Origin of the sequence: Pseudomonas sp. OTU5201, from assembly GCF_038440135.1 — a bacterium.
GTDB lineage: Bacteria > Pseudomonadota > Gammaproteobacteria > Pseudomonadales > Pseudomonadaceae > Metapseudomonas > Metapseudomonas resinovorans.
Genome location: NZ_JASATC010000003.1, coordinates 110,983 through 167,777 on the forward strand (window position 1 = coordinate 110,983; position 56,795 = coordinate 167,777).

Consider the following 56,795-nt stretch of genomic DNA (forward strand, 5'->3'; position numbering starts at 1 on the left):
GGCGGGTGCCGTGGTGATCTACGGCGTCGTTGGCTTCAAGACCCACGCCAAGATGATGCTGATCCTGCGTCGCGAGAACGGCGAGTTGCGCCGTTACGCGCACCTGGGGACCGGCAACTACCACGCGGGTAACGCGCGTCTGTATACCGACTACAGCATGCTGACCGCCGACGATGCGCTTTGCGAAGACCTGCACAAGCTGTTCAACCAACTGATCGGCATGGGCAAGACCCTGCGCATGAAGAAGCTGCTGCACGCGCCCTTCACCCTGAAGAAGACGCTGCTCGACATGATCGCCCGTGAGGCTCTGCATGCCAGTGAAGGCAAGCCGGCGCACATCATGGTCAAGGTCAATGCGCTGACCGATCCCAAGGTCATCCGCGCGCTCTACAAGGCCAGCCAGAGCGGCGTGCGCATCGATTTGGTGGTGCGCGGCATGTGCTGCCTGCGCCCCGGTATTCCCGGTGTGTCGCACAACATCCAGGTGCGTTCGATCATTGGCCGCTTCCTCGAGCACAGCCGGATCTACTACTTCCTCAACGGTGGCGATGAGAAGATGTACCTCTCCAGCGCCGACTGGATGGAGCGCAACCTAGACATGCGCGTCGAGACCTGCTTCCCGGTGGAAGGCAAGAAGCTGCTTACTCGCGTGAAGAGGGAGCTGGAGGCTTACATCAGCGATAACACCCAGAGCTGGGTGCTGCAGCCGGATGGTCGCTACCTGCGCAACAGCCCGAGCGGCAACCAGAACTCGCGCAACGCCCAGGCAACGCTGCTGGACAAACTGACCAACCCGCCGATCAGCTCACGCTGAGTGCGGACATGAAAACGGGGCCTTCGGGCCCCGTTGTCATTGTCGAGTCTTGCAGGGTGGGGAGCGTCTTTCATGCCGCCCCCTCCTTGCTACCTCAGCTCACCTTCAGCGCGAAATCGATGCGCTTCAGCCACTCGGCTTCCTGCTCGAAATCCGCTTGCGTCAGCGGGTTGGCTTCCAGCCAGTCTTTCGGGAATTGCACTTCAAGGCTGTTGTCGGCGGCCTTGAGTTTCACTTCAGGCATGGCCGAGGTGCCCCGGATGTGGTGGAAGAGAATGGCGAAGCGCAGCAGCACACAGAGACGCAGCAGCTTCACGCCCTCTTCGCCGAATTCGGCGAACCTGTCCTTGGGGATGTTGCGGCGGTGGCCGCGCACCAGCAGGGCCAGCATCAACTGGTCCTGGCGGGAGAAGCCGGGCAGGTCCGAGTGCTCGATCAGGTAGGCGCCGTGCTTGTGGTAGTGGTAGTGGGCGATGTCCATGCCGATCTCGTGGACCCGTGCTGCCCACAGCAGCAGGTCGCGGTGCCAGTCATCGTCCAAGCCCCAGCTGTCCGCGACCTTTTCCAGGGCCGCCAGCGCCTTGGCCTCGACCCGCGCGGCCTGCTCCAGATCCACATGGCAGCGCTCCATCAGGGCGCTCAGGGTGCGCTCGCGGACATCCTCGTGGTGGTGGCGGCCCAGCAAGTCGTAAAGTACGCCTTCGCGCAGGGCACCTTCTGAGTGGGTCATGCGCTTGAGTTCGAGTGCTTCGAAGATGGCCTCGGCAATCGCCAGGCCGGCCGGGAAGATGGGGCGGCGATCCGGCTTGATGCCGTCCAGGTCGATCTTCTCGACGTCGCCCAGCTTGAATAATTTGCGCTTGAGCCAGGCCAGGCCTTCCGGGTTGATCTCGCCATTGCCCAGGCCCGCGGCCTGGATCGCAAGGCCCACCGCGCGGATGGTGCCGGAGGCGCCTACGGCTTCCTGCCAGCCGAGGCGGCGCAGGCTGTACTCGATGCCCATCAGCTCCAGGCGCGCTGCCGTATAGGCCTGCGCATAGCGAGCCGGGGTGATCTTGCCGTCGCGGAAGTAGCGTTGGGTGTAGCTCACACAGCCCATCTGCAGGCTTTCCCGCAGCTGTGATTCGAAGCGCTGGCCGATGATGAATTCGGTGCTGCCGCCGCCGATGTCTGCCACCAGGCGGCGGCCGGGGGTGTCCGGCAGGGTGTGGGAGACGCCCAGGTAGATGAGTCGCGCTTCCTCGCGGCCGGAGATGACTTCCACCGGGTGTCCGAGGACTTCTTCGGCGCGGCGGATGAACTCAGCGCGGTTGTGCGCCTCGCGGAGGGCGTTGGTGCCAACGATGCGCACCGCGCCCTCCGGCAGGCCGGCAATCATCTGGGCGAAGCGGCGCAAGCAATCGAGGCCGCGCTGCATGGACTCCTCGCTGAGGTTGCGTGCCTCGTCCAGGCCTGCCGCCAGCTGCACCTTGTCGCCGAGCCGTTCCAGGATGCGGATCTCACCGTGGTCGACCTTGGCCACCACCATGTGGAAGCTGTTCGAGCCGAGGTCGATGGCGGCGATCAGGGACGGGATTTCGACGGGCTTTTGCGGCATGGTTTCGGGTCTCGAGGCTGAACCGCGCAATCCTGCCACGGTTGCCCGGTCGCGCCAATGCGAATAGCGGTACGTTGGTACCAGTATGGCTTGGGCCGGCAGCGGTCGGTTGAGTGCGGTTTTCTGGCGAATAGCTGGCTGTGCAAACTATAGGTGGGATATGACAGTCACGCGTCATAGGGCCAGTGGTCTGCTCAGGCAGCCCCGGATCGGCTGCCGGATTGACGCCGGCCCGCGCATCTATCAGTTTTTCCCCGTAACACCATAGCGAAGCTCAATCGCCTTCGGCTTTCGGTCCCGGAAAAGCCGGGCTATGATGGCTCCACTTTTTTGCTTCCGAACCACGGAGATTCTTCCATGAGCGAATTCATCACCAACGTCACCGATGCCAGCTTCGAGCAAGACGTGCTCAAAGCCGAAGGCGCGGTGCTGGTCGACTACTGGGCCGAGTGGTGCGGTCCATGCAAGATGATTGCCCCGGTCCTCGACGAAATCTCCAAGGACTACCAGGGCAAACTGAAAGTCTGCAAGCTGAACATCGACGAGAACCAGGACACCCCGCCGAAGTACGGTGTGCGTGGCATCCCGACCCTGATGCTGTTCAAGAACGGCAACGTCGAAGCGACCAAGGTAGGTGCCCTGTCCAAGTCCCAGCTGGCTGCCTTCCTCGACGCCAACATCTGATTCGCGCGGCCTCCAGCGCCGCCGAAGCCGCATCAGAAGCGTCCCGGAAAAGCCCCGCGCAAAGCGGGGCTTTTTCATTGGCCGGCACTAGACTCCCCGTTGCGCCGGTGTTACATTCGGACCGCTGCTCTTTCTCGCAGCCCTCCACGCCGTCGCCGACGCACTCCTATTCGAATAAGCACAGCGATCCTGTCGCCTTCTCAGCGGCGCGGCCTAAAAAGCTCAATGCTTTCCCTTCTCCATATCTATCTACGTCATTCCTATGAATCTGACCGAACTCAAGCAAAAGCCGATTGGCGAACTTCTGGAAATGTCCGACGCCATGGGCCTGGAGAACATGGCCCGTTCGCGCAAGCAGGACATCATTTTCGCCCTGCTGAAAAAGCACGCGAAGAGCGGCGAGGAGATCTCTGGTGACGGTGTGCTGGAGATCCTCCAGGACGGCTTCGGCTTCCTGCGCTCCGCTGACTCTTCCTATCTGGCCGGCCCTGACGACATCTACGTCTCCCCGAGTCAGATCCGCCGCTTCAACCTGCGGACCGGCGACACCATAGTTGGCAAGATTCGTCCTCCGAAGGAAGGCGAGCGTTACTTCGCGTTGCTCAAGGTCGACTCGATCAACTACGACCGCCCCGAGAACGCCAAGAACAAAATCCTGTTCGAGAACCTCACGCCCCTGTTCCCCAATGAGCGGCTGAAGATGGAAGCCGGCAACGGCTCCACAGAGGACCTCACCGGCCGCGTGATCGATCTCTGCGCACCGATCGGCAAGGGCCAGCGTGGCCTGATCGTGGCGCCGCCGAAGGCGGGCAAGACCATCATGCTGCAGAACATCGCAGCCAACATCACCCGCAATAACCCCGAGTGCCACCTGATCGTCCTGCTGATCGACGAGCGCCCGGAAGAAGTGACCGAGATGCAGCGCACCGTGCGCGGCGAAGTGGTCGCCTCCACCTTCGACGAGCCGCCGACGCGCCACGTGCAGGTCGCCGAGATGGTGATCGAGAAGGCCAAGCGCCTGGTCGAGCACAAGAAGGACGTGGTTATCCTGCTGGACTCCATCACCCGTCTGGCACGTGCCTACAACACCGTGATTCCGAGCTCCGGCAAGGTACTCACCGGTGGTGTCGACGCCCATGCCCTGGAGAAGCCCAAGCGCTTCTTCGGCGCCGCGCGCAACATCGAGGAGGGCGGCTCGCTGACCATCCTCGCCACTGCGCTGGTCGAAACCGGCTCGAAGATGGATGAAGTCATCTACGAAGAGTTCAAGGGCACCGGTAACATGGAACTGCCGTTGGACCGTCGCATCGCTGAGAAGCGTGTGTTCCCGGCCATCAACATCAACAAATCCGGTACCCGCCGTGAAGAGTTGCTGACCGCCGATGACGAGCTGCAGCGCATGTGGATCCTGCGCAAGCTGCTGCACCCGATGGATGAGATCGCCGCCATCGAGTTCCTGCTCGACAAGCTGAAAGACACCAAGACCAACGACGAATTCTTCCTGTCGATGAAGCGCAAGTAAGTCTTGGATGTGCCGCAAGAGCCGGGGAAACCCGGCTTTTGCGTTTCTGTGCTGGCCCTTTGTCCTTCTGAATAACCCAGTTCGGCGCTAAACTTTGCGCCCCGACCTGCACGCCCCAAGAGGCTCAAGCATGCAGTATCGCGATCTGCGCGACTTTATTAGCGGCCTGGAACGGCGCGGCGAGCTCAAGCGCATCGCCACCCCGGTTTCGCCCGTGCTGGAAATGACCGAAATCTGCGACCGAACCCTGCGCAAGCAAGGCCCGGCACTGCTCTTCGAGAAACCCACCGGCTTCGACATCCCGGTGCTCGGCAACCTCTTCGGCACCCCCGGACGCGTGGCATTGGGGATGGGCGCCGAGGACGTCAGCGAGCTGCGGGAGATCGGCAAACTGCTGGCCTTCCTCAAAGAGCCCGAGCCGCCCAGGGGTCTGAAGGACGCCTGGTCCAAGCTACCGATCTTCAAGAAGGTCATTGCCATGGCGCCCAAGGTGCTGAAGGACGGCCCCTGCCAGGAAGTGGTGGAGGAGGGCGATGATGTCGACCTCACCAGGCTGCCGGTGCAGACCTGCTGGCCTGGCGATGTCGCCCCGCTGATCACCTGGGGCCTGACCGTTACCCGTGGCCCGAACAAGGAGCGACAGAATCTTGGTATCTATCGTCAGCAAGTGATTGGCCGGAACAAGGTCATCATGCGCTGGCTGAGCCATCGTGGCGGCGCCTTGGATTACCGCGAGTGGTGCGCCAAGCATCCAGGCCAGCCATTCCCGGTGGCAGTCGCCCTGGGCGCTGATCCAGCGACCATCCTCGGTGCCGTTACCCCGGTGCCGGACTCTCTCTCCGAATACGCTTTCGCCGGACTGCTGCGGGACAATCGCACCGAGCTGGTGAAGTGCCGTGGCAATGACCTGCAGGTGCCGGCCAGTGCCGAAATTGTTCTCGAAGGGGTGATCCATCCCGGCGAGATGGCCGATGAAGGCCCCTATGGTGACCACACCGGCTACTACAACGAAGTTGACAGCTTCCCGGTGTTCACGGTGGAACGCATCACTCGCCGCCAGAAACCGATTTACCACAGCACCTACACCGGACGGCCACCGGATGAGCCGGCCATCCTTGGCGTGGCGCTGAACGAAGTCTTCGTGCCGATCCTGCAGAAGCAGTTCCCCGAGATCGTCGACTTCTACCTGCCGCCGGAAGGCTGCTCCTACCGCATGGCGGTGGTGACCATGAAGAAGCAGTACCCCGGCCACGCCAAGCGCGTAATGCTGGGTGTCTGGTCGTTCCTGCGACAGTTCATGTACACCAAGTTCGTCATAGTCACCGACGACGACGTCAATGCGCGGGACTGGAACGACGTGATCTGGGCCATCACCACGCGCATGGATCCCAAACGCGACACGGTGATGATCGACAACACGCCGATCGACTACCTGGACTTCGCTTCGCCCATCTCCGGCCTCGGCTCGAAGATGGGCCTGGACGCCACCCACAAGTGGCCCGGCGAGACCAACCGCGAATGGGGTCGGGTTATCGTCCAGGACGAAGCGGTGAAGCGCCGCGTCGATGAGCTTTGGTCTTCTCTGGGAATCGATTGATGCGTGTCACCCTGCAACCATCTGGCGAGGTCATCCAGACGGCTCCCAACGAGCGGATTCTGGATGCGGCGCGCCGTCTCGGCTACGAGTGCCCGCAAAGCTGCCGCAACGGCAACTGCCATGTGTGCGCGGCCCTGCTGGTGGAAGGACGGGTGCGCCAGAACGGTGCCGAACTGAGTCAGGGCGAGCTCTTCACCTGTCTGGCTGAACCGATGGAAGACTGCGTGCTGCATTGGGACGGTGTGTTGGCCCCGGGCGAACTGCCGGTGCGCGCATTGAGCTGCCAGCTCAGCGAGTGCGTGGAAGTGGGCGGCGATGTCTGGCGCGTGCGTCTGCGTGCCCCGGCCGGAAAGCCGCCGCGCTACCACGCCGGGCAGTACTTGCTGATCGAGCGTGACGACGGTGAGTCATCGGCCTTTTCCATGGCCTCGGCGCCTAGCGCCGGGCGGGATATCGAGCTGCATATCCTTGGACGCGAGAGCAGCGCCAAGGCACTGCTCGCGCAACTGCAGCGTGCCCGCATGGCCAAGGTCCGCATGCCCTTCGGAGATACCCACCTGGCGGAACTGCCTGACGGCCCTCTGGTGCTGATCGCTGCTGGCACCGGTATGGGCCAGATGCACAGCCTGATCGAACACTGCCGATCTGCAGGCTTCAAGCACCCGGTGCACCTCTATTGGGGGGTGCGTCAGTCGGAGGACTTCTATCAGTTGGCCCACTGGGATGACTGGCAGCGCCTGGACAACCTCTTCCTGCACAAAGTGGTTAGCGAACCGGCTGACTGGCAGGGTCGCTGCGGCCTGTTGCATGAAGCGGTGTGCGAGGATTTTCCTGACCTCAAGTCGCTGCGGGTCTACGCCAGCGGCTCTCCCGCCATGGTCTATGCGACCCTCGATGCCCTGGTGGCAGCCGGGATGGATGCCCACCAGATGCGTGCTGACGTGTTCGCCTATGCGCCTCGTTCCTGAACTCCGGACATGAAAAGGCCGCCCTCGGGCGGCCTTGTGCGTTTCATAGGATGGGTATCGCTTCGTGTTCAACCCATCCTGCCGGCCCATGCCTCAGCGCACTTCCACTACCACCTTGCCCACGGCCTGGCGCGTGGCCAGGGCATTGATGGCGTCGCTTGCGCGCTCCAGCGGGAAGGTCTGGGACACCAGCGGTTTCAACTTGCCTTCGGCATACCAGGCGAACAGCTGCTGGAAGTTGGCCAGGTTGTCCTGGGGCTGGCGTTGGGCGAAAGAACCCCAGAACACACCCACCACTGAGGCGCCTTTGAGCAGCGCGAGGTTGACCGGCAGCTCAGGGATGCGACCGCTGGCGAAGCCGACGACCAGCAGGCGGCCGTTCCAGTTGATCGAGCGCACGGCGGCGTCGAACAGGTCACCGCCCACCGGGTCGTAGATCACGTCGGCGCCCTGGCCGCCGGTGAGTTCCTTGACGCGGTCCTTCAGGTTTTCCTCGCTGTAGTTGATCAGCGCGTCGGCACCGGCGGCCTTGGCCACTTCCAGCTTCTCCGCACTGCTAGCCGCAGCAATCACTCGCGCCCCCATGGCCTTGCCGATTTCCACCGCTGCCAGGCCGACGCCGCCGGAGGCGCCAAGTACCAGCAGGGTTTCGCCGGGTTGCAGGTTGGCGCGTTGCTTGAGGGCATGCATCGAGGTGCCGTAGGTCATGCCGAAGGCGGCGGCGGAGTTGAAGTCGATGCCTTTGGGAATTGGCATCACATTGTAAGACGGCACCGCGACCTGTTCGGCAAAGCTGCCCCAGCCGGTCAGTGCCATCACCCGGTCGCCAGGCTTGAGGTGGCTGACCTTCTCGCCAACCGCCGCGACCACACCGGCTGCTTCTCCGCCCGGGGAGAAGGGGAAAGGTGGCTTGAACTGGTACTTGCCTTCGATGATCAGGGTGTCGGGGAAGTTGACCGCCGCGGCGTGTACGTCAATCAGGATCTCGTTCTTTTTGGGTTCGGGGCTGGCGACTTCCTCCAGCACCAGGGTATCGGCCGGACCGAAGGCTTTGCACAAGACGGCTTTCATCGCGGAGCTCCTTGGCTTGGGGCGCTGGCCCCGGGCATGTGGCCTTGCAGTGTAGGTGGGGTGCCTGGAGGGTCAATCAGCATGGCTGCGCCTGATGGGCCTGCATAAACGAAGGTCTTGGGGCCGGCCGCGCCTGTGGCTATGCTAGGCGCCATTCGTGCTGAGGATAATCCAGGTGAAAAGACTGACTGCAATGTTGCTGGCCCTGATCCTTCCCCTGCTGGCAGTCGCCAGTGAGGAAGAGCCCAAGGAAGGAGAGACGCCCAAGGTTGCCTATGTCGATCTGGTGCCCTCCCTGGTCGGCAACTATGGTTCCGGGCCGCGCCTGAAGTATTACAAGGCGGATATTTCGCTGCGGGTCACCGGTCCTGAAGCCCAAGAAAAGGTCACTCGTCATGAGCCTCTGATTCGCAACCAACTGGTGATGCTTTTCTCCCAGCAGGCCGACGAAACCCTGAGCTCGTCCGACTCCAAGGAGACGTTGCGCCAGGAGGCCCTCAAGCAGGTGCAGCAGGTGTTGCACAGCGAGGAAGGTCTGCCCTTGGTGGACGACCTGCTGTTCAACAACCTGATCATTCAGCCCTGACCCTTCTCCCACAAGCAGGTACGGTTGCGTCCCTCGTGCTTGGCCCGGTAGAGCGCGGCGTCGCTGCGTGATACCAGGCTGTCGGGCTGGTCCTCGCGGGCTGGGTCGGAGATTGCGATACCGATACTCAAAGTCAGGTACCCCTCCGGGCTGGCTGGGTGTTCGATGGCCAGTGCGGCCACTTGCGCCATTACCCGTTCCGCCACATGTCGCGCACCGTCTTCGGCGGTGTTGGCGAGGATGATGGCGAACTCCTCGCCACCGTATCGGCAAGCCACGTCGCCTTCGCGCTGCAGGCTCTGTTGCAGCGCCTGGGCCACCTGGCGCAGCGCGTCGTCGCCAGCCTGATGGCCAAGCCGGTCGTTGTATGCCTTGAAGTGATCTACATCCAGCATCAGCAAGGCCAGCGGCGCGCCAAGGCGACGCAGACGGCGCCATTCGCCATTCAGCTGACGATCGAAGTATCGCCGGTTGTAGAGACCGGTGAGGCCGTCCTGCTGGGAAAGTCGCTGCAGACGCGCCTCCAGCTCCAGGCGTTCGCGGTTGTCGCGGGACACGCCGATCAGGTAGTCACGGCCATTCAGGCTGACCATTTGTGCGCTGATCTCGGCTGCCTGGAGGCTGTCGTCGGCGCGGCGCATCTGCCGCTGGAAGATGCCGGAGTCGCCATCCCTGCGCGCCTGGCGCACCAGCTCCAGCCAGGCATGGAAGCCGGGCAGCAGCTGTTCCGGATCTTCCTTCAGCAGTTGTCGGAATGCCTCGGCGCTGTAGCCAAGGCCGGCGTGGGTGGCCCGGTTCATGTGCAGGACCTCACGGTTGGCGAGGTCGAAAATGAACAGTCCATCCTCGCTGGAATCGGTCAGGTCGAGCACCAGTTGCAGGCGCTCGCGGCTTTCACGCAGATCCTGTTCGACGTGCTCACGCTGGCTGACCTCTTCATTCAGGCGTCGGTAACCGGCCTGCAGGGCGCTCGCGCGGCGGGCGTTTTCCAGCGCCAGGACGAGAGCGGCGACCAGCAGCAGGCTCGTGAGCAGGCTGGCGCCGAGAACCACCTGCGGGAGTGGCGACCTGAGCTGCTCCACCAATTTGGGGGTCGGAGAGAGTTGCAGGGAGAAGTTGCTGTTGTTGAGCAGGTGCAGCGGCACGCGTTGGCTGAGAGACGGCAGACTTTCGGGCTGCTCCTGGTGATAGATGGAGCGGCCGGACTCCAACAGCAGGACGCTGAAGTCCTGGTTGTCGAGGCCGGTTAGGAGCTCATCCATCAAGGTCTCGACCCGAAATACGCCCTGGAGGAAGCCGTCGAAGCTCCGATCGCTCTGTTCGTCGCGGATGTAGAGCGGGGTGTAGAGGACGAAGCCGCGTCCGCCCTGGACCAGGGCGAAGCTGTTGGACAGCTGCGCCTTGCCACTGGCCTTGGCCTGCATGGCGAGGTTGAAGTTGGGATGGTTGCGGGTCAGACGGAAGCCGATTGCGGCTTCATTGCCCTGCTCGGGCAGTACCCAGCGCATGCGCAGATCGGCGCCCATCCACTGGATCGACTGGTAACCGGGGAAGTGTTCCAGGGCGAAGTTGGCTTCCAGGTTCCACTCGTCCCGGGGGATACGGCCTCGATGGTTCCACAGAAGGGCCATGCGACGCAGGCCATCGACCTCATCGATCAGGTTGTTTTCCAGCTCGGTCGCGAGCGTTCGCGCCTGATAGCCCACGCGGTCACGGATGCGCTCCTGCTGGGCGTCTTCCAGTTGCTTCCAGAGCAACAGGCTGGTGCCGCACATCGCCAGGAAGAGCAGGGCAAGTGTCGTTCGGACCAGCCAGGCAGGATGAGAGTGCGGCATGGGTGCGCCCCGGGGGATTCCCCTCCCTCATAGCACAGGGCCACTCCTGACTCAACGCAGGGCGAGCACCCCGGACCATTCTTCCTCGGACACCGGCATTACTGACAGACGGCTGCCCTTCTGCACCAGAGGCATGCCGGAGAGCACGGTCTGCTCGCGCAGTGCGGCCAACGGAATGACGCGGGGGAAGGCCTCGACGAACTCCACGTCCAGGGCGCTCCAGGGATTCTTCTCTGCGTTGGCCTTGGGGTCGTGATAGTGGCTTTGCGGGTCCAGGGCTGTGGGGTCCGGGTAGGTCTCGCCAGCAATCCGTGCAATACCGGCTATGCCTGGCTCGGGGCAACTGGAGTGATAGAAAAAGAACAGTTCGCCCGGGCGCATGGCGCGCATGAAGTTGCGCGCCTGGTAGTTGCGCACGCCATCCCAGCGTGCCTTGCCCAAGCGTTGCAGGTCGTAGATGGAAAGTTCGTCGGGTTCGGATTTCATCAGCCAGAAAGGCATGAACTTTGCTCCTGTACGTTCGTCCTTAATTGAGGCACTCAAGCTTGGGGTCTGGCCGACAGCCGGTTGGCGTCATAAATTGCGTGTTCGCTCACGTTGCCGGAGAATGCCGCGCTTTAAGCTGCTACCGCCGTACGGTCCAATCAAAACAACAACTCGCCATCGGTCATCGCGCGAAGTTTGCCTGCAAGGGGGAGGCAATCGATGAAACGCAAGCCAGACATTCTCTGGGTATTGGTCATCATTTTCGGCCTGGGTGTGGTTACTACCGGTTACACCCAAAGCCTGTGGGAGCGCCAGAGCAGCGCACCTATCAATTTGACCCAGCAGCCCTGATTTCACGCTGACCGGCACCGCAAGGATCGTGGTGCCGTCGTCAGGTCCGTCAGTACCAGCCTCTGTCCGTTACGGTTGCCTGCAGGGCCACGTCCCAGCGGGCCAGTTCCAACCTGTCCACCTTCTGACATTCGTGCGCCAGGCCCAACAGGGCTGGTTTGCGCCATTGGCGTCGACGTGTCAGGTAGGCCAGGCTGCGGTCGTAGAAACCGCCGCCCATTCCCAGGCGCCCACCGTATTCATCGAAACCCACCAGGGGCAACATGACCAGATCCAGTGCCCAGACCTTGCGCTGCTGCGCCGGATTGGCACGTGGCTCGAGTATACGGAAGCGATTCTTCTGCAGCCTTTCTCCTGGGCGTAGACGCTGGAACACCATCTTTTCCCGTGGCCAGGCATTCAGCACCGGCAGGTAGGCCTGTTTGCCCCGGCGTTGGGCTTCGCGCAGCAACGGACGTGGGTCGATCTCGCCATTGGTGGGCAGATAGAGGGCGACATGTCGAGCGCGGCGGAACAGCGGGTTCTGCGCGAGCTGGCGATAGAGGGACTTTGCGGCGTGTTTCTGCTGGAGGGGAGTGAGTGCGCGGCGGGCCTGGCGAAGCAGGCGGCGCAGGCTCTGGCGGGAATGGGAACCGGCGCAGATCATGAAAAAATAGACTCCCCGGTTGTGCCGCTGTCGGGTTAGCCCTTGAACCCGAAAGTTCAAGGTGGAGGCTGCAGGAGGCGTTAAGGCTTTCCGTCAGGCGGACATGCACACCGGCCTCAACTTGCAACCCCCGTGGTTGCATTTATCGGCTCAGGGACATCACCGACTGGCCAACACACCAGGGAGCTGGCGGCGAGTATACCCCAAGAACCGTTAAGGAAACTGCTGCGCGTCGGTTCGGCCGCGTCAAAAAACGCCAAAGAGCGTCACTTTGGCGCGGTCTGGGGCTCAGGCCTGCTGGGTGTCCGGGTCAGCCGCCAGGGCGTGGTCGACACGCTCCAGCAGGTCGCGGACCCGCTCGCGGGTAGACGAGGCTTCCTGGTCCAGGCGTTGCTGCTTGTGCAGCAAGTCATGGGTGATGTTCAGGGCGGCCATCACGGCGATACGGTCGGCACCGATGACTTTCCCGCTTGAACGGATCTCGCGCATCTTGCCGTCCAGGTAGCGCGCGGCGCTTTCCAGGTTGGCGCGCTCGTCCGCAGGGCAGGCGATGCAGTATTCCTTATCGAGGATTTGGACGGTAACGGTGTTGGACTGGGTCATGAATCCTGCTCCAGGGCTTTCAGGCGCGAAATCATCGCTTCGACCTTTAGCCGGGCCATTTCGTTCTTTTCGATCAGATGAGCGCGTTCTTCACGCCAGGCCTTCTCGCTGGCAAGCAGGAGCCGGTTCTGGGCCTTGAGCTGCTCGACACGCTGGATCAGTAGTTCCAGTTTGGCTGTCAGTGCATGCAGTTCGGCATCTTCCATGGGCTGTCTACTTGGTGGGGAGTGACCGGGACTATATAGGACCGACTCCGGGAAGGGTCAAACCCGCAAGCGCCGGCGCGATTGGTTGCACGCCTGCGGTCAGGGCCTGAGGACCGGAAGGCCAATGCTGCCTTCACGGCGCCAGGCTGCTAGGATACGAGGCCGTCATTCTAGTGATTGCGCCCTCTGGCGCCTAGCCACCCTTATGTCCAGTTCGAATTCTCCCTACAACGCTTTCGCTGCGCTCCTCGCCTCCACCGGTCAGCCGGTTTCCCCCGCCGAACTGCACGGCCTGTTGCTCGGTCGCAGCTGCGCTGGTGCCGGCTTCGACCCCGAGCCCTGGCTGGAGGATGCTGCCGAACTGCTCGGTGGCGCCCCGCAGGACAACCTGCGCCAGGCCCTGATCGGCCTGCAGGAAATGGTCAAGAGCGAGCTGACCGGTACCGAAATGGCCGTAGTGCTTCTGCTGCCCAGCGACGATGCGCCGCTGGCCGAACGCGCTGCTGCCCTCGGCCAGTGGTGCCAGGGCTTCCTCGGCGGCTTCGGCCTGACCGCCCGTGAAGGCGCGCTGTCCGGCGAAGCCGTCGAAGTGCTTCAGGATCTCGCCTCCATCGCGCAGGTGCAGAGTGCCCTGGAAGACTCCGACGATGGCGAGAGCGACTATATGGAAGTGATGGAGTACCTGCGCGTCGCGCCCCTGCTGCTCTTCGCAGAATGCGCCAAGCCTGCCGCGCCGGCCGCCAAACCCTCGTTGCATTGATTCGAGTGGCGGGCCGTCTGCCCGCCCTGAAGGAGCGCGCATGACCCGTATCCCCAAGGCAGAATATGCCCGCCGCCGCAAGGCGCTGATGGCGCAGATGGAAGCCAACAGCATTGCCATCCTGCCCGCCGCGCCCGTGCATATTCGCAATCGCGATGTCGAGCACGTCTACCGTCAGGACAGCGACTTCCAGTACCTCAGCGGGTTTCCCGAGCCGGAAGCCGTGCTGGTGCTGATTCCCGGCCGCGAGCATGGCGAGTGCGTGCTGTTTTGCCGCGAGCGCGATCCGGAGCGTGAACTCTGGGACGGCCTGCGTGCCGGCCAGGACGGCGCCATCCGGGACTTCGGCGCGGATGATGCCTTCCCCATCGGTGACATCGACGACATCCTTCCCGGCCTGATCGAAGGGCGCAGCCGCGTCTACTACTCCATCGGCACCAACACCGAGTTCGACCAGCACCTGATGGAGTGGGTCAACGTGATCCGCTCCAAGGCCCGCCAGGGCGCACAACCGCCCAAGGAATTCGTCGCACTCGACCACCTGCTGCACGACATGCGCCTGTACAAGTCCGCGGCGGAAGTTAAGGTCATGCGCGAGGCTGCGGAGGTCTCCGCGCGCGCGCACGTGCGCGCCATGCAGGCCGCCCGGGCCGGGCTCTACGAGTACCATCTGGAAGCCGAACTGGAGTACGAGTTCCGCAGGGGCGGGGCGAAGATGCCGGCCTACGGCTCCATCGTCGCTGCAGGCAAGAACGCCTGCATCCTGCATTACCGCGAGAACGACGCACCGCTGAAGGATGGCGACCTGGTACTGATCGACGCCGCCTGCGAGCTGGACTGCTACGCCAGCGACATCACCCGCACCTTCCCGGTCAGTGGCCGCTTCAGCCCCGAGCAGAAGGCCATCTATGAGCTGGTGTTGAAATCCCAGGAAGCCGCCTTCCTCGAAATCGCCCCCGGCAAGCACTGGAACGAAGCCCACGAGGCGACCGTGCGGGTCATCACCTCCGGCCTGGTTGAACTCGGCCTGCTCAAGGGCGATGTCGACGAACTGATCGCCTCCGAAGCCTACAAGGCCTTCTACATGCACCGTGCCGGTCACTGGCTGGGCATGGACGTGCACGACGTCGGCGAATACAAGGTCGGCGGCGAGTGGCGCGTGCTGGAACCGGGCATGGCGATGACCGTCGAGCCCGGCATCTACATCGGCGCCGACAACCAGGACGTGCCGAAGAAGTGGCGCGGCATCGGCGTGCGAATCGAGGACGACGTGGTGGTGACGAAGACCGGCTGCGAGGTCCTTACGGGTGGCGTGCCCAAGACGGTCGACGAAATCGAGGCGCTGATGGCTGCTGCGCGCACCCAGGCCGCCTGATATGCATCGCTGCCAAGTCGCGATCATCGGCGGTGGTCTGGTTGGCGCCAGCCTCGCCCTGGCGCTACAGGAAGGCGCCCGCGCGCGGGGCTGGAAGATTGTCCTGATCGAACCTTTCGCCCCCGGCAACAGCTTCCAGCCCAGCTACGATGCCCGTTCCTCTGCGCTGTCCTTCGGCAGCCGGCAGGTCTATGAGCGCCTCGGACTCTGGCAGGCCATCGCCCAGCGTGCCGAGCCCATCCTGCAAATCCACGTGTCCGATCGCGGACGTTTCGGCGCAGCCCGCCTGGCTGCCCTTGAAGAAGGCGTGCCGGCCCTGGGCTACGTGGTGGAGAACGCCTGGCTCGGCCAGTGCCTCTGGCAGGCCCTGGACCAGGAGGTGGTGACCTGGCACTGCCCGGCCGAAGTGGTCGGCATGCAGGCGCTGGAGAGTGGTTACCGCCTGACCCTGAATGACGAAACCCAGCTCGACTGTGACCTTGCGGTGCTGGCCGATGGTGGTCGCTCCGGCCTGCGCGAGCAGTTGGGCATCGGAGTGCGGCGTATTCCCTACCGACAAACGGCGTTGATCGCCAACGTCAGCCCGCTGGAAGCCCACCGCGGCCAGGCCTTCGAGCGCTTCACCGATGACGGTCCGATGGCCTTGCTGCCGCTGCCGGAAAATCGCTGCGCGCTGATCTGGAGCCGTCCGGGGGATGACGCCGAGCGCCTCGCCCGACTGGACGAGCGGCGTTTCCTCGACGAGCTGCAAGAGGCCTTCGGCTATCGTTTGGGAGCTTTCCAGCAAGTGGGCGCCCGACACCTCTACCCGCTCGAACTGGTGGAAGCTGAGGAACAAGTGCGCTCCAACCTGGTGGTACTGGGCAATGCTGCCCACAGCCTGCACCCTATCGCCGGGCAGGGTTACAACCTGTCCCTGCGCGACGCCCAGGCCCTGGCCGAGGCACTGCTGACCAGCGAACAGCCACTGGGTGATATCGCCACCCTGCAGGGTTACCTGCAGCGCCAGCGCCTCGACCAGAACCTCACGGTGGGCTTCTCCGACCAGGTGACGCGCCTCTTCTCCAATGCCGAGCCGCTACTGGCCGCCGGACGCAACCTGGGCCTGCTCGGCCTCGATCTGCTACCGCCGGCCAAGCGCTGGTTCGCCCGCCAGGCCATGGGCCTGGGCACCCGCCCGGACTGATCGGGCGTGCCTCATTCGTACACACAGGGAGCCTCAAGGCCTGATATGGAACTGCGCGCGGATCTGATCATCGTGGGCGCCGGCATGGTCGGCAGTGCCCTGGCCCTGGCGCTGAAAGACAGCGGCCTGGACATCCTGCTGATCGACGGCAGCCCGCTCAGCGTCAAACCCTTCGACGCGAGTTCGGCCTTCGAACCGCGGGTCAGTGCGCTGTCCGCCGCCAGTCAGCGCATCCTCCTGCGTCTGGGTGCCTGGCCGGGTGTCCTGGCGCGGCGCAGCAGCCCTTATTCCGAAATGCATGTCTGGGATGGCTCCGGCACCGGGCAGATCCATTTCTCGGCCGCCAGCGTGCATGCCGAGGTGCTTGGCCACATCGTCGAGAATCGCGTGGTTCAGGACGCCTTGATGGAGCCCCTGCACGACAGCAGTATCGGCCTGATGCCCGGTGCGCGCCTGGAGCGCCTGCGCCGTTCCGGCGACGACTGGCTGCTGGCCCTGGTAGATGGCCGCGAACTGCGCGCCCCGCTAGTGGTAGCCGCCGATGGTGCCAACTCCGCGGTTCGCCGCCTGGCCGGCTGCGCGACGCGCGAGTGGGATTACCTGCACCACGCCATCGTCACCAGCGTGCGTTGTGCCGAGCCGCACCAGCGCACGGCCTGGCAGCGCTTCACCGACGACGGCCCGCTGGCTTTCCTGCCGTTGGAGCGGGAAGGCGAGCACTGGTGCTCCATCGTCTGGTCGGTGACCCCCGCCGAGGCCGAGCGCCTGATGGCCCTGGACGATGCCGGTTTCTGCAGCGAACTCGGCCGTGCCTTCGAATGGCGCCTGGGTGAGGTGCTCGGTGCCGACCCGCGCCTGTGCATCCCGCTGCGCCAGCGTCACGCCAAACGCTATGTGGAAGAGGGGCTGGTGCTGATCGGTGACGCTGCCCACACCATCCACCCGCTGGCGGGGCAGGGAGTCAACCTCGGTTTCCTTGATGCGGCGGTGCTGGCGGAAGTCCTGCTGCATGCCAACGGTCGTGGCGAGCGTCTGGCCGATGAGCGCGTGCTGGGCCGCTACGAGCGTCGACGCATGCCCCACAACCTGGCGATGATGGCAGCGATGGAAGGCTTCGAGCGGCTGTTCCAGGCCAATCCGCTGCCGCTGCGCTGGCTGCGCAACAGCGGCCTGAAATGGGTGGACGGCATGCCTGAGGCCAAGGCGCTTTTCGTCCGCCAGGCCCTTGGCCTGTCCGGTGACCTGCCGGACCTGGCCCGGGCTTGAACCTGGGGTGGGCACTTTCCCACCCCGGTTTTCTCCGATTCCTCAGGCAAAAGATACACACCCGGACATAAATCACCCTTCAGCTTGCAACTGAGGTTGACTATCATTCAACCTTTGTCGCCATCAAGAGGTTCCAGCAATGTGGGCACGTAAGTCCCTTTTCGCGCTCCTCGCGCTCTCCGCCACCGCCACGTCGGTCCAGGCCGCCGATGAAGTGGTGGTCTATTCCTCGCGGATCGATGAGCTGATCAAGCCGGTATTCGATGCCTACACCGCCAAGACCGGTGTAGAGATCAAGTTCATCACCGACAAGGAAGCCCCGCTGATGCAGCGGATCAAGGCCGAGGGCGAGAACGGCGTGGCCGACCTGCTGCTTACCGTCGACGCCGGCAACCTCTGGCAAGCCGAGCAGATGGGTATCCTGCAGTCCTTCACTTCGCCCGTGATCGACGCCAACATTCCGTCCCAATATCGCTCCGGCAGCCATGCCTGGACCGGCCTGTCGCTGCGCGCACGGACCATCGTCTACTCCACCGAGCGGGTGAAGCCGGAAGAGCTGTCCACCTACGAGGCGCTGGCCGACAAGAACTGGGAAGGCCGCCTCTGCCTGCGTACCGCGAAGAAGGTCTACAACCAGTCGCTGACCGCCACCCTGATCGAAACCCATGGCGCGGCCAAGACCGAGGAAATCCTCAAGGGCTGGGTGAACAACCTGGCCACCGACGTCTTCGCCGACGACAACGCGGTGATTCAGGCAGTGGATGCCGGCCAGTGCGACGTCGGTATCGTCAACACCTATTACTACGGCCGTCTGCACAAGGAAAACCCGAACCTGCGGGTGAAGATTTTCTGGCCGAACCAGGCTGACCGTGGTGTCCACGTAAACCTGTCCGGCATCGGCCTGACCAAGCACGCCCCGCATCCCGAGGCCGCCAAGGCGTTGGTGGAGTGGATGACCACCGATGAGGCGCAGGGCCTGTTCGCCGGCATCAACCAGGAATTCCCGGCCAATCCGAAGGTCAAGCCGTCGGCGGAGGTGGCTGCCTGGGGCAGTTTCAAAGCCGACAGCATCCCGGTGGAAGTGGCCGGCAAGCGCCAGGCCGAAGCCATCAAGATGATGGACCGCGTCGGCTGGAACTGATCCGGCGCTGTGCCGCTATACTCGACGCCCCGGCCTGCCCGGGGCGTCCTGTTTTGATCCCCGAGAGGTTTGCGTGGCCCATCCCGCCCAGCGTCGCTGGTATCCCATCAGCTTTGCCGTCGCCGTCCTGATACTTCTGCCCCTGAGCGTATTGCTGCTGTCCTGGGGCGAGGTGGATGGGGAAATCTGGTCCCACCTCTGGGAAACCCAGATGCCGCGCCTGCTGGGCAACACCCTGATGCTGGTTGCCGGTGTGTCTGTGGGGGTGACCGTGATCGGCGTCAGCCTGGCTTGGCTCACCAGTCTCTGCGAATTCCCCGGTCGGCGCTGGCTGGACTGGGCGCTGATGCTGCCCTTCGCCGTCCCGGCCTATGTGCTGGCCTTCGTCTTCATCGGCCTGTTCGACTTCTCCGGACCGGTACAGACCCTGCTCCGAGAGTGGTTCGGCAGTGGCCTGCGGCTGCCGCGCGTGCGCTCCACCGGTGGGGTGATCCTGGTGCTGGTGCTGGTCTTTTATCCCTACGTCTACTTGTTGGCTCGCGCGGCCTTCCTCGCCCAGGGCAAGGGCCTTATGGAAGCCGCGCGGGTGCTCGGGCTGTCGCCCTGGCAGGCGTTCTGGCGCGTTGCCTTGCCCATGGCGCGGCCCGCCATCGGTGCTGGCCTGGCCCTGGCGGTGATGGAGACGCTGGCCGATTTCGGTGCCGTGGCGGTGTTCAACTTCGATACCTTCACCACGGCCATCTACAAGACCTGGTACGGCTTTTTCAGCCTCTCCAGTGCGGCGCAACTGGCCAGCCTGCTGCTGCTGGGCGTCTGCCTGGTGCTCTACGGCGAGCGCCGTGCCCGTGGTGCCAGCCGCCCGGCGAGCGAACGACCAAGGGGCAAGGCGCTTTACCACCTGCACGGCATCAAGGCCCTGGCGGCCACCTCATGGTGCGCCCTGGTTTTCGCCTGCGCCTTCGTCATCCCCATGCTGCAGTTGCTGGTCTGGTTCTGGCAGCGTGGACGTTTCGACCTCGATGAGCGTTATGCCGGGTTGATCCTGCACACCCTCTACCTCGGCGGCATGGCTGCGCTGCTCACGGTCTGTGTGGCGCTGCTGCTGGCCTTCGCCCGGCGCCTGGCGCCGACGCGGCCGGTACGTGCTGCGGTGGGCCTGGCCAATCTCGGCTATGCACTGCCGGGTTCGGTGCTGGCAGTGTCGATCATGCTGGCCTTCAGCTACCTCGACAGCCATCTGGTGATCCCGCTGTCCGGTTGGCTAGGTGGTGCCGGCAAGCCGCTGCTGCTGGGTAGTCTCGGCGCGCTGTTGCTGGCCTACCTGGTGCGCTTCATGGCGGTAGCCTACGGGCCGCTGGAAAATGGCCTGGCGCGCATCCGCCCGTCGCTGCCGGAAGCCTCTCGCAGCCTGGGTGTCGGCGGCCCGGCGCTCTTCTTCCGGGTCTACCTGCCCCTATTGTTGCCCGGCACCCTCAGTGCGGCCCTGCTGGTGTTCGTCGATGTGCTCAAGGAGATGCCCGCCACCCTCCTGATGCGCCCATTCGGCTGGGACACCCTGGCTGTGCGCATCTTCGAGATGACCAGCGAAGGCGAGTGGGCCCGGGCCGCGTTGCCTGCCTTGACCCTGGTGCTGGTCGGCCTGCTGCCGGTGATCGGCCTGATACGCCGTTCGGCACGGCGGATCGGCCACTGACGACGGGCGCAAAGGCGTCCGCAAGCTAGACCTGAACAGGGGCCCTTGCCGATTTTCCGACCCATGGTCACACCGTTCGCGCCCTGCTGGCTGGAGTGTCCAGTGCCTCACCTTGCGGCTACAATGCGCGCCATTCGTTGCGGCCTACCCTGCTGCGGCAGCGGAATTTTCCGCGCCCAGGGCCTGCCGCATCCTCGCCAAGCCCGGAAGGAGAAACCCATGGGACAGCGCACTCCATTGCACGACCAGCACCTGGCGCTGGGAGCCAAGATGGTCGATTTCGGCGGCTGGGACATGCCGCTGCACTACGGTTCCCAGGTCGAAGAGCACCACCAGGTGCGGCGCGACTGCGGTGTCTTCGACGTCTCCCACATGACCGTGGTGGATGTCTCCGGTGCCCAGGCCAAAGCCTGGCTCCAGCACCTGCTGGCCAACGATGTCGAGCGCCTGCAGGCGCCCGGCAAGGCCCTCTACAGTGCCATGCTCAACGAGCAGGGCGGGGTGATCGACGACTTGATCGTCTACCTCACCCAATTCGGCTACCGCCTGGTCGTCAATGCCGCTACCCGCGACAAGGACCTGGCCTGGATGCAGGCTCGCTGCCAGGGTTTCGATGTCCAACTGACCGAGCGCGCTGACCTGGCCGTACTCGCCATCCAGGGTCCCAGTGCCCGTGCCAAGGTCGCCGAACTGTTGAGCACCGAACGTGCCGCGCTGATCCACGAGCTCAAGCCCTTCCAGGGCCTGCCCGACGGTGACTGGTTCATCGCCCGCACCGGCTACACCGGCGAAGACGGTCTGGAGATCATGCTCCCTGCCGACCAGACCGCCGGGTTCTTCAACGAGCTGGTGGGAGCCGGTATCGCTCCCATCGGCCTTGGCGCCCGCGACACCCTGCGCCTGGAAGCCGGCATGAATCTCTACGGCCAGGACATGACCGAAGAGGCGTCCCCGCTGGTGTCCAACATGGCCTGGACCATTGCCTGGGAGCCCGAAACCCGTGACTTCATTGGCCGCCAGGCCCTGGAAGCCGAGCGCGCTGCCGGTGTGGCCAGCAAGCTGGTCGGCCTGGTACTGGAGGAGCGCGGCGTGCTGCGTGCCCATCAGGTGGTGCGGGTGGAAGGCGTGGGCGAGGGCGAGATCACCAGCGGCAGCTTCTCCCCGACCTTGAACAAATCCATCGCCATGGCGCGCGTGCCGATGGCCACCGGCGATCGCGCCGAGGTGGAAATCCGCGGCAAATGGTTCCCGGTCCGCGTTGTGCGGCCGAACTTCGTGCGCAATGGCAAAGCCTTGATCTAAATTTGCAGGCGGGCCATCCGCCACAGTCTCTGAGGAACTCGACATGAGCAACATCCCCGCTGATCTGCGTTACGCCCCCAGCCACGAGTGGGCCCGTCTGGAAGCCGATGGCACCGTTACCGTGGGTATCTCCGACCACGCCCAGGAGGCCCTGGGTGACGTGGTCTTCGTCGAACTGCCGGAAGTCGGCAAGACCGTTGCCGCTGGTCAGGAAGCTGGCGTGGTGGAGTCGGTGAAGGCTGCCTCCGATATCTATGCGCCGATCGGCGGTGAAGTGATCGCGGTGAACGAGGCGGTCAGCGACGCCCCCGAAAGCGTCAACAGCGATCCGTACGGTTCCTGGTTCTTCAAGCTCAAGCCGAGCGACGTGGCCGAGTTGGACAAGCTACTCGATGCCGCTGCCTACAAGGCCGCCGCCGACGCCGATAGCTGATTCTCCCGCTATCCTTCAAAAAGCCTCGCTAGTCGAGGCTTTTTGTTTTTCTGAAGAGGCCAAACGAGGTTCTGCCCCATGTCCCAGATGCCCTCGCTGTCCCAGCTCCAACTGCCCGACGCCTTCCTCCGCCGCCACCTGGGCCCGGACGAGGCGGAACAGCAGGCCATGCTCGAGGCCCTGGGTCTCGCCAGCCGCGACGAGCTGATCGTGCAGACGGTGCCGCCGGCGATTCGCCTGAATCGGCCCCTGGACCTGCCGCCGGCGTTGGATGAACAGCAGGCCCTGGCCAAGTTGCGTGGCTACGCGGAGCAGAACCACCTGTGGACCAGCCTGATGGGCATGGGCTACTACGGCACGGTCACGCCCACCGTGATCGTGCGCAATGTGTTGGAAAATCCCGGCTGGTACACCGCCTACACCCCCTACCAGCCGGAAATCGCCCAGGGGCGGCTGGAGGCGTTGCTGAACTTCCAGCAACTGACCATCGACCTCACCGGCCTCGATCTCGCCAGCGCGTCCTTGTTGGACGAGGCCACCGCCGCCGCCGAAGCCATGGCCCTGGCCAAGCGCGTGGCGAAATCGAAAAGCAACCTGTTCTTCGTCGACGAAGACTGTCACCCGCAGACCATCTCGGTGGTGCAGACCCGCGCCCAGGCCTTTGGCTTCGACCTGGTGGTGGCCCCTGTGGATAACCTGGCGCAACACCAGGTTTTCGGCGCATTGCTGCAGTACCCGGACACCCATGGCGAAATCCGCGACCTGCGGCCCCTGATCGAACACCTGCACGGCCAGCAAGCGCTTGCCTGCGTCGGCGCCGACCTGCTCAGCCTGCTGCTGCTTACCCCACCCGGGGAGCTGGGCGCCGACGTGGTATTCGGCTCGGCACAGCGCTTCGGCGTGCCCATGGGCTATGGCGGGCCCCATGCGGCGTTCTTTGCCACCCGCGACGACTTCAAGCGGGCCATGCCGGGACGGATCATCGGCGTCTCCAAGGACGCCCGGGGCAATGTCGCGCTGCGCATGGCGCTGCAGACGCGCGAGCAACACATTCGCCGTGAGAAGGCCAACTCCAACATCTGTACGGCCCAGGTACTGCTGGCCAATATCGCCAGTTGCTACGCCGTCTATCACGGCCCCGAGGGGCTGAAGCGCATCGCCCAGCGGGTCCACCGGCTTACCACCATCCTCGCCGAAGGGCTGGCGCGCCGGGGCATCCAGCGCGACAACCAGTACTACTTCGATACGCTCACCCTGGATGTGGGCGGCAGCCAGACCGCCATCATCGAATCGGCCAAGGCGGCGCGCATCAACCTGCGCATCCTCGGCCGTGGCAAGCTGGGCGTCAGTCTCGACGAGACCTGTACGGCCGACACCCTGGAGCAGCTGTTCTGCATCTTCCTCGGCGCCGACCACGGCCTTTCCGTCGCCGAGCTGGACGAGTCGGTGCTGGTCCCGGGTATTCCGGTGGAGCTGCAGCGCAACACGGGCTATCTCAGCCACCCGGTATTCAACGCCCACCACAGCGAAACCGAGATGCTGCGCTACCTCAAGCAGCTGGAGAACAAGGACCTGGCGCTGAACCAGGCGATGATCCCGCTGGGCTCCTGCACCATGAAACTCAATGCCACCAGCGAGATGATCCCCATCACCTGGCCGGAGTTCGCCAACCTGCACCCTTTCGCCCCCCGCGAACAGGCTCTGGGCTACAAGCTGATGATCGACGAGCTGGAAGACTGGCTTTGCGCGATTACCGGTTTCGATGCCATCTGCATGCAGCCCAACTCCGGCGCCCAGGGTGAGTACGCCGGGCTGCTCGCCATCCGCCGTTACCACGAGAGCCGCGGCGAGGGGCACCGCAATATCTGCCTGATCCCGGCTTCCGCCCATGGCACCAACCCGGCGTCGGCGCAAATGGCGAGCATGCGCGTGGTGATCGTCGAGTGCGACCAGGACGGCAACGTCGACCTGGAAGACCTCAAGCTCAAGGCCGGTGAAGCCGGCGGCCAGCTGTCCTGCCTGATGGCCACCTACCCGTCGACCCACGGCGTATACGAGGAAGGCATCCGCGAGATCTGCGAGGTTATCCACAGCCACGGCGGCCAGGTCTATATGGATGGCGCCAACCTCAATGCCCAGGTGGGCCTGGCGCGACCGGCAGATATCGGTGCCGACGTTTCCCACATGAACCTGCACAAGACCTTCTGCATTCCCCACGGCGGTGGCGGGCCGGGCATGGGGCCGATCGGCGTGCGTGCGCATCTGGCGCCCTTCGTCGCCAACCACCCGGTGATCGAGCTGAAGGGGCCGAATCCGGAGAATGGTGCGGTCAGTGCAGCGCCCTGGGGCAGTGCGAGCATCCTGCCGATCAGCTGGATGTACATCGCCATGATGGGGCCGGAACTGGCCGATGCCACCGAAGTGGCCATCCTCAGCGCCAACTACCTGGCCAAGCAGCTCGGCGATGCTTACCCGGTGCTCTACAGCGGGCGCAATGGCCGGGTGGCCCACGAATGCATCCTTGACCTGCGACCGCTCAAGGCGGAAACCGGCATTTCCGAGGAGGACGTTGCCAAGCGCCTGATGGACTACGGCTTCCATGCCCCAACCATGAGCTTCCCGGTGCCGGGCACGTTGATGGTCGAGCCCACCGAGAGCGAAAACAAACACGAGCTGGACCGCTTCATCGAGGCGATGCTGAGCATCCGGGCCGAGATCGCCAAGGTGCAGGCGGGCGACTGGCCGGCCGAGGACAACCCGCTCAAGCGCGCACCGCACACCCTGGCCGACGTGGTCGGTCACTGGGAGCGCCCCTACAGCATCGAGGAAGCCGTCACCCCCAGCGCCCATACCCGCGCCCACAAGTACTGGCCGACGGTAAACCGGGTGGACAACGTCTACGGCGACCGCAACCTGTTCTGCGCCTGTGTGCCGGTGGATGACTATCGCGAGTAGGCAAGTTCCCGGGCTGTGTCGGCTTTTTCTGAAGTCTCGCCCATGGCGTTGACCTGACCCGGGACGGGCGTCAAGGTGTGCCCCGCACTTTGCCCAAGTGGACGCTCGTCAGCGTGGGACGTGTTCATCATGTGCTGCCGGTGTGGGTAGCAACCCCTGAGCCCCGCTGCATGGCGGGGCTCTTTTTTTGTCCGGAGATAACGCCCGCCGCGCATGGCTGGGCGATGCGCGGCGGCGTCGGGGATCACTCTTCGGCGGCAACAATCGCGCTCGCCAGCTCACCGTCACTGGCTTTCAGGTCCGGGTGCTCGCTGCGGATGCGCTGCAGCGCGGCCTCCAGGTACGGGCCGCGAATCTCGCCGCCGCTGGCGACGAAGCTGCTGGCGTCGTCGCGGGCCGCGACTATCAGCTTATCGTCCTTGAAGGTCAGGTAGGTGGAGGCGGTGGTGGCGCCGGACGAAATGACGTCGCGCCAGAAATCACTGTCGGCCATGGCCGACCCCACGGGCAGGGCGATCAGGGCGAGAGCGGCGGCATACAGGCGAGTGCGCATGGCGGTTACTCCGATTGCAGGTGGACCTGAACCATCAGATTCGGCCGTCTTTAGCGGAGTTCAACCTGGCTGCCAGCCGGTCATGGCGTCTCGCCAGCCCGGATCATTCCCGACGCAGTGCGGGGTCGTCGGGGTTCTGCTGTTCCAGTTCCGCCAGCAGCGCCTGGACTTTCTGGATCTGTCCGGCTTCGCGCCAGTAATTGATCAGCGCCAGGCGTGCCTCGCGGTTGGCAGGGTCGCGCTCCAGCAGCCCCTCCAGGCGGTGGCCGGCGGCTTCCAACTGGCCGCTGTCGTGGAGGGCTACCGCGTAGGCGTAGTCGTACGCGACGCTTTTCGGCTCCAGCCGAACCGCCTCGGCGAAGGCTTTGAGGGCGGCGGGCAGATCGCCCTTGCGGAGTAGCAACAGGCCGTTGGCGTGCTGCAGCAGTGCCGATTGCGGATGCTCCCTGATGGCCTGCTCGAGCAGGGCGCGGCCTTCTTCCCAGCGGAAGTTGCCGTCCAGCCATTGCACCAGGACAACCAGGGCCGGCAGGTAGGCCGGGTCGCGCTGCAGCGCGGTGCGCAGGCGCGACTCCACCTGGTCGGCGCGGCCGTCGGCCTGGTACAGCAGCGCCAGGTTCAGATTCGCCTCAGCACGATCCTGCAGGCTGAGCTGTGCCGCTTCGTACTCGGCAATGGCCTTGCTCCAGCTCTTCTCGTAATTGCCCAGGCCCGTGGTGCGCATGCCCAGCAGCTCGCGGGCTGCGGCGATGCGCACCGCGCGCACCGGGTCATTCAGCAGGGGGGCCAGCAGATTGCGGCGCTGCTCCGGCGGCACCAGGGCGCCCACTGCCCTGACCGCCGCCTCGCGCACCTGTGGCGCCGGATGGGGCAGATCCCGGGCGGCAGCCTTGAGGGCGCGCTCGCTGGGGTAGGTGGGCAGCTCGGCGAGCAGGGTGGCGCGGCGAATGGCCGGCAGGTCGCGGGATTCCAGTTGCTGGTAGAGCGCCCGCGAGGCCCCTGGTCGGCCATTGCGGATCAGCCACAGGCTCTCGTCGTAGCGCGTCGCGTTGACCTTGCCTTCGCCGTACCAGAGGCGGAACTGCTCGGCGACCGTGTCGCCCGGCTGGTTGCGGTGGCAACCCAGGCAGGCATCCGTGGTACCCAGACGCAGGGCGCGGGCCGGGTTGGGCAGGGTGAAGCCGTGGTCGTGGCGGTAGTCGTTGCCCAGGAACAGCTTGCCCGGCATGTGGCAATCCACGCACTGCGAACCGGCCTCGCCCTGGGGGTGGTGGTGATGCTCGGGGTTGTCGTAGTTTTTCGCCTTCAGGCCCTTGCCGTCGATGCCCTCGATCCCGGCCTTGCCCGACGGGTTGTGGCATTGCAGGCAGAGGCCGTTGCCCGGCACCTTGAGGGCTGTGCTGTGGGGATCATGGCAGGTGCTGCAACGCAATCCTTTGGCGAACATCCGGCTCTGGGCGAAGGCAGCGTATTCGTGCACTTCGTCCTTGATCTTGCCGTCCAGCTCGAAGAGTTCGCGGGTCAGCGCGCTGGGCAGATAGTCGTCCATCAAGCGCTTGTCGTGGTGATAGCCGTCATCCAGGGGCACGCGACGGGAATGGCAGCGGGCGCAGGTTTCCACCGACTTGATCCGGTCCGCCCGCGTCAGGTCGAGATCGAATCCGGCGTTGGCCGCCTTGAGCTTCTTCGTCGCCCAGTCGAGGTGCCGGGAAGCCGGGCCGTGGCAGGCCTGGCAGCCAACGCCGAGGCTGTTCCAGTGGCTGGCGTAGCGGTCGCTGGCCGGGTCGTAATTGCGCTGGTAGCCAGTGGTGTGACATTCCACGCAGAGGACGTTGGCGTTCTGCTGCGAACGGCTCCAGTGCTGCGGATTCCTCGCCTCCACGCCCTGACCCGGCTGCAGCTTGAACCAGGTGCGCTGCTCCACGTCCCAAGCCACGTCCAGCGCTTGCAGGCGACCGCCGGGGGCGTCGACCAGGTACTGCTGCAGCGGCGCAACGCCGAAGGTATAGGCGACGCGGAAATCCGCCGGCTTGCCATCTGCGCCGGGGGTACTGACCCAGAAGCCACCGTCCTTGCGGAAGAAACGGGTGGTTTCCTGATCGCTCTGGAAGGTCGACTCGTTGAAGTCGCCTTGTACGTTGGCGTCGTTCGCTGCCTGCATCGCCAGTCGATGGTGGCTGGCGTGCCAGTCACGGGCCTGCTGGGTGTGGCAGCTGGCGCATTGCGCTTCGTCGACCATGCTGGCCGGCTGGTCGCTGGCCTGGGACGGCGCCTTGCCCGGCAGGGCGTCGCTTCCCCCTTTGACGAACAACCAGACAGCCAGGCCGATCAATAGCAGCAGGCCCGCGAGGACCGGGTAGACGGGGCGCCGGACAGGCCGGCGCGGGGGAATCGGGTGGTGCTTCGACATGCAGACGTCCGCTGTACTGGCAAGCGTGCTTCACGGTGGTGTGCAGGTTCCGTGAATGCCCCGGAGGCCGTCAAGGCTGTCTGATGATGCGCCCGTGGATGCTTACCTCACCCAAACCTAAGCAGGTGGTCTGCCCGCTGGACGTCACGCCGGCTCAACCTTGAGCAGTACGCCGTCCTGGCCGATGACCCGGACCTGGCTGCCGGCCGGCAGGTCAGGGCCGACCACCAGCCAGACGGAGTCGCCGGCGCGGATCTTGCCCCGTCCACCGCTGATGGCTTCATGCAGGGCGAACTCGCGGCCAATGAACTCCTGTCCGCGCTGGTTCAGGCCGGGCTGCGCGGAGGGTTTGGCGGCGCTGCGCTGGCGCTGCCACCAGTACACCGCGGTGAAGATCGAGAGCACGCCGAAGAGCAGAAACTGGATGGCCCAGTGCAGCTCCGGGACGATGAAGGTGAGCACGCCGACGCTGGCCGCAGCCACGCCTACCCACAGCAGGTAGCCGCCGGCGCCGAAGACTTCGAGGATCAGGAGCAGGGTGCCCAGGGCCAGCCAGTCCCAGTAGGTCAGGTGCTGGAGGTAGTTCCACATCGGTTCAGCCCTTCTTGCTGTCGAAGGTGGCGCGGACGATCTCGCCGATACCGCCCACGGCGCCGATCACCTGGCTGGCTTCCAACGGCATCAGCACCACTTTGCTGTTGTTGGCACTGGCCAGGTTGCCCAGGGCCTCGACGTACTTCTGTGCGACGAAGTAGTTCACCGCCTGCACGCTGCCCTGGGCAATGGCGTCGGACACCATGCGCGTCGCTTCGGCTTCGGCCTGGGCACCCCGTTCACGGGCCTCGGCCTCAAGGAAGGCGGCAGCGCGCTGGCCTTCGGCCTTGAGAATCTGTGCCTGCTTCTCGCCTTCGGCGGTGAGGATTTCGGCCTGGCGACGACCCTCGGCTTCGAGGATCTGCGCGCGCTTGAGGCGCTCGGCCTTCATCTGGCTGGCCATGGCTTCCACCAGGTCCGCCGGCGGGGTGATGTCCTTGATCTCGATGCGGGTGACCTTGATGCCCCAGGGCGCGGTGGCTTCATCCACGGTGCGCAGTAGGCGCTCGTTGATCGAGTCGCGCTGGCTGAGCATGGCATCCAGCTCCATGGAGCCGAGCACGGTGCGGATGTTGGTCATCACCAGGTTGCGGATGGCGTGCTCCAGGTCGTTGACCTCGTAGGCAGCCTGGGCGGCGTTGACCACCTGGAAGAAGCACACGGCGTCGATGGTGACGATGGCGTTGTCGGCGCTGATGGCTTCCTGCGGCGGGATGTCCAGCACGCTTTCCATCACGCTGAGCTTGCGGCCGATGCGGTCCATCACTGGCACGATGATGTTGAGGCCCGGTTTCAGGGTATTGGTGTAGCGGCCGAAGCGCTCCACGGTCCACTCGAAGCCTTGTGGCACGACCTTGAAACCCATAAACACGATCGCGATCGCAAGGACGACGAAGAGGATGACGACACTGCCGATTTCCATGGGGAAAGCTCCGTTTGCTGGCTGTGATTCTTGTTGGTCGGGGCCCCTCCGCCCCAAGCCGACAAGGATTTCATTTCTGCTCGCTTTGTGGCGTGACCCGCAGCACTTCTTCGATGGTCGTCAGGCCTGAGGCGACCTTTTGCGCGCCAGACAGGCGTAGGCTGCGCATGCCTTCCTTGAAGGCGGCACGGCGCAGGGCGATCAGGTCGGTGTCGGCCGTGATCATCGGCTTGACGGCATCGGACAGCAGCATGATTTCGTATACCCCGGCGCGGCCACGGTAGCCGGTATCGCGGCATTCCAGGCATCCAACAGCGCGATGGGCGCCGGTGGGCAGCGGTGCGCTCCAGGGTTTGGTCAGGTTGTTCCAGTCGTCCTCGGCGAGCTCCATCGGGGCCTTGCAATGCGGGCAGAGTGTGCGCACCAGGCGTTGGGCCATGACCCCGAGCAGGGTGGCGCGCAGCAGGTAGTAGGGCACGCCCAGCTCCAGCAGGCGAGTGATGGCGCTGGGTGCGTCGTTGGTGTGCAGGGTGGATAGCACCAGGTGACCGGTGAGGGCGGCCTGGATGGCCATTTCGGCGGTTTCCAGGTCGCGGATTTCGCCGACCATGATGATGTCCGGGTCCTGCCGCATCAGTGCACGCACACCACTGGCGAAGGTCAGGTCGATGTTGTGCTGCACCTGCATTTGGTTGAAGGCGCCCTCGATCATCTCGATGGGGTCTTCGATGGTGCAGACGTTCACCTCGCTGGTGGCCAGTTGCTTGAGCGTGGTGTAGAGCGTTGTGGTCTTGCCCGAGCCGGTGGGGCCGGTGACCAGGATGATGCCGTTGGGCTGGTTGGTCATGCTCTGCCAGCGGCGCAGGTCGTCCTGAGAGAATCCGAGCTGGTCGAAGCTCTTCAGCAGCACTTCTGGGTCGAAGATCCGCATCACCATCTTTTCGCCGAAAGCGGTGGGCAGGGTAGACAGGCGCAGCTCCACTTCGCCGCCGTCCGGGGTCTTGGTCTTGACCCGACCGTCCTGGGGCTTGCGCTTCTCCGCCACGTTCATCCGCCCGAGACTCTTCAGGCGGCTGACGACGGCCATGGTGACCTGAGGCGGGAACTGATAGACGGTATGCAGCACGCCGTCGATGCGGAAACGCACTGTGCCCTGTTCGCGGCGCGGCTCGATGTGGATGTCGCTGGCGCGTTGCTGGTAGGCGTACTGGAACAGCCAGTCGACGATGTTGACGATGTGCGCGTCGTTGGCGTCCGGCTCCTGGTCGCTGGCGCCGATCTTCAATAGCTGCTCGAAGTTGCCGACGCCGCTGGTCTTCTGGTCCACCGTGCTGGCGCCGCTGACCGATTTGGCCAGGCGGTAGAACTCCAGGGTGAATTTCTGGATGTCGATCGGGTTGGCTACTACCCGCTTGATCGGGCGCTTGAGCACATGGGTGAGGTTGCTTTCCCAGCTCTGTACGAAGGGCTGCGCGCTGGCGATGGTCACCGCTTCGCTGTTGACGGCCACAGCGAGGATCTTGTGGCGCTGGGCGAAGGCGTAGGACATCAGCGGGGTGATGGCGGCGACGTCGATCTTCAGCGGGTCGATGCGCAGGTAGGGCTGGCCGGCGTGCTCGGCCAGCCAGTGACTGAGGGTCTCCAGGTCGAGCTTCTTGCCGGGGCGCTTGAGGTCGTCCACCTGCTGCGCGGCGAGAAACTCCAGGGGGTGCTGCTGGTTGTTCACCGCGCTGCGGCGAATAGCCAGGCAGTGCTCGGCCTGGTCCTGGCTCAGGCGGCCCTGGGCCACCAATTCGCGCATCAGGTCGTTGAGGTCCAGCCAACGGTCCTGGGCGGGTGAGGCAAAGGCGGACATGCAAGCTCCTCGGTCACGCTTCTCAGTCTGGAAGAGTAGTCAATCGCTCTTCTCGCGGGACGGCAAGCATGCCCGAATTGCCAGCATTCGGCTAAGCGCTGGATCAAGGAACGGAAGCCTGTTCCAGCTCAACCGAGAACACGCTGACCAGCGAGCGCATTTTCTGCGCGATGACTTCCGCCCGATGCGGCGTCAGCCCCGGTTGGCGCAGTTGCACCAGCAGGTTGTCGCCCAACTGGTTGACCTCCAGCCAGCGCGGCACCAGCTGCAGCTGGGCGAAGAAGGCGAGCAGGCGACCGAGGATGTCGGCCTCCGCCTCGGCGAGGATGGCGAACTGCATCTCGCCAGCGTGGAGCTTGGCGGTGCGCGGGTGCCAGTGGTCTTCGCGGAGGGCGGGGGCGGTCTGCAGGCTGAGCATGGAAGATTCCTCGGTAGGGATGCCGATAGTTTTCCAGCCTGAATGGGGATTTTTCTGCCTGAATTGCGATGGTTGGTAAAGTATTTGGATAAACTTTCCGGGTAACTCGAAAAGCCGGGAAAATTTATGTCCATCACTCTGGATGTCTACGACAAACGCATTCTCGACCTGCTGCAGGAGGATGCCAGCCTGTCCACCGCCGAGATCGCCGAGCGGGTGGGGCTGTCCCAATCGCCCTGCTGGCGGCGCATCCAGCGCCTGAAGGATGAGGGCGTGATCCGTTGCCAGGTCACCCTGCTGGATCGCCGCAAGGTCGGCCTCAACGCGCAGATCTTTGCCCAGGTGAAGCTCAACGCCCACGGCCGCTCCAACCTCACCGAGTTCGCCGAGGCCATGCGCCAGTTTCCCGAGGTGCTGGAGTGCCATGTGCTGATGGGCGCAGTGGACTTCATGCTGCGCATCGTCACCCGCGACATCGAGGCCTACGAGCGCTTCTTCTTCGAGAAGCTGTCGCTGGTGCCGGGAATCCAGGAGGTGAACTCCATCGTGGCGCTGTCGGAGATCAAGTCGACCACCAGCTTGCCGGTGGGGCAGGGGTTGTAGGGGCGATTTCAATCGCCGGGGGCAGCGCGGCTGACCTATCAGGCTCAACCTGATTGGCGAACCTTCGGCTCGCTTGGCGAATGAATTCGCCCCTACAAAAGAGTTCTCAGGGGGCCTTGTCGCCGTCCGTCAGTACCATCGGCTCCTTCGCCAGCTTCCCTGCCTGGTGCGGCGGGGAGAGCCCCATGGACAGGTAGATGCCAGTCAGCCCGTCGACACCCATATCCGCCGGGCGCACCCATTCCACCGGGACGTAGATCAGCCCGCCGCCCACCGGGATAGGCGCGGTGGGCACGAGCACGGCGCAGTACTGGCGGCCTTCCAGTTCGAAGGATTCCGAGCTGGGGCGCAGCGCCAGCACGGCTGCACCGTCACCGCCGAAGAAGCACCAGACCGGGCTCATGGCGGCGATGTCGGCGTTCTTGCTGCGATCCAGCAGGCCGACGAAACGGTCGGCCAGGCTGTACAGGCTGCCCACCAGCGGCGCGCGGCGCAGGGTCATGTCCAGTAGCCAGGCCAGCGGCCGGCGCAGGCCGAGCTGCACCGCCAGGCCCAGGGGATAGAGGCTGCCCAGCAGCACCAGGGTGCCGACCAGATACGCCAGCACCGGATTGCTGGCGAAAGGCTGGCCGAGAGCACCGAGGAGCTGGCCGATCACCGTGGACGGCCCCACCAGCGTGTTCAGCAGGCTCACCAACCAGGCCAGCAGCGCCAGTGTCAGCACCAGCGGCAGCAGGGCCAACAGGCCGGTCAGCCAGGTGGTGACCACGGAGCGGAAGCTTTGCCTGAGCATGGTGGCGTTTCCGTTTTACTTGGCCAGTGCCTTCCAGCTGCGCAGGCTGATCAGGGTCTGCGCCTGCTCGCCGCGTGCGGCCAGTACTTCGCCGTCCAGCGGCAGGGCCGCCAGCTCAGCGAACTTGGACAGCTCGCCATAGGCGCGGTCGACCTCCGGCACGTCCAGCACCTGGCGCGCCAGGCGCAACCAGACCAGCAGGCGCTCGATGCGCGGCAACTGCTCGGCCAGGTCTTCGGGCTGGCGCTTGTAGCGCTCCAGTTTCAGGGCCTCGGCTTCCTCGCTCAGTAGGCGCGGCAGCCAGTTGCCCAGCGGTGCCTTGCCCTGGCGATTGCCGCGCTCATTGCGTTCGACGGTCCAGGCGCGGGTCAGTAGCCAACGGGATGTATTCAGGGAGAACAGGCCCCAGCGGGTGCCCTGCAGTTCTTCGGCGAACTGTTGCGGCGCGCCGTGGCGCACGGCTTCGTCCAGCTCACCGGCTTGGAGACGCGGGCGCCAGTCCTTGAGCAGGGCATCCAGGGTTTCGCGCAGTTCGTGGCTGCTTGCGCGCGGGGCGGCCTGGCCCAGGCTGCCGATCAGGGCGCGCAGGTCGATCAGTTGCTGCAGCCAGTCCACCAGTAGCTTCCAGTGGCCATTGAAGCGGTACTGCTCGGCCAGGCGCTGGCTGCTGCCCAGCAGGTGCCAGGCGAGCGCGGCGAAGGCGTCGTCCAACGACTGTTCCGCCGACAGTGCGGGTGCCGGCAGGCTGAGGTGATAGCTGTTGGCGTCATGGAGGCGGTATCCGCGCTCGGCCTTGCTGATATCGCAGGGCATCAGCGGCAGGTCGGCGGCCAGTTCGGCGGCCAGTTCCAGCAGGGCCTCAGGTTCGCCCTGGCGCAGCTCCAGCTCCAGCTCGCAAATCTCTTCCTGGTGCTTGCCGGCGATCACCTTGCCCAGGTCCAGGGCTGCTTCGATCACCACCTTGGCCTTGCCGCGACCCCAGGCGATCTCGGCGCGGTCGCGATTGAAGTCGGTGGTGAAGATCGGCTTGAGCTGCTTCTTGTCCAGTTCGGCCAGGCTGGCGGGCCAGCAGTCGTCGGTGAGTTTCTTCGGGTCCAGCTTGGCCTTGTCCAGGAACCAGTCCCATTCGTTGCGCTCGGACAGCCCGGCGACGCTCTGGCCACGGGTCTTCAAGGTCTGGATGAACTGTTCGCCGTCACGGCGCAGGCGCAGGGCCACGCGTGCCTGGGCCAGGTCGCGCTCGGGCGTGTCGAAGTACTGGTTGAAGAGTTCGCGGCGTTCCCAGCCGGACTTGTTGCGCTTCTTCAGCAGCGGGTGGTCGCGCAGGGCTTCCAGGGTCTCGCGGCTGGCGCGAAGCTTGATTTCGGTCTCTTTGTTCATCGCCGGGGTCTTTAGACGCAGCCAGGGGGTGGCTACCAAGGCGGTGAAGTTTACAGGACAGGTCCGCACCTTGCCGCAGCGGTTTCACCGCGCGCGGGCTGGGCCTATGATGATCCTTCGTCCGAGGAGGTCCCCGATGCCCGTTCCAGACCTGAAATCGCAGTTCGCCGCGCTGATCGCCACGCCATCGGTGAGCTGCACCCAGCTCAGTTGGGACCAGTCGAACCAGGCGGTGATCGAGTTGCTGGCCGGCTGGCTCGGCGACCTGGGTTTCCGTTGTGAGATCCAGCAGGTGGCGCCCGGCAAGGCCAACCTGCTGGCCACCTACGGCTCGGGCCCCGGTGGCCTGGTGCTGGCCGGCCACAGCGACACGGTGCCCTTCGATGCCGCCCTGTGGAAAACCGACCCGCTGAAACTCAGCGAGGTGGGCGACCGCTGGTTCGGCCTGGGCAGCTGCGACATGAAGGGATTCTTCCCGCTGGCCATCGAGGCCGCACGCGGCCTGCTGGACCAGCCGTTCCGCCAGCCGCTGATCATCCTCGCTACCTGCGATGAGGAAAGCTCCATGGCCGGTGCCCGGGCCCTGGCCCAGGCGGGGCAGCCGCTGGGTCGCGCGGCGGTGATCGGTGAGCCAACGGGCTTGAAGCCCATCCGCCTGCACAAGGGCGTGATGATGGAACGCATCGAGATCCTCGGGCAAAGTGGCCACTCCTCCGACCCGAGCCTCGGCCACAGCGCCCTGGAAGCCATGCATGCGGTAATGAGCGATCTGATCGAATTACGCGGCGAATGGCAGCAGGAATTCCGCAACCCGCAATTCACCGTGCCGCAGCCCACCCTCAACCTCGGTTGCATCCACGGCGGCGACAACCCCAACCGCATTTGCGGCCAGTGCAGCCTGGAGTTCGACCTGCGCCCGTTGCCGGGTATGAACCCGGACACCCTGCGTGCGGTGATCCGCCAGCGCCTGCGGCCGGTGGCCGAGCATTACCAGGTGAAGATCGACTTCAAGCCGCTGTTTCCGGCGGTGCCGCCGTTCGAGCAGTCGCCGGAAAGTGATCTGGTACGCGTGGCCGAGCGTCTTACCGGGCATACCGCGCAGGCGGTGGCCTTTGGCACCGAAGCGCCGTATCTTCAGCAGCTCGGTTGCGAGACCCTGGTACTCGGCCCCGGCGATATCGCCTGCGCCCACCAGCCCGACGAGCACCTGGAACTGTCACGGATCGAGCCTACCGTTGCGCTACTGCGCCAGCTCATCCAGCATTACTGCCTTTAATCCGCTACCACGTACTGATCGAGAGGGTTTCCGTTGATGCTCATGCGACGACGATAACGCGCCGCCTTACTTTCATTCCCAGAACCGCTGGGAGTCGCACTCGTCATTTCGCTTAACCAAAGGCTCACGGAACCATGCCTGATTACGTCAACTGGCTGCGCCACGCTACCCCCTACATCAATGCCCACCGGGACTGCACCTTCGTTGTGATGCTGCCCGGCGAAGGCGTCGCTCACCCGAACTTCGGCAACATCGTCCATGACCTGGTGTTGCTGCACAGCATGGGCGTACGCCTGGTGCTGGTGCATGGCTCGCGTCCGCAGATCGAGGCGCGCCTGGCTGCCCGCGGCCTGACGCCGCATTTCCATCGTGACCTGCGGATCACGGACGGCCCGACCCTGGAATGTGTGATCGATGCCGTGGGCCAACTGCGCATCGCCATCGAGGCGCGCCTGTCCATGGATATCGCCGCGTCACCCATGCAGGGCTCGCGGTTGCGGGTGAGCACCGGCAACTTCGTCACCGCGCGGCCCATAGGCGTGGTCGACGGCATCGACTATCACCACACTGGCGAAGTGCGCCGGGTGGACCGCAAGGGTGTCGGCCGCTTGCTGGACGAGCGCACCATTGTGCTGCTGTCACCACTCGGCTACTCGCCCACCGGGGAAATCTTCAACCTCGCCTGCGAGGACGTCGCCACCCGCGTGGCCATCGACCTGGGAGCGGACAAGCTGATCCTGTTCGGCGCCGAGCGCGGTCTGATCGACGAGTCCGGCAAATTGGTGCGCGAACTTCGCCCGCAACAGGTGCCGCCGCACTTGACCCGTCTTGGCAACAACTACCAGGCCGAGCTGCTCGATGCGGCCGCCCAGGCCTGTCGCGCCGGGGTCAAGCGCAGTCACATGGTCAGCTACGCCGAAGATGGCTCGCTGCTCACCGAGCTGTTCACTCGCGACGGTGGCGGCACCCTGGTGGACCAGGAGCAGTTCGAGTCCCTGCGCGAAGCCACCATCGACGACGTCGGCGGCTTGATCGACCTGATCACCCCGCTGGAGGATCAGGGCATCCTGGTGCGCCGCTCGCGGGAAGTGCTGGAGCGGGAGATCGAGCAGTTCACCATCGTCGAGCGCGACGGGCTGATCATCGCCTGTGCGGCGCTCTATCCTATCGCCGACTCCGACACCGCCGAGCTGGCCTGCCTGGCGGTCAACCCGGAGTATCGCCACGGCGGCCGCGGCGATGAACTGCTGGAGCGTATCGAGGAACGCGCCCGTGCCATGGGGATGAAGACCCTGTTTGTCCTCACCACCCGCACGGCGCATTGGTTCCGCGAGCGCGGCTTCCAGCCTAGCGGCGTCGAACGCCTGCCGGCTGCGCGGGCGTCGCTGTACAACTTCCAGCGCAATTCGCAGGTGTTCGAGAAAACCCTCTGAGCTCTGCCCGAGCGCCTCACTCTCATGTGGTGGGGACTGCTTTCCCGTAGGGGCGAATGAATTCGCCCCTACGGGAGATGTCCCTGCAGGCTGATCAGTTGCTGATCAACCCCAGGATGCTCGCCTGGTAGGCGGCGACGAAGGTGTCGAAGTCCACTTCCGGTTCGGCTTCCAGCCGTGCCTGTTCATCCAGGGACGCGCGGGCCATGGCTTCGAAGCGGGCCTGGTCTTCGGCGCTCAGCGGTTGGCTGCGGAAGTACTCGGCATGCTGGCGGCTGTGGCGCATGGCGAATTGGCTGAAGCTTTCGTTGCGTTCGCGCAATTCGGCCAGCACCTGGGCCGACGGGGTCAGCGCCGGGTCGGCGACCTTGGCACGTTGGGCGGCCAGGGCCTGCGAGTGAGCTTCGCCACCCTGGGCGGCGTCCAGCAACTCGGCGGTGCGATTGATGCGGTCGAGCAGCTCGGTGGCCCACTCGGTCAGGCCGACGGCATGGCCGTGGCGTTGCAGTTGCAGACCCGGGCGTCGGCCTTCCTTCACCACACGCTGGAAGTTGTCGGTGGCGCAACCGCATTCCTCGCCGGCCATCGGCGGGCTGTCCTGCAGGGCACAGAACAGCAGGAATGCATCGAGGAAGCGCGCTTCGGTCAGGTCGATACCCAGCGGCAGGAAGGGATTGATGTCCAGGCAGCGCACTTCCACGTACTGCACGCCACGGGCCATCAATGCCTGGATCGGACGCTCACCGGTGTAGGTGACGCGCTTGGGACGGATCGACGAGTAATACTCGTTTTCGATCTGGATCACGTTGGTGTTCAGTTGTACCCACTCGCCGTCCACTTTGGTGCCGATCTCGGCGTAGGGCGGGTAGGGTGTGGACACGGCCTGACGCAGGCTCGCGAGGTAGCTGTCGAGGCTGTTGTAGCAGGGCGTCAGGCCGGCCTGGGCGTTGTTCTGGTAGCCCAGGTCGCTCATTCGCAAGCTGGTGGCGTAGGGCAGGTAGAGGGTGTCGGCATCCAGGCTGTCGAGGTCGTGCGGGTGGCCGCGCAGGAAGCTCTTGTCCAGGGCCGGAGCCGCGCCGAACAGGTACATCAGCAGCCAGCTGTAGCGGCGGAAGTTGCGGATCATCGCGATGTAGCGCGCCGACTGGTAGTCGCGGTCGCTCTGCGGATCGCCTTCGGCCTGCTTCAGCAGCGGCCAGAGCGCTTCTGGCAGGGAGTAGTTGTAGTGGATGCCGGCAATGCACTGCATGGTCTTGCCGTATCGCACGGCCAGGCCCTTGCGGTAAACGTACTTCAGGCGGCCGATGGGCGAGGTGCCATAACGGGCGATCGGGATGTCTTCCTCCGGCGGCAGCCGGCAAGGCATGGACGGGCTCCAGAGCAGTTCGTCGCCGAGCTTGTCCACGGTGAAGCGATGGACCTTTTCCAGGTCCGCCAGGGTCTGCGCCGGATCGGTCTCGGCCGGAGTGATGAACTCCAGTAGGGATTCGGAATAGTCCGTGGTGATCTGCGCATGGGTCAGGGCCGAACCCAGGGCGGGGGAGTGTGGCGTCAGCGCCAGTTGGCCATTGCCATCGACCCGCAGGCATTCACGCTCGATGCCATGCAGGCAGCGGGTGAGCAGGGGCAGGTTGGCGCGCTCGCCGAGCAAGGCCAGGCGGCGGGAAAGAAGATCGCTCAATTTGGAATCCTTCACGCGTCGGTCGCCCCAATATGGGGGTGGACCAAGCTGTCTACAAGAGGCGGACTTTGCCGCCGGCCGAAATACTTTTCCCGCCGGCGGCTCGCGTTGTCGCTTTGTCCAGAATAGAGCGTTGTCGCTGCCCCGCTGTTACAGCTGAGCGAAGGTGCCTTGTCCCTTGGCGACCAGTTTGTCGCCTTGCAGGACATCCGCTTCCACCACCAGGGTGCGCTTGCCGGCGTGCAGCACGCGTGCCTTGCAGATCACTTCACCCTCCGCAACCGGACGGATGTAGTTGATCTTGCACTCCAGGGTGGCGCTGCGCCGGTCGAAACCATGCGTGCTGGTGCAGGCCAGCCCCATGGTGATGTCCAGCAGCGAGAAGATGGCCCCGCCATGCATCACCTGCCCCCGATTGCGCAGGTGCTCTTCCATGGGCAGGCGCGCCTCGGCGACGCCGTCGCCAAGGCTCAGCGGCTCGATGCCCAGCAGCTTGCTGTAGGCACTGGTGGTTTGCTGGTCGGTGAAGTCCATGGTCACTTCTTCTTGATCTGCTTGGCGTTGGCGAACAGCGAAGCCATGGCGCCGGAAGCCGGCGGTGCGCTCTGGCGGGGGGCGCTTTGCTGCTGGCGCGGCTGGCCGCCCTGGCGACCACCGCCACGCGGGCCGTCGACTTTTTCGCCGGGGGTGTCGCCCATGCGCATGGACAGGCCCACGCGGTTACGCGGGATGTCCACTTCCATGACTTTCACGCGGACGATGTCGCCGGCCTTGACCACTTCGTACGGGTCTTTGACGAACTTTTCCGACAGCGCGGAGATGTGCACCAGACCGTCCTGGTGGACGCCGATGTCGACGAAGGCACCGAAATTGGTGACGTTGGTCACCACGCCTTCCAGGACCATGCCGGGTGTGAGGTCCTTGAGGCTTTCCACGCCTTCCTGGAACTCGGCGGTCTTGAACTCGGGGCGCGGGTCGCGGCCGGGCTTGTCCAGTTCCTTGAGGATGTCGGTGACGGTGGGCAGGCCGAAGGTTTCGTCGGTGAACTTGGCCGGGTCCAGTCGCTTGAGGAAGCCGGAGTCGCCGATCAGCGAGCGGATGTCGCGGCCGGTATCGGCGGCGATGCGCTGCACCAGCGGGTAGGTTTCCGGGTGAACGGCGGAGGCGTCCAGCGGGTTGTCGCCATTCATCACGCGGAGGAAGCCGGCGGCCTGCTCGAACGTCTTCTCGCCCAGGCGGCTGACTTTCTTCAGCTCGTCGCGGGTCTTGAAGGCGCCGTTGGCGTCACGGTAGGTGACGATGTTCTGCGCCAGGGTGGCGTTGAGGCCGGAGATGCGCGCCAGCAGGGCGGCGGACGCGGTGTTCACGTCCACGCCCACGGCGTTCACGCAGTCCTCGACCACTGCATCCAGGCTGCGCGCGAGTTGCAGTTGGGACACGTCGTGCTGGTACTGGCCGACGCCGATGGATTTCGGGTCGATCTTCACCAGCTCGGCCAGCGGGTCCTGCAGGCGGCGGGCAATGGATACGGCACCACGCAGGGAAACGTCCAGGTCGGGGAATTCCTTGGCGGCCAGCTCGGAAGCGGAGTACACCGAAGCGCCGGCCTCGCTGACCATGATCTTGGTCATCTTCAGGGCCGGGTACTTCTTGATCAGTTCGATGGCGAGTTTGTCGGTCTCACGACTGGCGGTGCCGTTGCCGATGGCGATCAGGTCAACGCTGTGCTTGGCGCAAAGCTTGCCGAGGATGGCCAGGGTCTCGTCCCATTTGTTGTGAGGCACATGCGGGTAGACGGTGGCGGTGTCCAGCACCTTGCCGGTGGCGTCGACCACGGCCACCTTGCAGCCGGTTCGCAGGCCTGGGTCGAGACCCAGGGTGGCGCGCGGACCGGCCGGGGCGGCCAGCAGCAGGTCGTGCAGGTTGCGGGCGAAAACGTTGATGGCTTCGCTTTCGGCCGCTTCACGCAACTCGCCCATCAGGTCGGTTTCCAGGTGGGTGTAGAGCTTGACCTTCCAGGTCCAGCGCACCACTTCGGCCAGCCATTTATCGGCCGCGCGGCCCTGGTTGGAGACGCCGAAGCGCTCGCCGATCATCAGCTCGCACGGGTGCAGGGTGCCGGGCTGCTCTTCGCCAACCTTGAGGGCGATGCTCAGTACGCCTTCGTTGCGGCCACGGAAGATCGCCAGGGCACGGTGCGACGGTACGCCCTTGAGGTTCTCGTCATGCTCGAAATAGTCGCTGAACTTGGCGCCTTCCTGCTCCTTGCCGGCCACCAGGCGGGCACTGAGGGTGGCGTTGTCCTTGAGGAAGCCGCGCAGGTTGGCGAGCAGGGTGGCGTCTTCGGCGAAGCGCTCCATGAGGATGTACTTGGCGCCTTCCAGCACTGCCTTGACGTCGGCGAAGCCTTTTTCGGCGTCGATGAAACGCTCGGCTTCGGTTTCCGGGGTCAGGCTCGGGTCGTTGAACAGCGCGTCGGCCAGCTCGCCGAGGCCCGCTTCCAGGGCAATCTGGCCCTTGGTGCGGCGTTTCTGCTTGTAGGGGAGGTAGAGGTCTTCGAGGCGGGTCTTGGTATCGGCAAGCTTGATCTCGCGCTCAAGTTCCGGGGTCAGCTTGCCCTGCTCGGTGATGCTGGAGAGGATCGCGGTGCGGCGGTCCTCCATTTCGCGCAGGTAGCGCAGGCGCTCTTCCAGGTTGCGCAGCTGGGTGTCGTCGAGGCTGCCAGTGACTTCTTTCCGGTAACGGGCGATGAAAGGCACGGTGGAGCCTTCGTCCAGCAATTCCACGGCGGCGGCGACCTGTTGCGGGCGCACGCCCAGTTCTTCAGCGATGCGGTTGTTGATGCTGTCCATTGAAAACACCTGCATGGGCGGCAGCCCGGGCCGGGCCACGGAGGCTACCGCGAAATAACAGACCGGCGAGCCAGGGGCTCGCCGGTGATGAAAGGCGCCGCATTATAAACACCGAGTTTCAAAGGGTAGGGAACCGTTCGGGGAAAAATCTGCTAACAATGGGCAAGCCGCCGCACGCCCGTTGCAAGCGATAATGCGCGGCTTGCCGAACAGGAGAAAACATGAGCAGCAACCCGACCGCTGAAGGTGAAAAGATCCTCATCGTCGACGACGACGCCCGTCTACGGCGCCTCCTCGAGCGTTTTTTCGACGAGCAGGGCTTCCGTGTGCGTGCCGTGGAGAACGTCGAGCAGATGGATCGCCTGCTGGCTCGCGAACTCTTCAACCTGGTGGTACTGGACCTGATGCTGCCTGGCGAGGACGGCCTGTCGGCCTGTCGCCGGCTGCGCGCGTCCAACAACCAGGTACCGATCATCATGCTCACCGCCAAGGGCGACGAGACAAGCCGCATCCAGGGCCTGGAACTGGGCGCCGACGACTATCTGGCCAAGCCGTTCAACCCCCGCGAGTTGCTGGCGCGGATCAAGGCGGTACTGCGTCGCCAGGCGCCGCAAGTGCCGGGTGCCCCGGCCAGCGAGGACGAGAGCGTCAGCTTCGGCGAGTACGAACTGTCCCTCGCTACCCGCGAGCTGAAGAAGGGCGACGACGTGCAGATGCTCACCACCGGTGAGTTCGCCGTGCTCAAGGCATTGGTCCAGCACGCCCGCGAGCCGCTGACCCGCGACAAGCTGATGAACTTGGCCCGTGGCCGCGAATGGGACGCCCTGGAGCGCTCCATCGACGTGCAGATTTCCCGCCTGCGCCGACTGATCGAGCCGGACCCTTCCAAGCCGCGCTACATCCAGACCGTCTGGGGCGTCGGCTACGTGTTCGTACCTGATGGCAACAAGTGAACGCGCGGCGGGAGTTCCCGCCGCCGGGCAACCCAGGGTGGTGATGCGCACCCCCTACTGGTTCCCGCAGAGCTTCTTCTCCCGCACCCTCTGGCTGGTGCTCATCGTCGTGCTGTTTTCCAAGGCGCTGACCCTGGTCTACCTGATGATGAACGAAGACGTGCTGGTGGACCGCCAGTACAGCCACGGCGCGGCGCTGACCCTGCGCGCCTACTGGGCAGCGAGCGAAGAAGAGCGTCACGACCTGGCCAAGGCCGCCGGCCTCAAGCGGGTCACCCGCGATGCCGTGCCGGCCAGCGAGCAGCACTGGCCCTACAGCGAAATCTTCCAGCGCCAGATGCAGGCCGAGCTCGGTCCAGGCACTGAAGTGCGCCTGCGCGCCCAGAGCCCGCCGGCGCTCTGGGTCCACGCCCCGGAACTGGGGCCGGACTGGGTGCGCATCCCGCTCTATCCACACCCCCTGCGTGGTCAGCGCATCTGGAGCGTACTCGGCTGGTTCCTCGGTATCGGCCTGCTGTCCACTGCCGCTGCCTGGATCTTCGTGCGCCAGCTCAACGCCCCGCTCAAGCGTCTCGTCTTCGCTGCCCGCCAGGTCGGCCAGGGTCGCAGCGTGCGCCTGCCGGTGAGCGACACGCCGAGCGAGATGGCCGAGGTGTACCGCGCCTTCAACCAGATGGCCGAGGACGTCGAACGTGGTGCCCGCGAGCGCGAACTGATGCTGGCCGGTGTCTCCCATGACCTGCGTACGCCGCTGACGCGCCTGCGCCTGTCCCTGGAGCTGATGAGCAACGACTCCGAGCTGACCGAGGACATGGTCCGCGATATCGAGGACATGGACGCCATCCTCGACCAGTTCCTCGCCTTCATCCGCGATGGCCGCGACGAGCGCGTGGAAGAGCTGGACCTGGGCGAGCTGGTGCGTGAGGTGGTGATGCCCTACAACCAGCAGGACGAGCAGGTTCGCCTGTGCCTGGAGCCGCTGCCGCCGTTCCCGTTGCGGCGCGTGTCGATCAAGCGTCTGCTGGTAAACCTGATCGAGAACGCGCTGCGATACGGCGGCAACGGCGTCGAAGTGGCGGCCTTCCTGGCTGGCGATAACGCCGCGCCCTACGTGGTGCTGAGCGTGCTGGACCGGGGGCAGGGCATCGATCCTTCGGAACTTCTGGACATCTTCAACCCCTTCATCCGCGGCGACCGCGCCCGTGGTGGCAAGGGCACCGGCCTGGGCCTGGCCATCGTCAAGCGCATCGCCGCGCAGCACGGTGGTAGCGTCGAGCTGCGCAACCGCTCCGGTGGCGGCCTTGAGGCCAGGGTATGCCTGCCTTTAGGGCTCATGCTTCCCCGCGACGCGGTGTAGATTCCTACGAAACGGGGCCTGCGCTTCGGCCAGGCGTTGTCAGAAATCGGCTCAGACTGCTCATCAACAGTCGTTAACTCCGCGTCTTCGCCGATTTCTTCCTAGCCTGACCTTTGCTCGGCTCCTTTTCGTACTAAACGGGATACCGCACGCGCCTTACTGTTGGGCGCTTCTACTCCTGAAATCCCTTCGGGCCCGGATTCAGGCCTGCCATCGGCAGTGATGCCACAGGGCCATTTTTTCGGGGTACGCTAGGCCGGCGCTGGGCTATCCTCAGCTTGCGCACCGACATGAGGTCAGTATGCCAGCTGCTCCCTTCCGACTGCCCCAATGGACTTGGTGGTTACCTTTGCCGCTGCTGCATCTGGCGACCTGGGTGTCTCTGGCGACCCAGGCGACCAGCGGGCTCGCAGTCTGGTATTTGCCCTTCGCCCTCGGCCTTGTGTTCTGCCTCTGGTGGGGCGCCCGGGTGCTGCCCGCCATCTACTTCAATGCCTTGCTCAGCGCCCCCTTGCTGGACTTGAACTGGTACTGGGCGCCGTTCCATGCATTACCGGAAACCCTCAGCGTCGCTGCGGGCTGGTGGGCACTCAAGCGGGCAGGCTGCCACGCCGATCTGCGGGACTTCCCCGAACTGCTGCGCTTCATGCTCTATGGCGTGCTGCTGCCGGTCAGCCTGCTGGTCTACGGCGAGCAGACGGCTTTGATGTTGGCCGGCAGTCCGGTGCGAGACAGCTGGGGAAACGCCGCCCTGCTGGTCTGGCCCGGAGCCTGCCTGACCACCCTGGCCGTGAGCCTGCCGCTGCTGACCTACCTGACCCCAATGTTCAGCCTCCGTGGCTGGGTGCCGGAACCGGTGGAAGCGTTGCCGGAAACCCTGCACCGCCTGCCGCCCTGGCCTTTGCTGCTGGCCCTGGCGTTGCTCATCCCCTGGCTGCTGACGGTGGTGCCGCTGATGCTCACCCTGCCGCCCATTGGCCTGATGATGCTCGGCCTGGCGCTGGTCTGGGGGTTTCCCGGTGCCCTTTGCGGCGCTGGCCTCACCGCACTGACCGTGCTCGCCCTGCCGGCACTGCGTCAACTGGGTGGCGCGGCGCACATGGCCGAGCCGCAGTGGGGCGTCGAGCTCTACTTCAGCGTGCTGTTGCTGATGATGTCGGCACTGTTGGTGGGACGCAGCCTGAGCGACCTGCGCCTGGCCCTTGGTCGTCGTGACGAGATGCAGAAGGAACTGGCCCTGACCAACCTGGCGCTGCAGGCCAGCCCCCTGGGGGTGACCATCGTCGACGCGCGTCAGGCCGATCAGCCGCTGATCTACTGCAACCCGGCTTTCGAGCAGATGAGTGGTTATCCGCGACAGGAGGCCCTGGGCAACCACTGGCGCTTCCTTCTCCACCACGACCGCAACCAGTCCGAGTTGCCGCGTCTGCAAGATGCCCTGCAACGCGGCGAACAGTGCCACCTGGTCCTGCGCAACTACCGCAAGGACGGCAGCCTGTTCTGGAACGAGATCACCGTGGCGCCCATGCGCGACGCTCACGGCATCAGCCATTTCGTCGCGCTGCAGCACGATGTCAGCAGCCGCGAGATGCTCTCCGAGGAACTGGATACCCGCCGTGACGAGTTGCTGCGCCAGACCCACCTGTTGAACCAGACTGAAGCCATCGCCGACATCGGCAGCTGGGTGTTGGAGATTTCCACCCTGAAGATGGCCTGGAGCGAAGGTAGCTTCCGCATCTACGAGCTGGACCCTGGCGCCGGTGCGCCCAGCCTTGGCCAGATGCTCAGCTTCTTCGATCCGGCCAGTCGAGCCATTCTGGAAGACACCCTGGAGCAGTGCCTGCGCAGCACCGAGCCCTTCGAGGTGGAACTGCGCATGCAGGGCGCCCGGGGCACCACGCGCTGGCTGCGGATCAAGGGCCTGGCCGAGCACGATGGCGACCAGGTGATCCGTATCTACGGCGCCATGCTCGACCTGACCGGCCAGAAACGCGCAGAGCGCTTGCAGCACGAACGCGACAAGCACCTGCACCTGTTCTTCGAAGCGCCGCTGATCGGCATGGCCCTGTGTACCCCGGACCAGCGCTGGGAGGAGGTCAACTACAAGCTCTGCAGTATCCTCGGCCGCTCCCGCGAACAACTGCGGGGTGTCGACTGGATGAGCATGACGTTGGCCGAGGACCGCGCCGCCGAGGAAGCCCTGCTGGAAGAGGTGCGCAAGGGCGAGCGCGACGGCTACGAGCTGGACAAACGCTTCATGAAGGGCACCGGCGGTACCGTGCATACGCGGGTCAACGTGCGCGGTGTGCGTGACCTTGATGGCCAGCTCTATGCGTTGCTGGCATTGGTGGAAGACATCAGCGCCCGTCGCGAGGCTGAGGCGCGCTACCGCACCCTCGTGGAGCACGCGCCGGAAGCCATCCTGGTATTCGACCCGCAGCGTGGCATAGTCGAGGCCAACGAGAATGCTGCGCGTTTGTTCGGCCTTTCCCGCGAACAGCTGCACGGCCACATGCCCACCGACTTCAGCCCACCGCTGCAGGCCGATGGCCGCTCTTCGCGGGAGCTGGGCAACGCCTACACCCGCGTGGCGCTCAAGGGTGAGACCCCGACGTTCGACTGGCTGATGCGTGACGTCAACGGCCGTGTACGCCCGTGCGAGGTGCGCCTGGTGCGCCTGCCTGGAGAGGGAAGGCCGCTGATCCGCCTGAGTATTACCGATATCTCCGAGCGCCAGCGCTACCAGCGCGAGATCGAGCGCCTGGCCTATAGCGACGAACTTACCGGCCTGCCCAATCGCCGCCTGCTGCTCGACCGCCTGCAGCACGCCATGGCCCGCGAGCAGCGCGAAGAGCGCTTCGGTGCGCTTCTGTTCATCGACCTGGATCACTTCAAGACGGTCAACGACAGCCTCGGTCACCCGGTGGGCGACGCCCTGCTGCGGGAAGTCACCGCGCGGCTCGCCGGTTGCCTGCGCAATGAAGACACCCTGGCGCGTCTCGGTGGCGACGAGTTCGTGGTACTGCTCGAGGCCATGGCCGATACCCCGGAGCAGGCCGGCAAGCTGGCCGCCGAGGTCGGGGACAAGCTGCTGCAGAGCCTGCATGGCAGCTACGTCATCGGCGAGCACGAGTTGGTGGTCAGCGCCAGCATTGGCATCGCCCTGCATCCTTTCACCGAACAGGTTGCCGCTGACGTACTCAAACAGGCGGACACCGCCATGTACCGGGCCAAGCAGTCCGGACGCAATGCGCTGCATTTCTTCGCCCCGGAAATGCAAGCGGCCATCGACCAGCGCCTGCAACTGCAGAACGAGTTGCGCCAGGCCATCGATCGCGGCCAGTTGGGGCTCGAATTCCAGCCCCAGATGGCCCTTGCCGATGGTCAGGTACTGGGCGCCGAGGCCCTGATGCGCTGGCACCACCCCACCCGCGGCGAGGTGCCGCCGGCGCAGTTCATTCCGCTGGCGGAAGAAACCGGTCTGATCATCGAGCTGTCGGACTGGATGTTGGAGCGCGCCTGTTCGTGCCTGGCCAATTGGCAGGCCGATCTGCCGCGGCTGGTGCTGGCCATCAACGTCAGCCCCCGCGAACTGCGCAAGCCTGGATTCGTCGAGCGCATCAGCAGCGCGCTGCAGCGCCACGGTGTGCCGGCGGGGCGGCTGGAGCTGGAAATTACCGAGGGCAGCCTGCTGGAAGAAGTCGAGCAGTGCATCGCCGCCATGCAGGCGCTCAAGGCCCTGGGCGTGCGTTTCGCCATCGACGACTTTGGTACCGGTTATTCATCCCTGGCCTACCTCAAGCGCCTGCCGTTGGACCGACTGAAGATCGACCGCAGTTTCGTCGATGGCCTGGCCGTCGACGCGAGCGACCTGGCCCTGGTGGAAACCATCCTGGCCATCGGCCGCAACCTGGGCCTGGAATGCATTGCCGAAGGCATCGAGAGCGAGGAGCAGCTGTCCATGTTGCGCCAGCGTGGTTGCGAGCTGGGCCAGGGCTACTACTTCAGCCGGCCACTGGATGAGGCCGGCTTCCGTGCCTGGATACGTGAGCGCGAGGGGCGGCAGGTGCTGGAGCGCAGCTTGTAGGGCGCCCTGCCTTTTTGTGGTAGCGAATTCATTCGCGAATGAATTCGCTACCACGGATTTCCCTGGACGGTCGCCGGATTAACGAATTCTCCGGCGTCGCAAAGATCGATCTTGCAGCAGACATCCCTGTCGTGGCCCCGCTGCTCACGTTGAACCTCAGCCCGACCATCCCTGACCGGTCGTTCGCCGGGGCAACGCATGCGTTGCCTTATCCGGCTTACCCCTTGCCCTTGGTACGCGTCGAGTTGGGGCAGGCGTTCTTTTCCAGATACTGGATGATGATGCCGGCTACATCTTGCCCGGTGGTGGTTTCGATGCCTTCCAGGCCGGGCGAGGAGTTCACCTCCATCACCAGCGGTCCGTGGTTGGAGCGCAGGATGTCCACGCCCGCCACCGACAGCCCCATCACCTTGGCGGCGCGAATGGCGGTCATGCGCTCTTCCGGCGTGATCTTGATCAGGCTGGCGCTGCCGCCGCGGTGCAGGTTGGAGCGGAATTCGCCGGGCTTGGCCTGGCGCTTCATCGCTGCGATCACTTTGTCGCCCACCACGAAGCAGCGGATGTCAGCGCCACCGGCTTCACGGATGTACTCCTGCACCATGATGTTCTGCTTCAGGCCCATGAAGGCCTCGATCACGGATTCGGCGGCCTTCTCTGTCTCGCACAGCACCACACCGATGCCTTGGGTGCCTTCCAGCACCTTGATGACCAGCGGCGCCCCATTGACCATGCGGATCAGGTCGGGGATGTCGTCGGGGGAGTGGGCGAAACCGGTCACCGGCAGGCCGATGCCCTTGCGCGACAGCAGTTGCAGCGAGCGAAGCTTGTCCCGCGAGCGGGTGATCGCTACGGACTCGTTGAGCGGGAACACGCCCATCATTTCGAACTGGCGCAGCACGGCACAGCCATAGAAAGTGACCGAGGCGCCAATACGCGGGATCACCGCATCGAAGCCTTCCAGTGCCTGGCCGCGATAGTGGATCTGCGGCTTGTGACTGGCGATGTTCATATAGGCGCGCAGGGTGTCTATGACCACCATCTCATGGCCGCGCTGCTGGCCAGCCTCTACCAGGCGGCGAGTCGAATACAGGCGCGGATTGCGCGATAACACGGCGATTTTCATTGGGCACCCGGAAGGGAAAGTGTCGGTTTTTCCTGAACGTAGGTGAGGGCCGGGTTGACCACCAGTTGCGCCTGCACCAGGGCCTTGGAGCCCAGCAGTACGCGGTAACGCATGGTCTTGCGGCAGGCCAGAGTGAACTCGATGGGCCAGACCCGGTCACCCAGGGCGAGCAGCGTGCGGATGACGTAGCGGGTCTGTGCCTGGCCGTTGGAGCTTTTTATGGTCTTTACCGTGACCACCTGCGCCTCGCAGCGGTGACGCCGTTGCACCAGGGTGCCGAGGTGCGCGGTGAACCGGACCCAGCGCTCGCCGCTCTTCTCGAACGGGACGATGTCGCTGGCATGCAGGGTGGAGGTGCTGGCCCCGGTATCGATCTTCGCGCGTAGGCCAACCATGCCAAGTTCTGGCAGGGCGATCCATTCGCGGAGTCCGATTACGGAGAGATGGTCGAAAGTCTTCAATGCAGGCTTTCCGGTAAAGTTGGCGCATTCTAGTGGGCCGATGTGACAACTGCATCAGGCCCTGGCTGAGCTTAGACCGGGCTGACGAATGGGGCAGCCCTGGCGGGATGGAAACGAGTCATGCGTGAGAAAGACGAAAAAGACGACAAGGTTCGCCTCGACAAGTGGCTCTGGGCTGCGCGCTTCTACAAGACCCGTGCCTTGGCAAAAGAAGCCATCGAGGGCGGCAAGGTCCACCACCATGGCGAGCGCTGCAAGCCGTGGAAGGAGCCGAGGGTCGGTGACGAATACGTGATCCGCGCCGGCTTCGACGAGCGCACCGTGGTCGTTCGCGCGCTGTCCGCAGTGCGTCGCGGGGCCCCCGAAGCGCAGGCCCTCTACGAGGAAACCGCCGAGAGCCTGACCAAGCGCGAAGCGTCCGCCGCCATGCGCAAGGCCGGCGCCCTGGGCATCCAGACCGACGGTCGGCCAACCAAGAAACAGCGCCGACAGATCCATTTCCTGCGCGGCGGTCACGAGTAAGGCGGCGACGCAATCGGGCGGCGTTGGGTATCGATAGAAAACACCCGCGCCAGCGATAGACAACCGGCCCTTGGTCAGTCAACGGATTTGCGCATAAAATCGCCAGCCTTTCGGCCAAATTGGCCCAAATGCAGCGAGTCCGGCATGACCGATTTCACCCAACGTTTTCTGTTCGACGACACCGATGTGCGTGGCGAACTGGTCTCCCTCGGCGAGAGCTACGCTCACGTCCTGGCCAAGCACCCCTACCCGGAGCCGGTTGCCCAACTGCTCGGTGAAATGCTCGCGGCCGCTTCCCTGCTGGTCGGCACCCTGAAGTTCGACGGCCTGCTGGTGCTGCAGGCGCGCTCGAGCGGCGCAGTTCCTCTGCTGATGGTGGAATGCTCCAGCGATCGCGAAGTGCGCGGCATCGCCCGTTACCACGCGAGCCAGGTCACCCCCGGTGCCGGTCTGCACGAACTGATGCCCGAAGGTTCGCTGACCCTGACCGTGGACCCGAAGCAGGGCCAGCGCTACCAGGGCATCGTCGCCCTCGAAGGCGCCTGCCTGGCTGAATCCCTCTCCGGCTACTTCGACAACTCCCAGCAACTGCCCACTCGGTTCTGGCTTTACGCCGATGGTCGCAATGCCCGTGGCATGTTGCTCCAGGCCCTGCCGGCCGACCGACTGAAGGACCCAGAGGCTCGCGAGGCCAATTGGCAGCACCTCACCACCCTGGCCGACACGCTGACCGCCGAGGAACTACTCGGCCTGGACAACGAAACCGTGCTGCATCGCCTCTATCATGAAGAAGCGGTGCGCCTGTTCGATCCGCAGGTCATCCATTTCCGCTGCAGCTGCTCGCGCCAGCGTTCGGCCAATGCATTGGTCAGCCTGGGCAAGGACGACGCGCAAGCCCTGCTGCAGGAAAGCGGCGGCAACGTGGTGATCGACTGCCAGTTCTGCAACCAGCGCTACAGCTTCGACGCGGCGGATATCGCCCAGTTGTTCGCCGGTGGCGGCAGTGCGGCGCCTTCAGAAACGCGCCACTGAATATGTAGCGTGCCCGCAAGGTCGCTGCGTGACCGGAGTGCGATTATCGGTCAGGAATATGCCCGACTGACAGGAGGTTTCTACCCAAAGCGGGCTTTTCTGGCATAATCGCGCGCACTTTTTTCGCTGTAGGGGGTCGCAGTACCCACTACAAATCGTTTGGAGGACTCGGCTTTTCGCCGACGGGGAACCACATGACGCAAGCCAATACCGCCGTGTACACCGATATCAGCGCCGCGCAACTGGTCGAAGAGGCCATCCGCCGTGGCGAGGGTGAACTGGCCGCCAACGGTTCGTTGGTCGTCCAGACCGGCCACCGCACCGGTCGTTCTCCGGCAGATCGTTTCATCGTTCAAGAGCCGAGCACCGAAGCCAAGATCGCCTGGGGCAACATCAACCGCCCCTTCCCGGCAGACAAATTCGATGCACTGTGGGCTCGCGTTGAAGCTTATGTGACCGAGCGTGAGCGTTTCGTTTCGCATGTGCACGTTGGTTCGGATCCCGAGCACTACCTGGCCGTCAAGATGACCACCGAGACCGCCTGGCACAACCTGTTCGGCCGTTGCCTGTTCATCAACCCGGAACAGTACAACCCGCAGTCCCGCCAGGAATGGCAGATCATCAACGCGCCGAACTTCGTCTGCGAGCCGGAGCGTGATGGCACCAACTCCGATGGTTGCGTGATCCTCAACTTCGCCGCCAAGAAAGTCCTGATCGCCGGCATGCGCTACGCCGGTGAGATGAAGAAGGCCATGTTCTCCGTGCAGAACTTCCTGCTGCCGGAGAAAGACGTGCTGCCGATGCACTGCGCCGCCAACGTTGGCGAAGAAGGCGACACCACCCTGTTCTTCGGCCTGTCCGGCACCGGCAAGACCACCTTGTCTGCTGACGAAAGCCGTTACCTGATCGGTGACGACGAGCACGGCTGGGGCGTGGGCACTGTGTTCAACATCGAAGGCGGTTGCTATGCCAAGTGCATCGACCTGTCCGAGAAGAACGAGCCGGTAATCTGGAAGGCCATCCAGTTCGGCGCCGTGCTGGAAAACGTGGTACTGAACCCGGAAACCCGCCTGCCCGACTACAGCGATGACAGCCTGACCCAGAACACCCGTGCGGCCTACCCGCTGCACCTGGTCGAGAAGCGCGTCGAGGCCAACCGTGCCGGCGAGCCGAACGCAGTGATCTTCCTGACCTGCGACCTGACCGGCGTACTGCCGCCCGTTTCCATCCTGAACAACGAGCAGGCTGCCTACCACTTCCTGTCTGGCTACACCGCGCTGGTCGGCTCCACCGAAATGGGTTCCGGCGGCGGCATCAAGTCCACCTTCTCCACCTGCTTCGGCGCGCCGTTCTTCCCGCGTCCGGCTGGCGAGTACGCAGAGCTGCTGATCAAGCGCATCCAGGGCTTCGGCTCCAAGGTGTACCTGGTCAACACCGGCTGGACCGGCGGTGGCTACGGCGTTGGCAAGCGCTTCAACATCCCGACCACCCGTGGCGTGATCGCTGCCATCCAGAGCGGTGCCCTGATCGGTGCCGAGACCGAGCACCTGGACACCATCAACCTGGACGTGCCGAAGGCCGTTCCGGGCGTCGAAACCAACCTGCTCAACCCGCGCAACACCTGGGCTGACAAGGCTGCCTACGACGAAGCTGCCAAGGCCCTGGCCAAGCAGTTCGTCGAGAACTTCAAGAAGTTCGACGTCTCCGACGCCATCAAGAACGCCGGCCCGCAGCTCTAAGCCGCCCCGCGTCCTTGTCGAAGAAGCCGCCTCCGGGCGGCTTTTTCATTTGGCTCAGTAGGGTCCTCCCAAGGATGAGAGGCTCGCCTATGACTGGTACAGGAGAGACCCGCATGCTCGACACCCTCGCTCGCGTCTTCGGCTACGACCATTTCCGCCCCGGCCAGGAAGCCGCCATCTCCGCCGTGCTGGCTGGTCGCTCGGCCGCCGCCATCTTCCCCACCGGGTCCGGCAAGTCACTGTGCTACCAGTTGCCGGCGTTGCACCTGCCGCACCGGACCCTGGTGGTGTCGCCACTGCTGGCCCTGATGCAGGACCAACTGGCCTTCCTTCACCGCCACGGCATCGCCGCCGCCAGTATCGACTCGGCGCAGAGCCGCGAGGAGGTCGCCGAGGTCATGGCGCGGGCCCGTTCCGGCGAGCTGAAGATCCTGATGATCTCCGTGGAGCGTCTGAAGAACGAGCGCTTCCGCAGCTTCATCCAGCAGGTGCCGATTTCCCTGCTGGTGGTGGACGAGGCCCACTGCATTTCCGAATGGGGCCACAACTTCCGCCCCGACTACCTCAAGCTGCCCGAGTACCAGCGCCAGTTCGGCATTCCCCAGGTGCTGTTGCTGACCGCCACCGCGACGCCGACGGTGATCGTCGACATGCAGCGCAAGTTTGCTATCGCCGACGCCGATGTCATCACCACCGGCTTCTATCGCCCCAATCTCAACCTGCTGGTGGAGCCTGTAGCCGGCGCACGCAAACTGCAGCGGCTGGTGGATTGGCTGGGCTCCCGCGTCGGGCAGCCGGCCATCGTCTACGTGACCCTGCAAAAGACCGCTGAAGAGGTTGCCAGGCACCTCAGCGAGCGCGGCATCGCTGCCAGCGCTTACCACGCCGGAATGCCCATTGAAGCGCGCGAAGCACTGCAGCGCCGGTTCATGGCCGGAGAGGTCAATGTGATGGTCGCCACCATTGCCTTCGGCATGGGCATCGACAAGAGCGACATCCGCCAGGTCGTGCACTACGACCTGCCCAAATCGGTGGAGAACTACAGCCAGGAGATTGGCCGCGCCGGGCGTGACGGCCAGCCTTCGGATTGCCTGGTGCTGGCGAACCGCGACAGCCTGAACGTGCTGGAAAACTTCGTCTACGGCGACACCCCGGAGTCGTCCGGCATCCGCCAGGTGCTGGCGGAGCTCAAGGCGGCGGGGCAGGGCGGCGACCGCTGGGAGCTGATGCTCGGCGCGCTCTCCGACCAGAGCAATATTCGTCAGTTACCGCTCAAGACGCTGCTGGTGCAACTGGAGCTTCGCGGCATCATCGCGCCGCTGTTCGCCTACTTTGCCGAGTACCGCTTCAAGTACCTGCTCGAGCCTGAAGCGCTGGTGGCGAAGTTCGAAGGCGAGCGCCGCCAGTTCGTCGAGGCGCTGGTGCGTACCTCAACCCGCGCGCGCACCTGGTGCACGGTGGATTTCGACAGCCTCTACCGCCAGTACAGCGCCGAACGCAGCCGTGTGGTGAAGGCCTTGGATTACTTCCAGGAGCGCGGCTGGATCGAGCTGGAAAGCAAGCAGATGACCGAGGTCTACGCCGTGCTGAGGCCCGATTTCGATACGGACGCGCTGGCCGCCGAACTGCACAGCTACTTCCGCCAGCAGGAAGACAGCGAGATCGCCCGGATCCAGGCAATGCTGGCGCTATTCGCCAGCGAGACTTGCCTCAGCGCGCGACTGGCCCATTACTTTGGCGACCGCGATGTGCCGGAGCGTTGCGGCCATTGCTCGGTCTGCCACGGCCGCGTGGCACGCCTGCCCGCGCCGCCGGCACTTGCTCCGCTCGCGGAGCGCAGCTTCAGTGCTCTGTGCGGCGGTTTCATCCAGCGCTTCGCGGAACTGAAGGGCGAATCCCCCAGCGCCGAGTGCCTGACCCGCCTGCTCTGTGGCATCAGCGCGCCGCTCTTCACCCGGCTCAAGGCGCGCAACCTGCAGGGCTTCGCCGCGCTGGAGGCTTATCCCTACGCTGAGGTGCGCGACTGGGTGAGTCAGCAAGCAGGCTGAGACTCATCGCGGCATTCTGATTTTTTGATGGGTTTAATCATTAATCAGCGTTGGTAGCGGGCGTGTCGGCTGCTTAGGATGGCGCACTTTCAATTTCGCCACTCCTAGGAGCACTCCATGCATATTGATGAAGCCATCCGTAGCCGCCGCGCCATCAAGGGCTACGACACCAATCACAGCATCAGCCGTGAACAGAAGGACGAACTGCTGCAATTGGCCCTGCTCGCGCCTACCGCCTTCAACCTGCAGCACGTGCGCCTGGTGGAAGTCAGCGATCCGGCCCTGCGTCAGCGCATTCGCGACGTGGCCTGGGACCAGGCCCAGGTGACCGAGGCTTCGATGCTGGTGATCGTCTGCGCGCGCCTCGACGCCTGGGAAAAGGACGCCGCCCGCGTCTGGGCCGAAGCTCCGCAGCCGGTGCAGGACTTCATGGCCGGCGCCATCGACAACTACTACCGTGACAAGCCCCGCGTGCAGCGTGACGAAGTGATGCGCAGCTGTGGCCTGGTGGCCCAGACCCTGATGCTCGCCGCTCGTGGCAAGGGGCTGGATACCTGCCCCATGGACGGCTTCGACTTCGACGCCGTAGCCGATCTGATCCGCCTTCCGGAAAACCACGCCATCGGCCTGATGGTCGCGGTGGGCAAGCAGGCCGCCCCGGCCAAGCCGCGCATCGGCAAGCTGGCCTTCGACGAGGCGGTGATCCGCGACCGGTTCTGACTCCGGGGCTGTCCCGTCGGGTGGATAGCGCTTTTCTATCCACCGACGGCGTCTTGCCGAACCCCGATGGTGGACCGGTAAAGCGTGGTCCACCCTGAAAACGCCGCCGCTGCCTTGTGCCGCGGCGGCGTTTTCATGTCCTGCCAATGGCCATCAAGCGCTCGATTAGCCATTGCAGCGCTTCGTCCTCTTCACGCTGGGCCACGCTCACCAGGTCGAGATGAAAGGGGCCGAGGGCGAAGGGCAGGGGCTGCACCAGCAAGGGCAGCAGGCTGGCGAAGTGCTGGGCCAGCCGCGCCGGCAGCACCACGGTGAGGTCGGTACCGGCCACGATGTGCGCCGCCTGCAGGTAGTTCGGCGTGGTGTAGACGATGTCCCGCGCCAGGCCTTGTTCCCCCAGCCACTGATCGACCATGCCTTTGGTCTGGCCACCGTGTACCCAGAGGTGACGTAGCCTGAGGAAGCTGGACAGGTCGGGCGCTTCCTGCAATTGCGGATGGTCGCGCCGGGCGACCAGCCGCAGCGACTCGCTCATCCAGCGGCGGCTGGCGAAACGCGAAGGAATGCTTTCGAAGCGGCCCAGCACCAGGTCCAGTTCACCCTGGTCCAGCGCGGCGGAGGGCAGGCTCGGCGAGAGATGGCGGATGGCGATCTTCACCCCCGGCGCTTCTTCGGCCAGTTGCTGCAGCAGGCGCGGCATGCAGATCAGCTCCACATAGTCCGTCACGGCGATGGTGAAGCGCTGACGGCTGCGCGCCGGGTCGAAGCCTTCGCCGATGACGAGGCTCTGTTCGATCTGTTTGAGCGCGGCGCGAATGGGCGTTTCCAGGGCCAGCGCCCGCGGCGTGGGCTGCATCGCCCGGCCCACGCGTACCAGAAGCGGGTCGCCGAGCAGTTCGCGCAGGC

Annotated in this window: 48 protein-coding genes and 1 other RNA gene (2 of these 49 only partly in view); 27 read left to right on the forward strand and 22 right to left on the reverse strand. The window is 64.7% G+C overall.

The features are described from left to right. A protein-coding gene (ppk1, locus tag AAHM40_RS02970; RefSeq protein ID WP_342243346.1) for a polyphosphate kinase 1 crosses the window boundary here: on the forward strand, positions 1–814 show its 3' end. The gene continues 1,406 nt to the left of window position 1, outside the view; 814 of the gene's 2,220 nt are visible here — the last part of the coding sequence; the start codon falls outside the window, past its left edge; its stop codon occupies positions 812–814. 94 nt (positions 815–908) lie between these two features. On the opposite strand, the gene ppx is transcribed toward ppk1, so the two are convergent. Further along, positions 909–2,411 (reverse strand): exopolyphosphatase, encoded by a 1,503-nt coding sequence (gene ppx, locus AAHM40_RS02975; protein ID WP_028626829.1) that lies wholly within the window; start codon positions 2,409–2,411, stop codon positions 909–911. 357 nt (positions 2,412–2,768) lie between these two features. Between ppx and trxA the strand changes: the two genes are divergently transcribed. From trxA to AAHM40_RS02995, 4 genes are all read left to right on the forward strand, one after another. Beyond that, positions 2,769–3,095, forward strand: coding sequence for a thioredoxin TrxA (trxA, locus tag AAHM40_RS02980; RefSeq protein ID WP_028626828.1), 327 nt, complete (start codon positions 2,769–2,771; stop codon positions 3,093–3,095). 262 nt (positions 3,096–3,357) lie between these two features. Continuing rightward, the gene (gene rho / locus AAHM40_RS02985; protein ID WP_016495310.1) at positions 3,358–4,617 is read left to right on the forward strand and encodes a transcription termination factor Rho; all 1,260 of its coding nucleotides are present in this window, start codon (positions 3,358–3,360) and stop codon (positions 4,615–4,617) included. Between the two features lie 130 nt (positions 4,618–4,747). Further along, a complete protein-coding gene (ubiD, locus tag AAHM40_RS02990) occupies positions 4,748–6,214 on the forward strand; it encodes a 4-hydroxy-3-polyprenylbenzoate decarboxylase (RefSeq protein WP_342243347.1) in 1,467 nt (488 codons plus the stop codon). Then, positions 6,214–7,182 carry a CDP-6-deoxy-delta-3,4-glucoseen reductase gene (locus AAHM40_RS02995; RefSeq protein WP_342243348.1) on the forward strand — a complete coding sequence of 323 codons (969 nt, stop codon included), beginning with the start codon at positions 6,214–6,216 and terminating at the stop codon, positions 7,180–7,182. Before ubiD ends, AAHM40_RS02995 begins: the two co-directional genes overlap by 1 nt. A gap of 93 nt (positions 7,183–7,275) precedes the next feature. Here AAHM40_RS02995 and AAHM40_RS03000 read toward each other — a convergent pair whose 3' ends face one another. After that, positions 7,276–8,253: an NADPH:quinone oxidoreductase family protein gene (locus AAHM40_RS03000; RefSeq protein WP_137821944.1), complete on the reverse strand. Its 978-nt coding sequence runs from the start codon at positions 8,251–8,253 to the stop codon at positions 7,276–7,278. A gap of 175 nt (positions 8,254–8,428) precedes the next feature. Here AAHM40_RS03000 and AAHM40_RS03005 point away from each other — a divergent pair, with 175 nt between their 5' ends. Further along, positions 8,429–8,839, forward strand: coding sequence for a flagellar basal body-associated FliL family protein (locus tag AAHM40_RS03005; protein ID WP_342243349.1), 411 nt, complete (start codon positions 8,429–8,431; stop codon positions 8,837–8,839). Here the strand turns inward: AAHM40_RS03005 and AAHM40_RS03010 are convergent. Both AAHM40_RS03010 and AAHM40_RS03015 read right to left on the reverse strand, forming a co-directional pair. Next, positions 8,830–10,674 (reverse strand): sensor domain-containing diguanylate cyclase, encoded by a 1,845-nt coding sequence (locus AAHM40_RS03010; protein WP_342243350.1) that lies wholly within the window; start codon positions 10,672–10,674, stop codon positions 8,830–8,832. The genes AAHM40_RS03005 and AAHM40_RS03010 overlap by 10 nt on opposite strands. Before the next feature lie 51 nt (positions 10,675–10,725). Continuing rightward, complete coding sequence (locus tag AAHM40_RS03015) at positions 10,726–11,175, reverse strand: EVE domain-containing protein (protein ID WP_342243351.1); 450 nt, start codon at positions 11,173–11,175, stop codon at positions 10,726–10,728. A gap of 204 nt (positions 11,176–11,379) precedes the next feature. Here AAHM40_RS03015 and AAHM40_RS03020 point away from each other — a divergent pair, with 204 nt between their 5' ends. After that, on the forward strand, positions 11,380–11,511 hold the full coding sequence (locus AAHM40_RS03020; protein WP_256658067.1) for a hypothetical protein: 132 nt from the start codon (positions 11,380–11,382) through the stop codon (positions 11,509–11,511). A gap of 49 nt (positions 11,512–11,560) precedes the next feature. Here the strand turns inward: AAHM40_RS03020 and AAHM40_RS03025 are convergent, their stop codons facing one another. From AAHM40_RS03025 to AAHM40_RS03040, 4 genes are all read right to left on the reverse strand, one after another. Further along, positions 11,561–12,157 (reverse strand): 5-formyltetrahydrofolate cyclo-ligase, encoded by a 597-nt coding sequence (locus AAHM40_RS03025; protein WP_342243352.1) that lies wholly within the window; start codon positions 12,155–12,157, stop codon positions 11,561–11,563. An 8-nt stretch (positions 12,158–12,165) separates the two neighbouring features. Then, positions 12,166–12,345, reverse strand: a non-coding RNA gene (gene ssrS, locus AAHM40_RS03030) — 6S RNA. A 100-nt stretch (positions 12,346–12,445) separates the two neighbouring features. Continuing rightward, positions 12,446–12,760 (reverse strand): cell division protein ZapA, encoded by a 315-nt coding sequence (locus tag AAHM40_RS03035; protein ID WP_342243353.1) that lies wholly within the window; start codon positions 12,758–12,760, stop codon positions 12,446–12,448. Continuing rightward, positions 12,757–12,966 carry a TIGR02449 family protein gene (locus AAHM40_RS03040; RefSeq protein WP_028626819.1) on the reverse strand — a complete coding sequence of 70 codons (210 nt, stop codon included), beginning with the start codon at positions 12,964–12,966 and terminating at the stop codon, positions 12,757–12,759. Before AAHM40_RS03040 ends, AAHM40_RS03035 begins: the two co-directional genes overlap by 4 nt. Positions 12,967–13,171: 205 nt before the next feature. On the opposite strand from AAHM40_RS03040, the gene AAHM40_RS03045 reads away from it, so the two are divergent. The 9 genes from AAHM40_RS03045 to gcvP all read left to right on the forward strand — a co-directional run bounded on the left by AAHM40_RS03045 (position 13,172) and on the right by gcvP (position 25,077). Beyond that, complete coding sequence (locus tag AAHM40_RS03045; RefSeq protein WP_280285322.1) at positions 13,172–13,726, forward strand: YecA/YgfB family protein; 555 nt, start codon at positions 13,172–13,174, stop codon at positions 13,724–13,726. 40 nt (positions 13,727–13,766) lie between these two features. Further along, complete coding sequence (gene pepP / locus AAHM40_RS03050; protein WP_342243354.1) at positions 13,767–15,101, forward strand: Xaa-Pro aminopeptidase; 1,335 nt, start codon at positions 13,767–13,769, stop codon at positions 15,099–15,101. A 1-nt stretch (position 15,102) separates the two neighbouring features. Beyond that, positions 15,103–16,287, forward strand: a complete 1,185-nt coding sequence (gene ubiH / locus AAHM40_RS03055) for a 2-octaprenyl-6-methoxyphenyl hydroxylase (protein ID WP_342243355.1) — start codon at positions 15,103–15,105, stop codon at positions 16,285–16,287. A gap of 51 nt (positions 16,288–16,338) precedes the next feature. Further along, on the forward strand, positions 16,339–17,553 hold the full coding sequence (locus AAHM40_RS03060) for a 2-octaprenyl-3-methyl-6-methoxy-1,4-benzoquinol hydroxylase (RefSeq protein WP_342243422.1): 1,215 nt from the start codon (positions 16,339–16,341) through the stop codon (positions 17,551–17,553). 139 nt (positions 17,554–17,692) lie between these two features. Then, positions 17,693–18,694: an extracellular solute-binding protein gene (locus AAHM40_RS03065; protein WP_342243356.1), complete on the forward strand. Its 1,002-nt coding sequence runs from the start codon at positions 17,693–17,695 to the stop codon at positions 18,692–18,694. Between the two features lie 73 nt (positions 18,695–18,767). After that, positions 18,768–20,387: an ABC transporter permease gene (locus tag AAHM40_RS03070; protein WP_342243357.1), complete on the forward strand. Its 1,620-nt coding sequence runs from the start codon at positions 18,768–18,770 to the stop codon at positions 20,385–20,387. 219 nt (positions 20,388–20,606) lie between these two features. Beyond that, positions 20,607–21,689, forward strand: coding sequence for a glycine cleavage system aminomethyltransferase GcvT (gene gcvT / locus AAHM40_RS03075; protein ID WP_342243358.1), 1,083 nt, complete (start codon positions 20,607–20,609; stop codon positions 21,687–21,689). Positions 21,690–21,732: 43 nt separating this feature from the next. Continuing rightward, positions 21,733–22,122, forward strand: a complete 390-nt coding sequence (gcvH, locus tag AAHM40_RS03080; protein WP_137821938.1) for a glycine cleavage system protein GcvH — start codon at positions 21,733–21,735, stop codon at positions 22,120–22,122. A 78-nt stretch (positions 22,123–22,200) separates the two neighbouring features. Then, a complete protein-coding gene (gene gcvP / locus AAHM40_RS03085; protein ID WP_342243359.1) occupies positions 22,201–25,077 on the forward strand; it encodes an aminomethyl-transferring glycine dehydrogenase in 2,877 nt (958 codons plus the stop codon). A gap of 244 nt (positions 25,078–25,321) precedes the next feature. On the opposite strand, the gene AAHM40_RS03090 is transcribed toward gcvP, so the two are convergent. The 6 genes from AAHM40_RS03090 to AAHM40_RS03115 all read right to left on the reverse strand — a co-directional run bounded on the left by AAHM40_RS03090 (position 25,322) and on the right by AAHM40_RS03115 (position 31,829). Further along, positions 25,322–25,630 (reverse strand): DUF2388 domain-containing protein, encoded by a 309-nt coding sequence (locus AAHM40_RS03090; RefSeq protein ID WP_342243360.1) that lies wholly within the window; start codon positions 25,628–25,630, stop codon positions 25,322–25,324. A gap of 103 nt (positions 25,631–25,733) precedes the next feature. Further along, on the reverse strand, positions 25,734–28,040 hold the full coding sequence (locus AAHM40_RS03095; protein WP_342243361.1) for a tetratricopeptide repeat protein: 2,307 nt from the start codon (positions 28,038–28,040) through the stop codon (positions 25,734–25,736). A gap of 144 nt (positions 28,041–28,184) precedes the next feature. Then, on the reverse strand, positions 28,185–28,631 hold the full coding sequence (locus tag AAHM40_RS03100; RefSeq protein ID WP_280285337.1) for an NfeD family protein: 447 nt from the start codon (positions 28,629–28,631) through the stop codon (positions 28,185–28,187). Positions 28,632–28,635: 4 nt separating this feature from the next. Further along, positions 28,636–29,556 (reverse strand): SPFH domain-containing protein, encoded by a 921-nt coding sequence (locus AAHM40_RS03105; protein WP_280285338.1) that lies wholly within the window; start codon positions 29,554–29,556, stop codon positions 28,636–28,638. 70 nt (positions 29,557–29,626) lie between these two features. Next, positions 29,627–31,411 carry a GspE/PulE family protein gene (locus tag AAHM40_RS03110; RefSeq protein WP_342243362.1) on the reverse strand — a complete coding sequence of 595 codons (1,785 nt, stop codon included), beginning with the start codon at positions 31,409–31,411 and terminating at the stop codon, positions 29,627–29,629. Positions 31,412–31,514: 103 nt separating this feature from the next. Next, a complete protein-coding gene (locus AAHM40_RS03115; protein ID WP_342243363.1) occupies positions 31,515–31,829 on the reverse strand; it encodes a hypothetical protein in 315 nt (104 codons plus the stop codon). 126 nt (positions 31,830–31,955) lie between these two features. On the opposite strand from AAHM40_RS03115, the gene AAHM40_RS03120 reads away from it, so the two are divergent. Continuing rightward, the gene (locus AAHM40_RS03120) at positions 31,956–32,432 is read left to right on the forward strand and encodes an Lrp/AsnC family transcriptional regulator (RefSeq protein WP_342243364.1); all 477 of its coding nucleotides are present in this window, start codon (positions 31,956–31,958) and stop codon (positions 32,430–32,432) included. A gap of 106 nt (positions 32,433–32,538) precedes the next feature. Here the strand turns inward: AAHM40_RS03120 and AAHM40_RS03125 are convergent, their stop codons facing one another. Together AAHM40_RS03125 and AAHM40_RS03130 are read right to left on the reverse strand one after the other, a co-directional pair. Next, a complete protein-coding gene (locus tag AAHM40_RS03125; RefSeq protein WP_342243365.1) occupies positions 32,539–33,225 on the reverse strand; it encodes a DUF502 domain-containing protein in 687 nt (228 codons plus the stop codon). A gap of 15 nt (positions 33,226–33,240) precedes the next feature. Further along, the gene (locus AAHM40_RS03130; RefSeq protein ID WP_342243366.1) at positions 33,241–34,605 is read right to left on the reverse strand and encodes a CYTH domain-containing protein; all 1,365 of its coding nucleotides are present in this window, start codon (positions 34,603–34,605) and stop codon (positions 33,241–33,243) included. A 136-nt stretch (positions 34,606–34,741) separates the two neighbouring features. On the opposite strand from AAHM40_RS03130, the gene argE reads away from it, so the two are divergent. Together argE and argA are read left to right on the forward strand one after the other, a co-directional pair. Beyond that, entirely contained in the window at positions 34,742–35,881 is a 1,140-nt protein-coding gene (argE, locus tag AAHM40_RS03135; RefSeq protein ID WP_342243367.1) for an acetylornithine deacetylase, read from the forward strand. 134 nt (positions 35,882–36,015) lie between these two features. Continuing rightward, positions 36,016–37,314: an amino-acid N-acetyltransferase gene (argA, locus tag AAHM40_RS03140; protein WP_342243368.1), complete on the forward strand. Its 1,299-nt coding sequence runs from the start codon at positions 36,016–36,018 to the stop codon at positions 37,312–37,314. 94 nt (positions 37,315–37,408) lie between these two features. Here the strand turns inward: argA and gshA are convergent, their stop codons facing one another. The 3 genes from gshA to AAHM40_RS03155 form a co-directional block, all read right to left on the reverse strand. Further along, positions 37,409–38,995, reverse strand: coding sequence for a glutamate--cysteine ligase (gene gshA, locus AAHM40_RS03145; RefSeq protein ID WP_342243369.1), 1,587 nt, complete (start codon positions 38,993–38,995; stop codon positions 37,409–37,411). Positions 38,996–39,145: 150 nt separating this feature from the next. After that, positions 39,146–39,529: a PaaI family thioesterase gene (locus AAHM40_RS03150; protein WP_342243370.1), complete on the reverse strand. Its 384-nt coding sequence runs from the start codon at positions 39,527–39,529 to the stop codon at positions 39,146–39,148. A 2-nt stretch (positions 39,530–39,531) separates the two neighbouring features. Continuing rightward, entirely contained in the window at positions 39,532–41,847 is a 2,316-nt protein-coding gene (locus tag AAHM40_RS03155; protein ID WP_342243371.1) for a Tex family protein, read from the reverse strand. A 221-nt stretch (positions 41,848–42,068) separates the two neighbouring features. Here AAHM40_RS03155 and ompR point away from each other — a divergent pair, with 221 nt between their 5' ends. The 3 genes from ompR to AAHM40_RS03170 all read left to right on the forward strand — a co-directional run bounded on the left by ompR (position 42,069) and on the right by AAHM40_RS03170 (position 48,244). Beyond that, complete coding sequence (gene ompR / locus AAHM40_RS03160) at positions 42,069–42,800, forward strand: osmolarity response regulator transcription factor OmpR (protein WP_028626795.1); 732 nt, start codon at positions 42,069–42,071, stop codon at positions 42,798–42,800. Positions 42,801–42,843: 43 nt separating this feature from the next. After that, positions 42,844–44,157 (forward strand): ATP-binding protein, encoded by a 1,314-nt coding sequence (locus tag AAHM40_RS03165; RefSeq protein ID WP_342243423.1) that lies wholly within the window; start codon positions 42,844–42,846, stop codon positions 44,155–44,157. Between the two features lie 301 nt (positions 44,158–44,458). Next, positions 44,459–48,244, forward strand: a complete 3,786-nt coding sequence (locus tag AAHM40_RS03170) for a bifunctional diguanylate cyclase/phosphodiesterase (RefSeq protein ID WP_342243372.1) — start codon at positions 44,459–44,461, stop codon at positions 48,242–48,244. Between the two features lie 217 nt (positions 48,245–48,461). Here the strand turns inward: AAHM40_RS03170 and rimK are convergent, their stop codons facing one another. Then, positions 48,462–49,367, reverse strand: a complete 906-nt coding sequence (gene rimK, locus AAHM40_RS03175) for a 30S ribosomal protein S6--L-glutamate ligase (protein WP_342243373.1) — start codon at positions 49,365–49,367, stop codon at positions 48,462–48,464. Then, the gene (gene rimB / locus AAHM40_RS03180) at positions 49,364–49,828 is read right to left on the reverse strand and encodes a retropepsin-like aspartic endopeptidase RimB (RefSeq protein WP_028626791.1); all 465 of its coding nucleotides are present in this window, start codon (positions 49,826–49,828) and stop codon (positions 49,364–49,366) included. Before rimB ends, rimK begins: the two co-directional genes overlap by 4 nt. A gap of 120 nt (positions 49,829–49,948) precedes the next feature. On the opposite strand from rimB, the gene AAHM40_RS03185 reads away from it, so the two are divergent. The 5 genes from AAHM40_RS03185 to AAHM40_RS03205 all read left to right on the forward strand — a co-directional run bounded on the left by AAHM40_RS03185 (position 49,949) and on the right by AAHM40_RS03205 (position 55,889). Beyond that, positions 49,949–50,350 (forward strand): RNA-binding S4 domain-containing protein, encoded by a 402-nt coding sequence (locus tag AAHM40_RS03185; RefSeq protein WP_342243374.1) that lies wholly within the window; start codon positions 49,949–49,951, stop codon positions 50,348–50,350. 144 nt (positions 50,351–50,494) lie between these two features. Beyond that, entirely contained in the window at positions 50,495–51,382 is an 888-nt protein-coding gene (gene hslO / locus AAHM40_RS03190; protein ID WP_342243375.1) for an Hsp33 family molecular chaperone HslO, read from the forward strand. Between the two features lie 194 nt (positions 51,383–51,576). Then, on the forward strand, positions 51,577–53,121 hold the full coding sequence (locus AAHM40_RS03195) for a phosphoenolpyruvate carboxykinase (RefSeq protein WP_342243376.1): 1,545 nt from the start codon (positions 51,577–51,579) through the stop codon (positions 53,119–53,121). A 113-nt stretch (positions 53,122–53,234) separates the two neighbouring features. Further along, positions 53,235–55,169: a RecQ family ATP-dependent DNA helicase gene (locus AAHM40_RS03200; protein ID WP_342243377.1), complete on the forward strand. Its 1,935-nt coding sequence runs from the start codon at positions 53,235–53,237 to the stop codon at positions 55,167–55,169. A gap of 117 nt (positions 55,170–55,286) precedes the next feature. Continuing rightward, on the forward strand, positions 55,287–55,889 hold the full coding sequence (locus AAHM40_RS03205) for a nitroreductase family protein (protein ID WP_342243378.1): 603 nt from the start codon (positions 55,287–55,289) through the stop codon (positions 55,887–55,889). A 133-nt stretch (positions 55,890–56,022) separates the two neighbouring features. Here AAHM40_RS03205 and AAHM40_RS03210 read toward each other — a convergent pair whose 3' ends face one another. Next, a protein-coding gene (locus AAHM40_RS03210; RefSeq protein ID WP_342243424.1) for a LysR family transcriptional regulator crosses the window boundary here: on the reverse strand, positions 56,023–56,795 show its 3' portion. 127 nt of this gene lie beyond the right edge of the window; only the last 773 of its 900 coding nucleotides appear in the window; its start codon lies beyond the right edge, outside the window — the gene reads right to left on this strand; its stop codon occupies positions 56,023–56,025.

Excerpts from the sequence above, each read along its gene's own strand:
- ppx (WP_028626829.1), bottom strand. The coding sequence starts at position 2,411 with ATGCCGCAAAAGCCCGTCGAAATCCCGTCCCTGATCGCCGCCATCGAC.
- trxA (WP_028626828.1), top strand. The coding sequence starts at position 2,769 with ATGAGCGAATTCATCACCAACGTCACCGATGCCAGCTTCGAGCAAGAC.
- rho (WP_016495310.1), top strand. The coding sequence starts at position 3,358 with ATGAATCTGACCGAACTCAAGCAAAAGCCGATTGGCGAACTTCTGGAA.
- ubiD (WP_342243347.1), top strand. The coding sequence starts at position 4,748 with ATGCAGTATCGCGATCTGCGCGACTTTATTAGCGGCCTGGAACGGCGC.
- AAHM40_RS02995 (WP_342243348.1), top strand. The coding sequence starts at position 6,214 with ATGCGTGTCACCCTGCAACCATCTGGCGAGGTCATCCAGACGGCTCCC.
- AAHM40_RS03000 (WP_137821944.1), bottom strand. The coding sequence starts at position 8,253 with ATGAAAGCCGTCTTGTGCAAAGCCTTCGGTCCGGCCGATACCCTGGTG.
- AAHM40_RS03010 (WP_342243350.1), bottom strand. The coding sequence starts at position 10,674 with ATGCCGCACTCTCATCCTGCCTGGCTGGTCCGAACGACACTTGCCCTG.
- AAHM40_RS03015 (WP_342243351.1), bottom strand. The coding sequence starts at position 11,175 with ATGCCTTTCTGGCTGATGAAATCCGAACCCGACGAACTTTCCATCTAC.
- AAHM40_RS03020 (WP_256658067.1), top strand. The coding sequence starts at position 11,380 with ATGAAACGCAAGCCAGACATTCTCTGGGTATTGGTCATCATTTTCGGC.
- AAHM40_RS03025 (WP_342243352.1), bottom strand. The coding sequence starts at position 12,157 with ATGATCTGCGCCGGTTCCCATTCCCGCCAGAGCCTGCGCCGCCTGCTT.
- AAHM40_RS03035 (WP_342243353.1), bottom strand. The coding sequence starts at position 12,760 with ATGACCCAGTCCAACACCGTTACCGTCCAAATCCTCGATAAGGAATAC.
- AAHM40_RS03040 (WP_028626819.1), bottom strand. The coding sequence starts at position 12,966 with ATGGAAGATGCCGAACTGCATGCACTGACAGCCAAACTGGAACTACTG.
- AAHM40_RS03045 (WP_280285322.1), top strand. The coding sequence starts at position 13,172 with ATGTCCAGTTCGAATTCTCCCTACAACGCTTTCGCTGCGCTCCTCGCC.
- pepP (WP_342243354.1), top strand. The coding sequence starts at position 13,767 with ATGACCCGTATCCCCAAGGCAGAATATGCCCGCCGCCGCAAGGCGCTG.
- ubiH (WP_342243355.1), top strand. The coding sequence starts at position 15,103 with ATGCATCGCTGCCAAGTCGCGATCATCGGCGGTGGTCTGGTTGGCGCC.
- AAHM40_RS03065 (WP_342243356.1), top strand. The coding sequence starts at position 17,693 with ATGTGGGCACGTAAGTCCCTTTTCGCGCTCCTCGCGCTCTCCGCCACC.
- gcvT (WP_342243358.1), top strand. The coding sequence starts at position 20,607 with ATGGGACAGCGCACTCCATTGCACGACCAGCACCTGGCGCTGGGAGCC.
- gcvH (WP_137821938.1), top strand. The coding sequence starts at position 21,733 with ATGAGCAACATCCCCGCTGATCTGCGTTACGCCCCCAGCCACGAGTGG.
- gcvP (WP_342243359.1), top strand. The coding sequence starts at position 22,201 with ATGTCCCAGATGCCCTCGCTGTCCCAGCTCCAACTGCCCGACGCCTTC.
- AAHM40_RS03090 (WP_342243360.1), bottom strand. The coding sequence starts at position 25,630 with ATGCGCACTCGCCTGTATGCCGCCGCTCTCGCCCTGATCGCCCTGCCC.
- AAHM40_RS03095 (WP_342243361.1), bottom strand. The coding sequence starts at position 28,040 with ATGTCGAAGCACCACCCGATTCCCCCGCGCCGGCCTGTCCGGCGCCCC.
- AAHM40_RS03100 (WP_280285337.1), bottom strand. The coding sequence starts at position 28,631 with ATGTGGAACTACCTCCAGCACCTGACCTACTGGGACTGGCTGGCCCTG.
- AAHM40_RS03105 (WP_280285338.1), bottom strand. The coding sequence starts at position 29,556 with ATGGAAATCGGCAGTGTCGTCATCCTCTTCGTCGTCCTTGCGATCGCG.
- AAHM40_RS03110 (WP_342243362.1), bottom strand. The coding sequence starts at position 31,411 with ATGTCCGCCTTTGCCTCACCCGCCCAGGACCGTTGGCTGGACCTCAAC.
- AAHM40_RS03115 (WP_342243363.1), bottom strand. The coding sequence starts at position 31,829 with ATGCTCAGCCTGCAGACCGCCCCCGCCCTCCGCGAAGACCACTGGCAC.
- AAHM40_RS03120 (WP_342243364.1), top strand. The coding sequence starts at position 31,956 with ATGTCCATCACTCTGGATGTCTACGACAAACGCATTCTCGACCTGCTG.
- AAHM40_RS03125 (WP_342243365.1), bottom strand. The coding sequence starts at position 33,225 with ATGCTCAGGCAAAGCTTCCGCTCCGTGGTCACCACCTGGCTGACCGGC.
- AAHM40_RS03130 (WP_342243366.1), bottom strand. The coding sequence starts at position 34,605 with ATGAACAAAGAGACCGAAATCAAGCTTCGCGCCAGCCGCGAGACCCTG.
- argE (WP_342243367.1), top strand. The coding sequence starts at position 34,742 with ATGCCCGTTCCAGACCTGAAATCGCAGTTCGCCGCGCTGATCGCCACG.
- argA (WP_342243368.1), top strand. The coding sequence starts at position 36,016 with ATGCCTGATTACGTCAACTGGCTGCGCCACGCTACCCCCTACATCAAT.
- AAHM40_RS03150 (WP_342243370.1), bottom strand. The coding sequence starts at position 39,529 with ATGGACTTCACCGACCAGCAAACCACCAGTGCCTACAGCAAGCTGCTG.
- AAHM40_RS03155 (WP_342243371.1), bottom strand. The coding sequence starts at position 41,847 with ATGGACAGCATCAACAACCGCATCGCTGAAGAACTGGGCGTGCGCCCG.
- ompR (WP_028626795.1), top strand. The coding sequence starts at position 42,069 with ATGAGCAGCAACCCGACCGCTGAAGGTGAAAAGATCCTCATCGTCGAC.
- AAHM40_RS03165 (WP_342243423.1), top strand. The coding sequence starts at position 42,844 with ATGCGCACCCCCTACTGGTTCCCGCAGAGCTTCTTCTCCCGCACCCTC.
- AAHM40_RS03170 (WP_342243372.1), top strand. The coding sequence starts at position 44,459 with ATGCCAGCTGCTCCCTTCCGACTGCCCCAATGGACTTGGTGGTTACCT.
- rimK (WP_342243373.1), bottom strand. The coding sequence starts at position 49,367 with ATGAAAATCGCCGTGTTATCGCGCAATCCGCGCCTGTATTCGACTCGC.
- AAHM40_RS03185 (WP_342243374.1), top strand. The coding sequence starts at position 49,949 with ATGCGTGAGAAAGACGAAAAAGACGACAAGGTTCGCCTCGACAAGTGG.
- hslO (WP_342243375.1), top strand. The coding sequence starts at position 50,495 with ATGACCGATTTCACCCAACGTTTTCTGTTCGACGACACCGATGTGCGT.
- AAHM40_RS03195 (WP_342243376.1), top strand. The coding sequence starts at position 51,577 with ATGACGCAAGCCAATACCGCCGTGTACACCGATATCAGCGCCGCGCAA.
- AAHM40_RS03200 (WP_342243377.1), top strand. The coding sequence starts at position 53,235 with ATGCTCGACACCCTCGCTCGCGTCTTCGGCTACGACCATTTCCGCCCC.
- AAHM40_RS03205 (WP_342243378.1), top strand. The coding sequence starts at position 55,287 with ATGCATATTGATGAAGCCATCCGTAGCCGCCGCGCCATCAAGGGCTAC.